We start from the raw sequence: 57,671 nt of genomic DNA, 5'->3' as shown, positions 1-57,671 counted from the left end.
CATCGCCTGGATCTGCGAACTGAGCAAACTTGCATGCTCGCCGATGGTCTGGTCGACGGTCGGCGTTTCAGATTCAGATCGGCTTGGCGCGTTGAGCACGGGCAGAACCTTCGTCACGGAAAAATCGCCGTTTCGGCCATTCTTCCGTGAAGCTACCCGTGAAACCGATTCTGGCAAGAACTTATTGGTTAATGAGATCCTAACGTCCTCGCGCTCGGTATGCTGAAAATTCTTCGCAAGTCATCTTTTGCGTTGATGTGGAAATGGTTTAGCGCGTTCACGTCGCGTCGGCCGCGCTGCCAAAGGCCCTGTCGGAATCGACGGGTTCGCGACGCCGCTTTCGACGATTGAACACGCCGCTTCGTCGGCACCCAGCGTTCACTCCCGCGACTCAGCTCACCGCCGCCTGTCGGATTCGACGGTCTGACACGCCGAAACCCGCGTGTTCGTCTCGCTGCCTGCAACCAAAACGGCGGGAGGCGAGATGCGGGCGATTGCGGTGAGGCCAGAAGACCGGGGGACGTTCGGCGATCTGATCGCCGACATGCACGGCCTGAGGGCGAGGGTGTTCGGCGGACGGCTGGGTTGGGACGTCGAGATCGAGGACAGGGTGGAGACCGATGGTTTCGATCGACTGAACCCGGTCTACATCCTCGCGGTCGCCGAGCGGGGGCCGGTGCTGGGGTGCGCCCGGCTCCTGCCGGCGACCGGGCCGACTATGCTGGCCGACGCCTTCCCGCAGCTCCTGGCCGGCGGGCGGCTCGAAGCCCATCCGCGGATGATCGAAAGCTCGCGCTTCTGTGTCGACACCGGCGCCGTCGAGGCAGGGACGTCGCGCGGCCTGCACCGCGCCACGCTGACGTTATTCGCGGCAATCATCGAATGGTCGATGGGGGCGGGCTACCGGGAGATCGTTACCGCGACCGATGTGCGGTTTGAGCGGCTGCTGAACCGGGCGCGCTGGCCGATGCGGCGCCTCGGCGAGCCCCGCGTGATCGGCGAGACGCTGAGCGTCGCCGGCGCGCTGCCGGCCGATGACGCCAGCTTCGCGACCGTGCGACCGCCGGGCTACCGATCCGACCTTGGCGGCTTCCGCCGGTCGGCGGCGTAGAGGGAGGCGTTCCGTGCAACTGCGCTCCCATCCGCGCCTCGTCCGTAAGCTGCAAGAGGCGCTGGGCGACACGATCTGCACGGCGCTCGACGATCCGAGCGTCGTCGAAGTGATGTGCAATCCTGATGGCCACCTGTTCGTAGAGCGGCTGGGGCAGGGGATCGCCCGCGTCGGCCAGATGAGCAACGCCACGGCCGAGATCATCATCGGCAGTGTCGCGCATGCCCTCAACTCTGAGGTCGACGACGAACGTCCGATCGTGTCCGGAGAGCTGCCGATCGGCGCTCACCGCTTCGAAGGACTGTTGCCTCCGGTCGTGTCCGGACCGGCCTTTGCGATCCGCCGGCGCGCCTCGCAAGTGATCCCGCTCACCGCTTACGTGCGCGACCGGATCATGACGGAGCCGCAGGCCCGCATGATCCGCAACGCCGTGACGTCACGGATGAACATTGTCATCTCCGGCGGCACCGGCTCCGGCAAGACGACGCTCACCAACGCGGTCATCGCTGAGATGGTCGCCTCCGCGCCCGACCATCGCATCGTCATCCTCGAGGACACGGCCGAGCTGCAATGCGTCGCCGACAATGCGGTCGCCCTGCATACGACCGACACCATCGACATGGGCCGCCTGTTGAAGTCGACGATGCGGCTGCGACCGGATCGCATCGTCGTCGGCGAGGTCCGCGATGGTGCCGCGCTCACCCTTCTGAAAGCGTGGAACACCGGCCACCCGGGCGGCATCACGACGATCCACGCGAATTCAGCGCAATCGGCGCTCACGCGCCTCGAGCAGCTCACGGCGGAAGCGAGCCAGCAACCGATGCAGGCGGTGATCGGCGAAGCTGTCGACCTCATCGTCTCGATCGAGAAGACCGCGCGCGGCCGCGTCGTGCGCGACATTCTTCATGTCGAGGGCTTCGCGCACGGCGAATATCGAATCCAATCCTGCCGAGAGGAGGAGCAACGTGTCGCTTGAACGTCGCCTTGGGCTTGGTCTCGTCGCATGCGCCGCGTTGGTCATTGCTGCGCAACCCGCATTGGCGGGCGGGGGAGGGGGCCTGCCTTGGGAGGGGCCGCTCCAGCAGATCCAGCAATCGATCACCGGGCCGGTCGCAGGCTTCATTGCGTTGGCGGCCGTCGCGGTCGCCGGCGGCATGCTGATCTTCGGCGGCGAGCTGAACGATTTCGCGCGGCGGCTCATGTACGTCGTGCTGGTCGCCGGCATCCTGCTCGGCGCAACACAGATTGTCGGCTTGTTCGGCGCATCCGGCGCATCGATCGGCACCGTCGAGGCCAGCGAGCAGGAGGAGCTGCCGCATGGCTGAGGTGTTCTCCAATCTTCATCACTCAAGAATCCATCGCGCGCTGTCACGTCCGAGTCTCTTGCTCGGCGCCGACCGCGAACTGGTGCTGATGACTGGGCTTGCCGCCGTCATTCTGATTTTCGTGGTGCTGACCTGGTTCTCGGTCTTGCTGGGACTCCTCGTGTGGAGCGGCATCGTCGGCATCTTACGCATGATGGCGAAGGCCGACCCGATGATGCGGCACGTCTATCTGCGGCACATCCGCTACCAGCCGCACTATCGGCCGACGTCAACGCCCTGGCGCAAGTATTGAGGTCGGCGATGGTGGCGTTGCGCGACTTTCGACATACCGGCCCGTCCTTCGCGGACCTGCTGCCATATGCCGGCTTGGTCGCGCCAGGTGTCGTCCTGCTCAAGGACGGCTCGCTGATGGCGGGCTGGTACTTCGCGGGACCCGACAGCGAAAGCTCGACCGATGTGGAGCGCAACGAGGTCTCGCGGCTGATCAACGCGGTGCTCGCGCGTCTCGGCTCGGGATGGATGATTCAGGTCGAAGCCGTGCGCGTGCCGGCGCAGGCCTATCCCGCGCGCGAGGATTGCCACTTTCCCGATCCGGTGACGCGGGCGATCGACAATGAGCGCCGCCGGCGCTTCGAAGCCAACGCCGGGCACTTCGAGAGCGAGCATGCGCTGATCCTGACCTATCGGCCGTCCGAACGGCGCAAGTCGGGCTTGTCGCGCTATGTCTATTCCGATGACGAAAGCCGCTCGACGTCCTTCGCCGATAAGACGCTCGAGACCTTCCTGACGTCGATCCGCGAGGTCGAGCAGTATCTCGGCAACGTGCTGTCGATCCGGCGCATGCAGACGCAGGAGGTCGAGGACGAGGGCAGCGTGCGCCGCGCGCGCTATGACGAGCTGTTTCAGTTTGTGCGCTTCTGCATTACCGGCGAGAACCATCCGATCCGGCTTCCCGAGATTCCGATGTATCTCGATTTCGTGGTGACGGCCGAATTCCACCACGGCCTGTCGCCGATGGTCGACGATCGCTATCTCGCCGTCATCGGCATCGATGGGTTTCCGGCGGAGAGCTGGCCGGGCATCCTCAACGCGCTCGACCTCATGCCGCTGACCTACCGCTGGTCAAGCCGCTTCATGTTTCTGGACGATCAGGAGGCACGCACGCGGCTCGAGCGCACGCGCAAGAAGTGGCAGCAAAAGGTGCGGCCATTCTTCGATCAGCTCTTTCAGACGCAAAGCCGCTCGATCGATCAGGACGCCGTCTTGATGGTCGCTGAAACCGAGGACGCGATCGGCCAGGCATCGTCCGGCCTTGTGGCTTATGGATATTACACGCCGGTCGTCGTCATCTTCGACAGCGAGGCGCGGCGCCTGCGCGAGAAGGCCGAGGCGGTACGACGCCTCATCCAGGCGGAGGGCTTCGGCGCGCGCATCGAGACCTTGAACGCGACGGAAGCCTTCCTCGGCTCGCTGCCGGGCAATTGGTACGCCAACATCCGCGAGCCGCTGATCAGCACGCGCAACCTCGCGGACCTCATTCCGCTCAACGCGGTCTGGTCCGGCAGCCCAACCGCGCCCTGTCCGTTCTATCCGCCGGGCGCACCGCCGCTGATGCAGGTCGCCTCCGGCTCGACCCCTTTCCGGCTGAACCTCCATGTCGACGATGTCGGCCATACGCTGGTGTTCGGTCCGACAGGGTCGGGCAAGTCGACCCTTCTCGCGCTGATCGCCGCGCAGTTTCGGCGCTATGCGGGCGCACAGCTCTTCTGCTTCGACAAGGGCCGGTCGATGTTTCCGCTGACGGTCGCGGCCGGCGGCGCTCACTACGATGTCGGGGCAGGGGAGGGGCTATCGTTTTGTCCCCTCGCCGAGCTCAAGGACGATACGGATCGCGCTTGGGCGTCAGAGTGGATCGAAACGCTGGTGGCGCTGCAAGGTGTGAAGGTCACGCCGGATCATCGCAATGCAATTTCACGGCAGATCGCATTGATGGCGAATGCGCGCGGCCGCTCACTATCGGATTTCGTGTCGGGCGTTCAGCTTCGCGAGATCAAGGACGCGCTGCATTCCTACACGGTCGATGGACCGATGGGTCATCTGCTCGACGCCGAGCAGGACGGCCTGTTGATGTCGGAGTTTCAGACTTTCGAGATCGAGCAGCTCATGAACATGGGCGAGCGCAATCTCGTGCCGGTCTTGCTCTATCTCTTCCGCCGCATCGAGCAGCGCCTGACCGGCGCGCCGAGCCTCATTATCCTTGATGAGGCATGGCTGATGCTCGGGCATCCGACATTCCGCGACAAGATTCGCGAATGGCTCAAGGTGCTGAGGAAAGCGAATTGCGCGGTCGTGCTGGCCACGCAATCGATCTCCGACGCTGAGCGCTCGGGCATCATCGACGTCCTCAAGGAATCCTGCCCGACGAAGATCTGCTTGCCCAACGGCGGGGCGCGCGAGACCGGCACGCGCGAGTTCTACGAACGCATTGGGTTCAACGAACGGCAGGTGGAAATCGTCGCGACCGCGATCCCGAAGCGCGAATACTACGTCGTCTCGCCGGTCGGCCGCCGTCTCTTCGACATGTCCCTCGGCGCGATCACGCTCGCGTTCGTGGGGGCGACCGGAAAAGACGATCTCGCACGGATCGGTGAACTTCGTCAGGCGCACGGGCCCGACTGGCCGGTGCGCTGGCTGCAAGCAAGGGGAGTGGTCGATGCCGACATGCAGTTGTCAGCGTAACCCCACAATCATCGCGGTATTGTCTTGCGTCATCGCGGCGACGCCCGCTGCGGCCGGTGGCGGCGGCGCGATCGGAGGTGGCGCGACCGAATGGACGCAGCTCCTCAACAATTCCGAGCTGATCGCGGTGGTCGGCAAATCGACCGAGCAGATTAACAATCAGATCACGCAAATCACGCAGCTTGCGCAACAGATTCAGAACCAGCTCAAGATTTACGAGAATATGCTGCAGAACACTGCGCAGCTTCCGCAGCATATTTGGGGGCAGGTCGAGCAAGACCTGAACCAGCTGCGCAACCTCGTTGGCCAGGGGCAGGGCATCGCCTTCTCGATGGGCAATGCCGATGACGTCCTGAAGCAGCGATTCAAAAGCTACGCCGATTTCAAGACCAACCTACCGACGGGTTCGACCTTCTCGTCGACCTGGCAGGGCTGGTCGACAACGAACCGCGACACCATCGGCGCAAGCTTGAAGGCGGCAGGCCTGACGTCCGATCAGTTCACTTCGGAGGAAGCGACGATGGGCCAGCTTCGCGGATTGTCGCAAAGCGCGGATGGCCAGATGAAGGCGCTGCAGGTCGGGCATCAGATCGCTGCCCAGCAAGTCGCCCAGATGCAGAAGCTGCGCGGCCTGTTCTCGCAGCAGGTGACGATGATGGGGACCTGGTATCAATCGCAGCAGGCCAAGGACGATCTCGCGCAGGCGCGTCGCGACCAGTTCTTCACCTCGACCGCGCCGTCGACCTCCGGCGGCCAGACGATGGAGCCGCGCTGGTGAGACCGCTTCACATCGTTCTCATTGTCGCGATCGTCGTGCTCGCCGGCGGTGGCGTCTGGTTTGGCCTCGGTCCGTCGTCGAGCCAGAAGCCGTCCCGGTTCTTTGAGACCAAGCCGGACTACGACACGAGCGGCGGACAGCCGATGCGTCCACGCTGGAAGGAGTAAGGCGTGATCATGCCGACACCGAATCGCCTCCTGCTGACGATCGCCGCACTGCTTCTGGTCGCGTCGCCGGCGCTGGCGCAAGACGGCAGCCTGCTGACGAACCTGGAAAACGAGGTGGTCACGGCCGCGAAGGGATGGGAAACCACAATCCTGCAGGCGGCGCGTTCGCTGTTCTGGATTCTTGCCGGCATCGAGATCGGCATCGCGGCAGTTTGGCTTGGGCTGCAGGCAGCCTCGCTCGATACTTGGTTTAGCGAGCTCGTGCGACGCATTCTGTTCATCGGCCTGTTCGCTTTCATCCTCGAGCAGGGACCGGCGTTCGCCAAGGCCGTGGTCGACAGCCTGTTTCAGATCGGCGCCGGCGGCGCCGGCGCATCGCCCGCCAACGTGTTCAATGCCGGCCTGAAGGTCGCTTCGGCGCTGTCGTCGAAGGCGCAGTTCGGATTGTTTCAGGACAATGCGCTGGCGATCGCGGCGGTGTTCGCCATGATTGTCGTCGTCGTCGCCTTCGCGCTGGTCGCGGCGATCTTCGTGGCGGTGATGGTGGAGATGTATGTCGGCCTGCTTGCCGGCATGATCATGCTCGGACTTGGCGGATCGTCGTTCACCAAGGATTTTGCGGTCCGCTATCTCATCTATGCGTTTTCTGTCGGCATGAAGCTGATGGCGCTGGTGATGATCGCACGCATCGGCTCAGAGGTTCTGGTCAACCTCGCGAATTCGCCGTCGACCGGCGACCAGTTCCTGTCGACGCTCGCGATCGCCGGCATCTCCGTCGTAGTGTTCATGATCGCGATGTACGTGCCGAACATCATTCAAGGCGTGGTGCAGGGCGCGTCGGTTTCGAGTGGCATGGAGGCGATACGAGCTGGCAGCCAGGCGGCCGCATTCGCCGCAGGCGCGGGCTCGATGGCGGCCGGCGCCGCATCGCTTGGCGCAGGCGCGGCCCGGATGGGAGCGGCGAGCTATTCCGACGCGCGTACAGGCGGCGCCTCGTTCGGGGCGGCAGCGCTCAGGGGCATGAGCGACGCGATCGGCGCAGCCGGCGGCGCGCTTTCGTCCGCGGCGCGCGACAAAGCAATCGGCGTTCCGGGGACGTGGGGTGCGTCGACGCTGGGGCTTGCCAACGCGAAGCTCCATGAACGCAGAAACAGGTCGCAATCGGGGCAACGCAACAACAATGCCGATGAACGCCAATAGGGGCGGCGAGGGTGGGGGATGGCGAGGCAGACGACACCGGAGAATCCATATCTCGCGGCACGGCAGGAATGGAATGAGCGCTACGGCTCCTATGTGAAGGCCGCGGCCGCTTGGCGCATCGTCGGCATCACCGGGATGGCGTTGGCGGTGATCGCGACGTCTTACGCGCTCTATCAGAGCACGCAGGTCAAGCTCGTCCCGTACATCATAGAAGTGGACAAGCTCGGCAGCGCTGTCACCGCGGGCTTTCCGCAGCAGATCGAATATGCCGACGCGCGCGTCGTGCGGGCGACGCTGGCGGGCTTCGTCAGCAATTTCAGGTCGGTCTCACCCGACACCGCGGTCCAGAAGCAATATATCGACCGGACTTATGCGCTGCTGCGCACCGCAGATCCTGCGACCGAGAAGGTCAACGCCTGGTTTCGTGCGAACTCGCCCTTCAACAAGGCGCGGACGGCGACCGTCTCCATCGAGGTCAGCAACGTCGTCGCGCTCTCAAACCAGAGCTACCAGATCGACTGGGCCGAGATCGAGCGCGATCGTCGCGGCAAGGAGCTCTCGACGCGCCGCTTTCGCGGTGTCGCGACCGTGGTGCTGACGCCGCCCCAGGACGAGCAGACCATCCGTCTCAATCCCATTGGTCTTTACCTGCGCGACTTCGACTGGACGGCGCAATTGTGAAAAGGCTGCGGAGTAAACAGTCATGACATCGAGCCGATCCGGACTGCCCCTCATCGCCATCGCGTTTGCGGCTGCATTTACAACTGTCATGATCGATCATGCCGCCGCGCAGCGGCTGAACCGGAATGAGGCGAAGGGCACGCATCTGTCGGGACGCTGGCGGGCCGCGCCAGGCCTGGTGACGCACGGGCCGGACGGCAAAGTGATCTTTCTCTATGGCGAGATCCAGCCGTCCATCGTGTGTTCGCCATTGCAGGTGTGCGATATCGAGCTTCAGCCGGGAGAGGTTGTGCGGGACGTCCTCGTCGGTGACACCGTGAGGTGGAAGGTCGAGCCGGCGACGTCGGGCGCACCGGGCGGGCAGGCGATTCACCTGATCGTCAAGCCGTCAGAACCCGGCCTCGTGACCTCGATGGTCGTCACCACGTCGCGGCGCACTTATCACCTCCAGCTCAAATCGCACGCGACGCAATACATGGCGCGGGTCGCTTTCGAATATCCTGAGGGCGTTGGTGCGCGGATGGCGGACATCAACGCGCGCCTCGAGGCGAGCACGATCCCCGGCGCCGACGTCCCGGCCGAGCAACTCGACTTCGCCTACTACGTGAGCGGCAATGCGAGCTGGCGGCCGACGCGCGTCTACTCTGACGGGCAGAAGACCTACATCCAGTTTCCGTCATCGCTTGCCGGCGCGGACGCGCCCGTGTTCTTCGCGATCTCGGGCGGCGAGAACCGCATCGTCAACTATCGCATGAAAGGCTCGATGATGATCGTCGACTTTCATATCGATGAAGCGGTGCTCGTCTCCGGCGTCGGATGGTGGACTCAGGAGAAAATTACGATCCGGCGGGGAGGATGACATGATCACGCGTCGAGTCTTCCCCGTTGGTCTGTTCGCGCTGCTGCTCGGAGCGTGCAGCACGCTCGGCCGACCAGGCCTTGTCGCCAGCTCGTCGCGTGTCGAGCTGTCGCCGGCGGCTGCAAGCGCGATTGCCGGCGATATGGTCAGCCGCCTCGCCGAGCATGTCGGCCCGGCGACCGGGACCATCATCCTGAAATCCGACGGCTCGCCGTTTGGCCAAGCGCTCGAGGCGGCGCTGCGCGGGTGGGGCTACGCGGTCGCGACCGATCAGCGAACCGATCAGAAGGCGATCGCTCTTGCGTATGTCGTCGACAATCTCGATGGCACGATCCTCGCGCGACTGTCGACGCAGCAACTCGATCTCGGCCGCGCCTATACGGTGACGGCCTCGGGCGCGAAGCCGACGAGTCCCGTGTCGGTAATGCAACGCGGTTAGCGGAGGACGGTGATGGCGCAGTCGCTTGATCTCAATGCCGGCGGACCCGCGCCGAAGATCCGTCGTCTTAACCGCCTGCCGGTCATCGCTGCGATCGTGTTTGTCGTGTTGTTCTTTGGCGTGATCCTCTATGGGCTCACGACGCGCGGATTGTATTTCCGCGGCGATCGCGGTTCCGACGGTCCGCCATCGAGTCCCGCCTCGACCTACGCCGATGCGATGAAGCGCAATGTGCCAGACGGCATCATCGAGGACCCGACGCCGGCGCAAGTCTTCCAGCCCGCGCCTCCGCCGGCGCCCGAGCGACCGGCGGCGAACCCGTTCACCCCCGCTCCGCAGCCGGTGCGCGAGGGGCCGGCGATCGAATCCGAGGAGGCCTGGCGCGCCCGCATCGAGCGCGAGCAGCGTGAGCAGTATCTGCGCGAGCAACACCGACAGCGCATGGCGCGCATTCAGGCGCACAGTACCGCTTATGATTCACCGCTTGGCGTGAACCTCGCCAAGTTGCAGACCGCGACGCCCGCCGGGGCACAACAACAGCAACAACGGCCGGGAGCCGCGAGCCCGCTTGGCAATGGGAGCGCGGCCGATCTTTACGCGGCCGCGCTCCGCGCCGGTTTGACCGGGCAGCCCATCGACCCGAACGGGCAGACATCGAAAGAGAGCTTCTTCAACAGCGACCTCACCAAGCTCGGCTATCTGCCCAACTCCGTGGTGCCGCAACGATCGCCGTTCGAACTCAAGCGCGGCTCGGTCATTCCGGCGACTCTTATCACCGGCATCAATTCCGACCTTCCCGGGCGCATCACAGCGCAGGTGTCTCAAAACGTGTACGATAGCGCGACCGGCCATCGCCTGCTCATCCCACAGGGGACGCGACTGCTCGGGCGCTACGACAGCAAGGTCTCCTTCGGCCAGTCGCGCGTGCTCGTCGTGTGGACCGACATCATCCTGCCGAACGGCTCGACCTTGCAGATCATCGGCATGGCCGGCACGGATGCGCAGGGCTATGGCGGCTTCAGCGACAAGGTCGACCGCAAACTGCTGCAGACCTTCGGCTCTGCGATCCTGATCGCCTTGATCGGCGCCGGCACGGAGATGGCGATCCCGCGCGATCGTAATGCGTTCGGAATGCAGAACACCGCCGAATATGCGGCCCGGCGATCGTTTGCAGAAACTTTCGGACGCATGGCCGAGCGCACGATCTCGCGCAACATGGACGTACAGCCGACTTTGGAAATCCGCCCTGGATACAAGTTCAATGTCCTTGTCGACCAGGACATGGTGTTTCCGGGGGACTATCGCCGATAGATATGATGCAAATCTCTTAACTGTTATGCTGCAGTACATGCGAAACGGCCGGCGATTCTGGCTCCGGTGCTCGGTACGGCCCTTCGCTATGACATCGCCGCTCGGTGGACGGCGAGCAACTACTTAGAATGAGGTCGCCGCCATCGCGGCCACAGCCGCCGCCATGATGGCCGTCGCGCACCAGCCAAGCGCTTTGAGCCAACCTTTCACTGTGAATTCACCCATGATTTTCGTCTGAGCTGACATCAGCATCATGATGACCATCACGGGGACCGCCACCACGCCGTTGATCACCGCGGTCCAGTACAGAGCCTTGATCGGATTGATCGGTGTGAAATTAAGTGTCATGCCAACCAGCGTCGCAACAGCGATCGTTATGTAGAACGCTTTGGCTTCAAGGGGCTGACGCGCCAGACCGACTGGCCACTTTCGCGCTTCGCCAACCGCATAGGCCGCCGAGCCAGCCAGCACCGGTATCGCGAGCAAACCCGTCCCAATCACACCGAGAGCAAAGACCAATTCGGCCAGGGGGCCGGCGATCGGGCGGAGCGCCTCGGCAGCCTGCGCCGACGTCTCGACATCCTTGACACCTGCGACGTTCAGCGTTGCTGCGGTCGTGATCATGATCGCGAGGGCAATGAAGTTGGAGATGCCCATGCCGGCGATCGTATCAAGCTCGATCCTAGCAAGCGCCGCCGGTGCTTGCTGTGGTGCGCGCGTGAGCGGCCGTCGCTTCGGCAGCTCGCGGACGTCTTCCGCTTCCTGAGAAGCCTGCCAGAAGAACAGGTACGGGCTGATGGTGGTTCCGAAGACCGCAACCAGCGTGGTCAGATACTCTTTGCTCCACGTAATGTCCGGCACCACAAGCCGGTATAGCGCTTCGCCCCAGGACACTTGGACCATGAACATCGTCGCGACGTAGACCAGCAGGATCAAAGCCAGCCACTTCAAAACGGCGACGTAGCGCGTGTATTGCATGAAGATTTGCAGCGCGGTGGAGATCACAGCGAACAGAAGAACGTATACAATTTGGGGCCCACCAATGATCAGGCGCGTGGCATCCGCCATGGCGCCAAGATCCGCGCCGATATTGATGGAATTTGCGATCAGCAGCGGAATGACGATGCTGAGAAGGACGTAACTCGGGTAGTGTTGACGGAGGAGCCCTGCGAGACCGCGGCCTGTCGTGCGGCCCATCCTGGCGCTGATCATCTGAACAGCGGTCATTAAGGGGAACGTCAGAAGCAGCGTCCAGGATAAGCCGTAACCAAACTGAGCGCCCGCTTGGCTATAGGTCGCGATGCCGCTGGGGTCGTCGTCCGAAGCTCCTGTAATGAGGCCAGGCCCAAGAACTTTCAGCAGGCGTGGTTTGCAAGTCCCGACAACCGGACTCTGGTGCTCTGTTTCAGGGTCTAAAGTCTCCGGCGCTTCGCTCAAGCGGTATTCCTGACCGTCGGTGATACTTTCGCAGCGCCGCTCATCGCTCGCGCCTGAGGTACATAACCAATAGCAAAACCCCGAGCACGCAAAGCACCGGGCCTATGAAATTCACAGCGATGCTGTCCGGGAAAATTCGCTTGAGCACGAGGACCAAGTTCGTCGCGGCCAGTGGGACAGCGATTAGGCCGCCGACCAGAAATGCAGTTCTCGATCTTCTGTAACTCATCAGTTGATGTCGGGCGCGCCGAGAAAACCGTGGAGGGCGAGTCCGCCCTCCACGGTGGGGTTGAAAAGGGCTATCGCTTGTCCGATCCGCCCTTGTCGCGATGGCCATGCTGATCGACGTCACCCGGCTTATGGCCTGGGTGATCGTGATGCTGGCCAGGAACTTCCTTCTGGCCTGCCTTATCGCGATGGCCGTGCTGATCGACGTCGCCCGGTTTGTGGCCCGGATGATCGTGATGCTGACCGGGTTTTTCCTGGGGCATGTGCTACTCCCTTGAACCAAAAGCACGCACCTTTCGTGCAATACCTCGTTCGGCCATCGAGGCCTTTCGGTCCTTGCTTGTCACCGAGAAAGGAGCTTACATCCTCAAGTCACTTGAGGAGCAAGGCTGAATCTGATGAAGGACGAGCTGTCCATCGGCAGGGTTGCGGAGATGGTGCGGATGAACGTGCCGACGATCAGGTACTATGAGGAGATCGGCCTCGTCCCCACCCCACCGCGAACTGAACAAAACCGACGAGTCTACAAAGAAACGGACGTCCGGCGCCTCAAGTTCATTCGCCACGCCAAGGAACTCGGGTTCGATCTGGATTCAATCCGGCAGCTTCTGGCCCTTGCGGGTTTACCGGAGGAGCCTTGCGAAGAGGCCGATCAGATTGCGCGTGCTCATCTTGCTGATGTCGAGCACAAAATAGCACGATTGACGGCGCTGCGAAAGGAACTACGCGCAATGGTCGAAAGTAGCGATCATGGCAGGATCAGGGAATGCCGTGTTATTGAAGTCCTTTCACGGTTTGGAAATCAGTGACCGCGGCGTTCGGAAAAATAACCTCTATTACCCGGACGGGTGTGATAGCTGACGGGCTTGCACGCGCGTCAAGCGATCTCGCAATCCTTTTCGCCGTGGCAAAAGCATGCACCGGTTGAGAAGTGAGCGGATTGCCGGCTATTGAAATTCAACACCCAATCGATTCTGCTTCGCCCAGATGATGCGGCACCGCATGCGCATGTCATCCACTGGCACGACAAGCACAAACTCTACCGGAATGCCAACGGGACTTTCGACGTCAAGCATCGCGCCAACCGAACTGACATTGCGTACGAGGCAATCAATGGCTGATGCCCCAAATTGAATTGATCCTTTCTTCAGGACACGCCGCCGCGGATTTTTACGTCGTTCCATCTGGCCGCTCTTCGGTTGGGTTTGTTGCTGAATGTGTCCGTCCCGCGCGTAGCGCCCGTTACCATCTACCACAAAATTTTTGGCTCGCGTCGTGGTCGGTCAAGAAGCGGTTTCGGATTTCCAACAGCTCTGCGGTCCTTGCAGGGTCGTTAAGATAAAAGTGCCCGATCTGACCTTACCTAAAGTGATGTCGACTGACGGAGTGAAAGCTAACCGGAGCAGCTTGGAATCGATGCGTCTTCAATTCCGCGGCGAGCAAGCGTGACCCGGCGATGCGCCCGCCCCAAAGCACGCGTCAGAACTGCGTGCGCATCCGAATGCCAAAGATCGAAGCCGGGCCGCGATCGCGGTTGTAGGCAGGGTTCGTAACAAGCTGATAGTTCAAAGTCGCACGCCACGACCAGATTGGGAGGCTGTAATAGGTCTCTATAATCTTTTCCAGACCGGCGTTCGGCAGGCGCCCGTCGCCGACAAGAATACCGAGACCGCCGGCGTCAAGATATGCCTGGCGGGCACTCGAGATGCCGTTGACGACGCCGGCCAGCCCGAACGTATCGTTCGGCCTGTTCCAGGAGGAACCGGTCAGCGAAAGCCCGGCAGCGAACGTCGAGTCAATATCGGAGAATTCGTAAGCTTCCTTTGACCCATCAGCGAGGCCCGCGCGAGCGAACACACCAAGGTCAGCCGTGATTTCCTGTTCCAGGTTCACACCGATGCCAGCTCGGCTTTGGTATCGCCTGACCAGAGCGACATCAGCGGGCATTCCCGTTGCCCGCGCCAGCGTTACGGCCTCGTCCAAGCGCCCCATGCGGCCACGCGACAAAAACGCCGTGACCGCAACCTTCCCCTTCTTGCCCCAGATCTCATGCCGATGTTCGATCTCGCCGACCCATTGAAACTGAGAAAAGCTCGGATCCAATTCGGTGCTGTTGGGGACGCGGGAGAGATCGAAAATCCCGCCGCGGAATGTCCAGTCACCTTTGTACCATTCAACTGCGGCGCCATAGGTGAAGCCCCAGGCGTCGGCGGCGTAATCGAAGGTGCCGGTGTCAACGACCGACCAATTCATGAAATCCTTGCGCGGATCATGAGCATATTTGTTGGTGTCGAACACGTCGGTGACCGCAAATTTCCCAAGGGTCAGGATCAGTCGATCCGACGTCTGGCTCCCCGCGAACTGGTTGATGTCGGCGTCGATCTTTTTCGTCTCTCCGCCCAGATCGAAAGTCTGACGGAAGAACGCGCGCGGGATGCGCGCGTAGGGAACCGCCGCTCCGACCTTGTAGGCCTCGCCACTTGGAAAGCCGGCCACACCGACGGTCGAACTCAAGCCAAACCCCTGATCGATCTCGGGGTTGATCCAGACCTCTCCGCCTGACCAGGGGCGAAATCCAGCATACAGCGTCACATCCCAAGTCTGTCGGGTCTGGTTGGGGATGAGACTGTTTGTGCCGATATAGGGCGACCGAAACGGTGCTGCGTATTGTTGGAGGTAGGTAGTCTGTCCGTGCAGAGCGAACCGATCAGTTTCGAACGGTGTCAAGCCATCCTGTAGAACCCGCTGTCCCTCCTTGCCAAAGCGGTAATTGACGCCGAGGCGGGCGGTCTGAACCGCGAGGTCCGATGACAGGCGCTGCGCGGTTCCACCGAACCCAATCTCTTTCCCTCCGAAGTTTGTGGAGAGATATTCAAACCGGGCGGACCAGTTGTTCGATAGCGCGAGTTCGGCACCCACGCCCCACACCGTTCCAAGTCGCGTGGTCTTGGTTGTGTCTTCTGGAGCATCGACCGGCCCGAGCTGCGCCTCATCATAGCTCCATGCGAGGCCGCCCGTCGCATAGAACAGCCAGGAGCCCGGCGCATATCCCACACGTGCCCGCAGCGTTCCAGATGTCAGCACGGTTTGCGTAAGCGTTTGCGAACCCTGAACGCCCGTCGTTGTGGCAATTCCGGAAACCGTGTTTGGAAAGGAAATGTCGGCCTCAAGGCCGACGACCATGCGCGAAGGCAGCATGTAGTTGTATCCGCCACCCAACCCTAACGCATACGATCCCGTCCCCTTGAAAGCATCGATTGGATTGGTCAAGTCGATCGCGCCCGAGGATGGCGGCAACCCGGGCCCGACCAAGGAAAAGTTTGAATGTCTGCTCGCGTAGGCGAAATGACTGCCAACGAAAGGCCCGGTCCAATCGACAGGAGTATTTGCGCTGACCTTGCCAAGGTCAGCCGACTGCCCCTCGACGGCCGAGCTTGCCGCCAGGACCATCGCCAGAAAAGCCTTTCTCATCGCACCTACGCCCGCCCATTTGACCGGTATTCGGCACGACATTTGGGTGTTGGCAACAGCTAAGTTTTTGCAGGTGTCACGTCAGCGTCACGAAGGGTGTGAAAACTCCGACCAATGGATTTCGCGTCGGAAAAACGCATTCGAGAGCGTCCCGCGAACATCAGGCCTTCGAGTCGGAGCGATCGAGAGATGCGGCAGGACTTCGGTGCAGATGAGCCGGGGATTCCGCGCTCGTCAGCGGCTGGTAATACTGCTTAAAGCTTTCATGATTTTTCAGCGCGTCCGGGCGGTACGCGCCAACGCCCGCACACTGCCTAACCTCCGGCAAGTCAAACCGCGCCCGGACAGTCGCGTGCACCGGTGCTTTGGGATTGATCTCCCGGATTTCAAAGTCCCAGTTCTTGGCGCCGACGAGAGTCTGCAGCCACGGCCATTTTGGCAAGCTGGCAGCGTAACTATCCAGGGTGTCGCGCATGCTGGCAATCTCGCAATGCTGCACACCGTCGGCCCGAGGAAACAGGTTTAGCGCGGGGCCAGAATCCCCGGTGTTCGGCATTTTGACGCCGTCGACGTAGATCGGGCCGGTGATGAGGCCGTCGGGGACGGAAATCGCTTGTTCGCACATCCAGGAGAGCGCGATATCCGAGAGCCGCGATTCCGGTTCCGGATAAGACCCGCCGATGTCGGAGTGGTTGCCCGCAAACCAAAGCTGGATAATGCGATCAAAACCAGGCGTGGCAGGGTGCGCCCCCGGTTCGGTGCCGCCCCAGCCGACCCGGGCGAAGTCCTTACGCGCTTCATCGATCGCATTCGCCGATCGCGCAAACCGAACGTGCTTGCTGAGGAGGCGGTCGAAGTTCTTTCCCGTCCATTCCGCAATGTGCGAACGAGGCGGGTCTCCCTTGTTGGGAAATCGTAAATCGTCTTACGATTAGTCGTGCGCTGCTTATTCAAGAACCATAGGACGGCACCCAACATCGCCAGATGGGTGACGAACCACGCCGGGACGATAAATCCCCAAAGCAGGCCTGCTCCCGAGACAATGGCTGTTACTACACCGACAACCGCGGCAGGGACAAGGGAAGCTATAAACGCAGCAACCGCAACGCCGAGGGTCAAGCCCAGTTGGATCATGCGACGCCTGGGGCCGCTTGCTCCAAGTGCTGCGACGGTGTCGAACACCCCGATGAAATAGGCGGCGGCATTCGAGTTTGCTTCATCGCCAGACCCGTATTTGAGTTGAAATCGCCGCGCCAGTTCCAGTCTCTCCGCCTCAAACTGCTCGCGCGGGTGACCCGCGCCGTGTTCGAGCACTGTATCGACCGCCTCCCAGGCGACATCCTTCACAGCTTTCCGAAAGCGCAGCAGCGGGCCTGCGGGCGTCGTGGTCGGGATGCCGCACAGCATCAGCAAGTTGGCAACGCTGCGCACCGTGTAGGCTCCGCGGCTGAAGCCGAACAGGAAGATCCGGTCGCCCTCTTCATAGTGGTTGAGGATGAATTCGTAGCAATCAGCGATATTGCGTTTGATCCCATCGCCAGCAACAGATCCCAGCATCTTTTGGACAAATCGCAAGGGAGCGATGAAAGCGGTGGCACCGATATCGGTTCCCAAGCCGGCATCATAGAAGACGACCTGCTTGGCCGGGTCGACAGCCGTATCCGCGTGGTTACGTGAGACCCTGTACATCTTGTAGATGTTGCTGATGCGTTGCTCCGGACGGGCGCCACCGTCCTGCCCAGTACCATCAGAATAAATGACGATGTTTTTGCTCATGCCCTTGTCCCGGAACCGACCTTCGCATTCACGCTTGGAGCCTGCCGATCAAGGCTAAGGGGCCTAATCAATTATGCGCAAAATTGTCGGCGCGCGTCTGCTCTGCGCGCCCTGTCAATGATTCGAGCACAGCTGAGTCGCCCATCATTTAGAAAGTAAATTAAGCTCGGCCAATGCTGCGCTGTAAACGACGTCATACAGTTTGCACCCTGCCACTACGCTTTTGAGACGTTCGCGCGCTTGATCAACTTGTCCGGCATGAACAATGGACTCGCTCAAGAAGAACTCAGCTTCGCACGCGCGCTTGGCTTGATCCTGGCCAGACCCGATACGGGATGCCGCCTGAACTTGCCCCGAATCGACCGCATCCAGATAATACTCGAGCATCGGCGCCGGCCACATGTCTCGCCTGACTTTTGCAGCGTTCTCGGTCAGCTCGGCGCGGTCATTTTCTCCACCGTGCACGCGAGCGATGTGGAGCCAGATCATCGCATATGGATTGGACGGCCGCAGACGCACCGCGGTTTTGAAATCCTCGACACTCGCCGTATTATCCCCGGCAAACAATCGGGCGCGTCCTCGACCGAGATAATAGGCTGGGTCTCCGGGAGCAAGTTGGAGCGCCTGATCGAAATCGGCGAGCGCCGCAGTAAAATTTCTTACTGTCAAATTTGCATTGGCCCGATTTGCCCAAAAGCTCGCGTCCCCCGGCCTAAGGCGGATCGCCGCGCCGAAATCTGCGATCGCCTTCTCAAAGTTTCCCAGCATCAGATGCACCGCGCCTCTGTTGCCGATTGCATCCGCAAACGTCGGCTGCAGTGAGATTGCCTGGTCGTAATCAGAAAGTGCTCTTTGTAGGTCGCCTTTCGTCAGAAAGGCGGCAGCGCGGTTGTAATAAGCTTCTGCGTAACTCGGCTGAAGGCGAACAGCCTCATCATAGTTTTCGATCGCTCGATCCAGATCGCCTTTTCTTTCGTAAGCGCCCGCAAGGTTGTTGAAAATCATCGGATCCCTGGGACTTAGTCGGCGCGCGCTAAGAAAGTCGTCGATGGCGCGATCGTATTCGCGCTCGAATGTCCAAATCAGGCCCCGGTAGATGTAGGAATTGGGAAAGTTCGGCAAAAGCGCTATTGCAGTGTCGAAATCGGATAACGCTTTGTCGCGAATTCCCATGCCCTCGTAACATACACCTCGGCTGTAGACGAGGAAGCCGCGGCGCTCACTATCGAAATTGCCCTGACGAATTGCCTCGCTAAAAAGCTGAATGGCTTGCACGCAATCGCGACGCTGCTTCGCTGCAAAACCAGCCTGTGCCAAATCGAGTGCGTCTGCCTTCGCCAAAGGTATTGCAGACAAAGTAATGAGCGTCACGAAAAGTCCGAACACCACCGGTGGGGCCGATTGTTTGGAAAGCGCCCTGAGCATAAAAGCGACTGCCCCTAAATATAGCGAGATGTCCAAATATTAGCACACTTAGGCGCCAAATGCTCACGTTAAGGACATGCTGGCACCCCATGGTCGCAGTCGACCTGCTGGGAAGATGCGATCAGAGCCCCGCTGGGCAATTCTCTGATGTTGCGCTCATCTTCGGCCTCGGTATCAAGGAACGCTACCTTTTTAAGGGCGATCGGGCGTTGCCTTTGTACAGCACGCTCGTGAACCGCCATTTCACGCTGTATCACTCCTTTGATCGCCCACCCCCGGTGACGGGAGAATGTGACCATCACCGGTGCACAATATCACCTCATCCATTGCCCACACAACAGCGCAAGCCTGGCCAAACTGCCTGCACCGTCGCGCGGTCCGACACATTTACAACTGACTTTGCCACCGAGTTAATGTCCTCCGTATCGGCACAGTCCCAATGCCCTGCTTTGCGCTGATGGAAGACCCACACAGCGCGGCTGTTTCACTTCCGTCATGAAACACACGAGAACCGCCATCAGTCCAGATTGAATACGACAAAGAGATGAGGTGCGATGCACTGCGGCTCTGGACAGGCAGCTCCAAGCGCTTCGAAGGTTTTGTCTGTGCTGCCATTCTCGACTTCACAGCCCGATTTACTACTGGCGCGTTAAGCCGTCTAGATTGCGCAGATCGTTGTGCAGCGTCGTGGCGGCGATTGCCGCGTGGCCCATCGCGACGCTGATCTGATCGAGCGCGAAGACGATGTCGCCTGCGGCGTAGATGCCGCCTCGGCTAGTGCGTTGCTTTTGATCGACCGCGATACAGCACCCATCCGCCATGTCGAGACAGAGCGCCTGGGCAAGATGGTCGTTCGCTTCGGAACCAAGCGCCGGATAGATGGTGTCGAAGCTGAGCTGCGAGCCGTCGCGAAAGTGAACTATCGCGCGACTACCGGTGCAATCGAGGCGCAAGGGCGGTCGTTCTTCCACGCGGATACCGTGGCGTTCGAGAAGGGCGCGGTCGTCGGAGCTGATATCGACTGCACCCGCCGGGAGTATGGTAATGTCTTCGGAATATGTTCGCAGGAACAAGGCTTCAGCGACGCCCCGCGCATCGGCGCCGATAACACCGATAGCCTTGTCCCCGGCCTCGAAGCCGTCGCAGACCGGACAATAGCGCAGCAGACCGCGCTCCAGCGCAGACCGATGCATAGCGGGATCGAGGTCCGGGCGCCGGTTGTTGGTGCCGGTTGCCAAAAGAATGGTTCGCGCTTCGAGCGCGATGTTGTTACCACACGCCAGAAAGCTGCCGTCCCGCTCCTCGATCGTCTCGATACGGCCCCGCAGCACTCCGGCACCGTAGAGCTCCGCCTGAGCGCGCATACGACTCAACAGCTCCCTGCCGCTAATTCCGTCGGGAAAGCCGGCATGGTTGTGTGAACGGGGTATCCAGAGTGCGCGGCTGTCGCCGTCGTCCACTACGGTGACGCGTCGCCGGTACCGCGCCAGATAGATCGCAGCAGTCAGGCCCGCAGGGCCCCCTCCAACAACGAGGCAATCGAGCGGACGGCCAGTTGACAGGATTTCATCCATCACGGTGTCCCGTGTATTTGGGGCGGTGGAAGCCACGCTCGGGCGGTGGCGGCTAGAGAGCACTGACCGGAACATCAAGCGGCATCGGCAGAATGACCCGCCCGTTACTTGCGGGCTCCGGGAAGCGCCCAGCCGCGATGTTGAGCGGCAAGGATGCGAGCAGGAGCGCTGGCATTTCGAGCCCGGCATCGCGCTCCTGCCGCAGAGCGATGAACTCCGCTTCGGTCCGCCCCTTGCCGACATGAATATTTTCGGCCCGCTGCGCGCCCACTGTGGTTGCCCAGGCGGGCGGGCGGCTGCCCTCCGCGCCGTAATCATGGCAAACGAACAAGCGTGTCTCTTCGGGCTGATCGAGGATACGACGGATCGAAGAATGGAGCATGCGGGCGTCGCCGCGATGGAAGTCGCAGCGCGCCGTTCCGCTATCGGGCATGAAGAGCGTGTCGCCCAGAAAAATCGTGTCGGCGATGCGATAGCTCAAATGGTCGATCGTGTGCCCCGGCGTCGCCCAAACCTCGATCGTCTCTTCGCCAAACCCCAGGCTGTCGCCTTCATCCAGCAGACGGTCGAACGGACGTGCATGCGTTTGCGGCAGGGCATAGACTTGGCGAATAACTTCGGCGACCTCCACAACGCGCTTGCCGATTGCCAGTCGGCCGCCGAGCGTTTCACGCAAGGCCAGGGCGCCGGAGATGTGATCGTGATGAACATGGGTCTCCAGAAGCCATTCCAGTGACAACTTCTCGGCCCTTATGAAATCCACGATACGGTCAACGGGAGCGCGGCTGGTACGTCCCGACTTTGGATCTAGATCGAACACTGGATCGATGACAACACAAGAACCGGACGCAGCGCATGTGACAACATGCGTTGCGGTGCCACTGCGCTGATCGTAAAAGGTCTGGACACTGATAGTCATTGCCACCTATCCGTTATGGGTTCACGACTTGACCTGCGTCACCGCGATAAGCTTGGCCTCAAGGGCGCCCGCCGGAAATTTCATGCACACCGCGTTTTGGGACCGACCCGTGTAACGTAATCTCTGTCGCCAGTTAATAGTCCTCGCAGCAGAATGTTTCGAACATAATCCAACGAATTTACCACACCAAGTTGTCCTGAAACTTGTCTCGCGCTTACCAAAAAAGATTGGTAGAGCTTCACGGAGGGGTCTCGCTCGTATGGCGATGGATGATGCGCACTGCCCGGGTAGTCGCCAGTCACCGTCGTGACGGTGGAGCGCTTCGACTTCATCCCGCAGGGCTGCGGTGATGCCATCATGACGCACTGATGCCTAGGCGAAGCGGCCAAGGTAGCGTTGATCGAGGAATTAATCCGGCGTCTCACGGGCTCGATGTCTTACGATGTCCCTGTATAGCAGCTGGGCTATTCGCTAGCCTAGACTAGATTCCCGCCCGGTGACGAGACGGGTTCGGGATTGCCGCCGTACAAAGTTGCGAATGACGGACAAGAGCGAATCGCCAATGATGGACGGTGCCCAACTTGACCACCTTCGGTGGGCGGCCATCGACGACATCATCACGTAGAGAGTCTTCAAGCCATCGGAGCAGAACGGGTTTGGCACCATTGTCTCATGCTGAAGACAATGGCTGCGTCGTCGCCTACCTCATCAGTGCATGGCTAGCAAATGTGTGGCGAGCGCGCGGTAGGCTTGATGGGGAAGAGCTTAGCAAACAAGTTCGATCATGTTCTGTATGATCTTCGACAAGCAAGGACAAGTCGGCAGGGCGAGGGTGAGCGGCAGCGCACCAGATGGCCCGTCGAGCCCTGCCATTCCAGCGCTGTTAGACAACGAAGATAAGCCGGCTCCGGCGCAACTAAGATCCGCCGAACCGTTCCCTTACAGTCTGACGCAACACGCCAAGCTTGTCTCTGATCTTTGCCCAACTGACCTCTCGATGGCGGAGGGTGTCGACTATTTCGCAAGGTGGTCGCGGTGCGCCTCGGCCGTGGCGTTGAGCGATCCAGGAGCAGCGAGCAGACGGTGAGTAGACGAAATCCTTTGGCAATGTAGCTTGGCCCCACATGAAAAGCTGGCAGGCCTCCACATCGTAAAACGCTGTGTATGCTGCAAAATATCCTGTAAATTGGAAACGGAGTTATTGCTTTGAGCGCGGCCCCAGGTAAGCCTAGACGATCCGACTCAACCGCCAGCAGGGAGCCTTCAAGACCCGACTATCAGAATATCGCCAGCACGTGCCGCATAGTCGAGCGCGTAGGCGAGCTCGCCGGGTGTCTCGGCGTGGACATGAAAGAGCGGCTGTCCGCGATCAACCTCCGCGCCAAGCCGCACCTCCATGAAGACGCCGGCAGCCTTGGCGCCGGGCGCACCGGCCAGCTTGGCAAGCCGCGCTAGTTTGCGATTGTCGATATGAACGATTCGGCCTGCGCGCGGCGCAACCAATGGATAGACGTGGCGCGCCTGCGGCGGAGTGCGCAGTCCGCCCTGCGCCTCACAGATGGCTTCGAACTTCTTCCACGCCCGGCCGTCGGAAAGCGTCGCGAGCGCCAGCGTCACGCCGCTTCCCTTGCTGGCCTTTCCGCCAATTTCCAGTGCCGCGCCCGCCAGCGTGACAGCTCGCTGGCGCAGGTCATCGGGCGCGTCGGATTTGTTATGCAAAACGGCGAGCACATCGAAGGCCTCGAGCGCCGGACCGATGCCACGGCCGACGGGCTGCGAGCCATCGGTTTGAAGGCATAAGGCGGCAAGGTTAAAGCGCGCAGCCACTGCGGTCATGCGCTCGGCAAGGCGGTCAGCGACGTCTTTACCGCGCACCTTCGCGGTTGCGCCGACCGGGATATCGATGACCACGTGTGTCGAGCCTGCAGCGATCTTCTTCGAGAGGACGGACGCAATCAACTGACCTTCAGTATCGATATCCAGTTCGCGCTCCACCCGCACGAAGATATCGTCGGCCGGGCTGAGGTGGACCGCACCGCCCCAGGCAATGCAGCCCCCTTCCGCCTCCACCACGCGTCGGAGAGTCGCGATGTCGAGATCGACAGGCGCCAAGGTTTCCATCATATCGGCCGTACCGGCCGGCGAGGTGATCGCGCGCGAGGAGGTCTTGGGCATGACGAGGCCGTTCGCGGCCACGATCGCCACGACAATCGGCGTGGTGCGGTTGCCAGGAAGCCCGCCGATGCAGTGTTTATCGACCACGATCGCGGCATCCCAGCGCAGGCGGTCGCCGACATTCACCATTGCCCTCGTCAGACTAACCGTCTCCTCTTCGTCCAGCGGCAGCGCGGCGCTCGCGGTCAGGAAGGCGGCGAGGTGCACGTCGGTGTAGCTGCCGGCGACAACATCCCTCACGATCTCCGAGAAGGCGGACGTATCCAGACGATTGCCATAGATACGCCGCCGCACATCAGCGAGCGAATCCATTGCGGGTGGATGGGAGACCCTGACCTCGTCGCCTTCCGCGACGCCAAGAAGGTCCCAGGCGGTTTCGGACAGTCCGATCTCGTCGAGGCCCAGCATGGCTTCACCGTCGACTTGAAAAAGAGTCGCCTGGACCTGGCGCTTGCCATTGGCCACGAGAACCTGAGAGCGCGAAGCAAATCCCTCGGCCCGGCAGACGTGACAGTCGGCACGCATGATTACGATCGCCTGATGCTGGCTATGCAGCCGGAGACGGCGTACACGGTGCCTTGGTTGATCGGCACGAGCAGCGTTATCTGTCGTCGTCATAGATCGAAGATCTGGTTCTGACGTGGCACAGCGGCATCCCACCCAAGTTCGCGATCAATCCGCACCCGCAGCGCTTCGGCGGCGTCGGCCTCGCCATGGACGATGAAGACGCGAGACGGAGCGCGGCGGAAGCCGGAGAGCCAGCGCATCAGCTCGCTAGCATCAGCGTGTGCCGACAGCATCGACAGGTCATCGACCTCTGCCCGAACCGGCACCCATTGGCCATGGATCCTGATGTCGCGCGCGCCCTGAAGCATCGCTCGGCCTCGCGTTCCAGCGGCCTGGAACCCGGAGAACAGGATCGTGTGCTTGGGATCGGTCGCGAAGGCCTTGAGGTGATGGAGAACACGGCCTCCCGTCGCCATCCCGCTCGCCGATATCACGACCTTGGGCCAGGGGCTGGTCGAGATCGCCTTGGAGCTTTCCACATCGCGTGTATAGGTGGCGATGCCGCAGATCGCGTCGCATTCCTTGGAAGACAAGTGGTGATCGTCGTGGTGGGCGTGGAGCAGGCCTGTCGCCTCGATCGCCATCGGGCTGTCCAGATAGATCGGGACGCCCGATAGACGGCCGGCGGTCTGCAGGCGCCACAGATGATAGAGCAGCGACTGTGCGCGCCCGACCGCAAAGGCCGGGATGACGACGGTGCCGCCGCGCTTGATGGTGCGCTCGATGACCTTGCCGAGCGCTTCGGTGGGATCGGCAGAATCGTGGAGGCGGTTTCCGTAGGTCGATTCAACGACGACGTAATCTGCTTCGGCGATAGCTGCCGGGTCCGGAAAGATTGGGTCGCCGTAGCGGCCAAGGTCCCCTGAAAAAGCAATGCGGCGGCCGCCCCATTCGATCTCGGCGCTGGCGGCTCCGAGGATGTGGCCGGCGTAGCGAAACCTCACGGTCGCACCACCTGGGAGCGTCGTGACCGTGTTGAAAGGAACAAGCGAAAAGAACTCCATGGCGCGTTCGGCATCACGCGCGCCGTACAGCGGCAGCGCCGGCTTGTGTTTGGAGAACCCTTTCCGATTGGCGTACTCAGCGTCCTTCTCGTTGAGGTAGCCGCTGTCCTTGAGGATGAGCTCTGCGACATCGCGTGTCGCCGCGGTCGCGTAGATGCGGCCACGAAAGCCGTCACGCACGAGCTTGGGTAAGTAGCCCGAGTGATCGAGATGAGCATGGGTCAAGACGACGGCATCGATGCTCGACGGCGCGACCGGCAACGGTTCCCAGTTCAGCTCGCGAAGGTTCTTGAGGCCTTGAAATAGACCGCAATCAATCAAGATGCGCTTGCCGCCGTTGGTGAGGAGATGTTTCGAGCCGGTGACAGTGCCGGCGCCGCCGAGAGAGGTCAGAGTCAACATTGCGAACTTTCAGAATGTGAAGGCGGCCAAATCCGCCGGATCGCCGCGTCCGTCGAGCGCGCCTTGCTCGGTCGAGGAGAGAATCTCCTCGCGCTTGCAGCCGAGGAGAGCGCCTCCCGCGTCCACCAGATGCGCCCAGCTACAGCGGTTAGCGAACAGCATGCCTGCAACGTCGAGCGTGCCGCCCCGGCTGATATAGCCGCGCGCGACAGTCCTTTGAGGCCCGGAGTCGAGCCGCCGCAACAAGCCGAGCATTGGTTCCGGTCTCGCGTGAGACACGATGACTCGCGGCAGCCCGGCCGGGAACAGCGCCGCAATATCCTGCTCGCTAGCTGTGAAGGCGGCTTCAATGGAATCGCGGGGGATTCGGAATCGGCCAGGTTCCGAGAGAGCGGTTACGAGAACGCGGCGGCCGTGCGTCTTGAGGCGATGTGCTGCCTTGAGCGCCTCCTCGAGCTGGTAGGCGCCGATGGCAACCAGTTGCAACTCGGCCCCGTCGCGCTCGCCTTCGATGTGAGCGGCGCCATCGGCAATGAACTTGAGCGCAGCCTCGCCACCGAAGCGATACGGCATGTCGCGCTTCGACACGATGAGGCAGGCTACCTGTCCGCGACCCTGGTAGACGGCTCGCAGGGCGGCCATGGCGCTGTTGGTATCCACGGGGAACAGAACGCGTGCCGTGTCGGACATCTCGCCGAGCAGCGCCTCGCCAATGGTCGGGTCCTGATGCGACTGCTCGTTTTTGGAGTTCTCCCAGGTATGAGACGTGACGATGAGCGGGACGGATACCCAACCCGGCTTCTGGCCGACCTCACGCTGGCGACGGGCGAAGACGATCTCCTGGCGAAGCCCGCCCAACATCTTCAAGGCGAAAGCCTCGTAGCTGACAATCAGGTTGATGCCTCCCTTGTTGGCGAGCGCCGCGCCCGCAACCGCTTCCTCGTTGAGCGCGGTGATGACCGCCCCATCCACGGCATCGGCGACGTTGGGCTCCGAAACGTTCACCCGGTGGCGCAACCTGTCGAGGGTTGCACCCATATGGTTTGAGCGCAGTTCGTCGGGGTTGCCGACACGGGGCCGAAGGCCGGGGTTCGCATCGACGAGGCGGACGAACCAGCGGTCGATAGCATGCATCGCGCAGTCGGGCGGACTGCCGGCTACGGTCCAATCAGGTTCGGGGAGTACTGGAGTCGGAGGCCGCCGCAGCGCGAGGGGGTGCCGGCTTTCGGGCACGCGGCCTTGCTTGCCATGGACAGCGATCGCTGCGACGGCTTGCTCAATCTCGTCAGGCGGCACGAACAGCACGCGGGCCGCATCGTTGAAGGCGGTACGGGCTGCTTCGTCCTGCGCGGGATTGCCACCGAGCGGCAGATTGTGCGCGGCATTCGTGCCCGCTCCCGGAAAGCCGAACCCTTTGACGGTTTCGGCGATCACATAAGGAACCGGCGCCGGATAGGAATGCGCCGCATCCGCAGCGAAACTCTGGAGTCGGCGCTCGGCTTCTAGAATGGCCCCTGCGAAGGCGGCTGGATCGCGGCCATCGACGATGAAGGGATCAAAGCCGTTGAGCTTGAGATGGTCGGCGAGCCATGTGGCGCCACCCTGCTGCGCGATCTGGACGCGCTCTTCGATACGCCGCCCGTTGAGGATCATGACCGGGATGACATGGCCGGAATCTTCGGCCCGCCACCAGCGAGGCGTCCAGTCCGAACCGCGCTGTTCCTCGAATGCGCCGTCGCTCAGGAACGCCACGAGGCTTTCGCCGGGGAGCGGCATGTGCACGTACTGCACCTCCGCGAAGCCGAGATAACCGCCTTCGGAGATCGCGCCGGCGGTATTCGGTCCTGCGTGGCTGCCGAGCGGTACGGCCGGAGCGCCGTCGGGGCCGATCTTGTATGAGTAGAAGTCGGCGGCGAGTTGCGACAATCCCTTCTCGCTGCGATCGTAGCGGCCCTTCTGCGCCGGTGAGACATCGCCGGTGAGGACGTTGACGGCCTCGATAGCGGCAACACAATGGCCTTGGCCCATCAGCCAGGAACGCGTCGTCGCTGAAATCGCATTGGCCGTCAGATAGCCGACAAAAGCCGGGACCATGTTGAGCGAGCCGCCGGTATGTCCTTCCGGGGTGGTCTTGAAAGCGTCCGCCGGGAGCGGGGCGCCAGAGAGATCGACCCGCTTGGTGTAGGTCATATGGACCACGCTCCACATGGCGGCGGAGGTGAGGCGGTCGGCAGCCACCAGCATCCGATAGAGCGGTTGCGGATCGATGCGGCCGGACGAAGCCAGCGCCACTATGCGCTCGACCGTCTCTTCACGATGGACAATCGGGCCGTATCCCTTGCGCCAAGTGTTGAACATCTTGGAGGCCGTGCCGCTCATGCTGCATCGTCGCCTTTATTGGATCTGGTTTCGGGAGGCGGCACTTTCACCGCGCCCCGCTCGTCCAGGATGGCGGATCGCTCGCGGGAAAGGAATCGAGACCCGCCCGCTCCACCTCATCCAAGGGCTCGGGCGGACGCCGGTGCCGGACGAGGTCTGCCGACGATGGAGCGCTCAATCCGAGCGCGTTCGCAACCAGCGGCGCAAGGCCGATGGCATTGCTCTCGTGAGGAACAGAATCTGTCGAAACGATCCGGCTGCAAAGCGGCGCAAGGCGCTGGAAAGAATCTTCGGCAAAAATGCCATGCACAACGACCACCACGGGTCGCGCAAAGCCTTGAAGCGGAAGTTTGAGAGCCGCTTCGATCAGCGTGCGGCCGGACGAGGCGATGTCATCGACCAGCACCGGCTGCCGGCCACGCCATCTGGACAGATCGGGTAATTCGACGTCGACATTGCGATCGCCATGCCGGATCTTGCGCAGCACCGCGTGTGGGGCGCCAATGCGTGCGGCGATGGCCGATACCCATTGCTCGCTCTCTTCGTCGGGACCGACGAGAAAAGGATTGTCGACTTCCGCGGCAATCCAATCCGCCAGCAGCGGCGCCGCATGCAGCGTATCCGTCGGGATCGTGTAGAGCGCCGAGAGAGTCGAATATCTATGCAGATGCGGATCGACGGTGACCAGCCGGTCGAAGCTCGACGAGACGAGCCGCGCGAAGCTCTTCGACGTCACCGCCTCACCCGGCTGAAAACGGCGATCCTGCCGCATATAAGCGAGATAAGGCGCGATCAGAGTGACCTCTCGCGCGCCGAGCGCCCGCGCGGCATCTGCCGCGAAGACAAGACGCAAGAAGCCATCATCGGGCCTTGCGAGTGTGCAGACCAGATCGACCGCTTTGCCTGCAACGTCGGAAAGGATACGGACGTAGGACTCGCCATCCGGAAATTGCCGGGTTCCTATTGTGCCGAGCTCCCAATGCCCGGCTGCTGCCAGATGCTGCCCAAAGGCTTCGTTGCCCGGCAGGGAAAGGATCAGGCGAGGAGCAGATCCCGGATGGTCTTGTTTTTCTGTCATCCTTCCTCGACTCTAGAATTTGCCGAAACTGGGTGATGGCTACCCCAATCATGCCGCCGGTCACTCATTTGCGACAGTGGAATTACCACAAGGCAGTGGTTCAAGATATGACTGGGATCATTCCAGAGCGCGGCCGGAGCGATAGCACTTACTTAATGTCGGCGTCTGCCGAATGCTCCACCCAAACGCCAAAGCATCCTCGGCAAGAGGACGATCAACAGCGCGCCAAGCGCCCAAATCACGATGGCTGCCGGCTTCAGGACGATCATCAGCAAGGAGACCGCCTGGTCGAGGAGACCGGTGGACTTCAGGCTGTCGATCGCGACGCCGACCTCTTTGCCGACGCCTATCGCGCTTCCGGCGTCCTTCCCCGCTTGCAACACGGCGCCGCCGCTGGTTGAGAGCCACGACAGGGCGATATCGAGTGCGACATATCCAACATAGACAACGACCGTCCATGCAAGGAGACCGAAGATGACGACAACCCACGAGATCGGCGCCCGCGGCGGAGCATCAGTCGAGTAACCGGACCTGGGCGCCGGGTATCGATTTGATCCAGGACCCTTTCGGAAAGAGCGTTCATTCCAATGATCGTTACCCACGTCGTCCTCACTCGTTCACTGCGGCAAACTCTCGACGAAATCAAAACGGCCGCTTGGCTTCGGCTCCCTCAAGCGCTTCGTCCTCGATCTGGATCGTCACATGTGTCAGGCCAAAGCCAGTCTTCAGCGCCTCCTGAGCTTCGGCCAGTATCGTCCGGGCTGAAGCCGTGTCAGTCACGACAAGGTGGCCGCTCATCGCATCGGCGCCGGATGTAATCGTCCAGACATGGAGATCACGAACGGCAAGGACGCCCGGAATCTCGAGAAGCCTCTTTTCAAGCAAGGCCATGTCGATTTCCGGCGGCGTGCCCTCCATTAGAATATGGATCGCTTGCTTGAGCAGGATCCACGTGCGCGGGACAATGAACAGCCCGATGCCGGCGCCGATGATCGGATCGACTAGTTGCCAGCCGGTCAGAACCACCACGATTGCAGCCACAATGACGCCGAGCGAACCGAGCATGTCCGCCAGCACCTCGAAGTAGGCGCCTTTGACGTTGAGGCTCTCCGCCGAGCCGGCGGAGAGCATTTTCATACTGATCAGGTTGACGACGAGACCGGCAACTGCCACGGCCAGCATCGGTCCGCCGATGATCTCCGGCGGGCTCAAGAATCGCTGATAGGCCTCGTAGAGGATATATACAGTCAGGAGGAGGAGAACCACGGCGTTGGTGAGCGCCGATAGCACCTCCATACGAACATAGCCGAAGGTGTTCTGTGGTGTCCGTGGCCGTTCGGCGAAACGGATCGCGATCAAAGCCAATGCCAGGCCGCCGGCATCGGTGAGCATGTGGGCTGCGTCGGCAAGGAGAGCGAGGCTGCCGGTCCACAAGCCGCCGATAACCTCGACAACCATAAAAGTGGTGGTGAGGGTCAGCGCAATGTACAGTCTGCGCTTATGCCGCCCCGCTGCTGTCGCGGTAGATACTGGGTCGCTCGCTGAAACCCCTGCGGCCATGTCACCCTCTCGCGCCTAGAATTCAGTTCGTTAAGACGGCGCGCCTCGGCATCAGCTCCTGCTTGTACAGCCTCGGGCACGGATGCAGATTCTTTTCGACGATCACTCTCATCCCCAACCGGGCATGACGTCGCGTTCCTGTGAATGCACGAGGCCTTCAGCCTCACATGTTCACCAATCGGACGTCGGCGTGAAGATAGGACTCACTTTCCCTCAGGATTTGCTCCGGCCACCGCCGTACCGCAAGAGCGGCAAAATTTAGAGTTGGCTGGAATTGACGCATTGCACTTCGAACACGCCGCCTCGGACGATCCGAAGCGCTGGCCACAATTGGCGCAAAAACGGCTGTCCGGCGCGTTGTCAGAGCGACAGCTGGGACACACAAGCACCCGCTGTTGCGCGGGCGGCGGCGATTGATCCCAGTCCGGATTCTGCTGATTGCCCCAAGGCGCACCACGATCGGGCCCTCGGCCGTACCGGTCTCCGTGGCCGCCTCCATGATGACCGCCTCCATGGCCGCCGCCATACCTCCGGCCAAACAGACGGTCGAGAAAATGCGAACCCACAGCAACCTCCTACGAGTAAAAGTCTGCCAACATGAAATAAGGCGCCTGTCCAATCTTGACAACCGCCGGGAGCCGGTCCCGCCGCCATGTGTTCGGGCTCCGCAATTGAAAGTCAATTGCAAACCCCCGGGATTTTTTAGCTAGAATCTCGCATTCATTTTGTAACATTCCGCCCGCTCTGAACGAATGGAGAATTTCTGGCCGAGCGGTAGCCAATCATCGACTGGGGCGGAAGAGGCTGGGCACGGAAAATCTCTTCGTCGTGTAACAGAGTAACAGGAACCCCTGCACGAGCACTATTGTTCTGGATGTCCGTTGGCGAGTGGGAGATGACGATGAGATTTGCAGCCTTGAATTGGGTAGAAATGGGCTCCCACTTGGTCGATTTGGCTATCGCCTACATTTTGGCATTGCCGATTGGATGGGAGCGGGAAAGTCAGGAGCGCAGCGCTGGTCTACGAACCTTTCCGCTCGTCGCGATTGCCGCGTGCGGTTTTGTGCTCGTCGCGATCCGCGTCTTGGGCGAGACCTCGATGGGTCAGGCTCGGATTCTCGAAGGTCTGATTACGGGAATAGGATTCATTGGCGGAGGTGCCATCCTGAAGCGCGGAGACCATACGTCCGGCACAGCCACAGCGGCCAGCTTGTGGGCAACAGGGGCGCTCGGGGGAGCTGTTGGCTACGGTCTCTATGATATTGCCCTGATCCTCAGCATTGTGACCTTCGCAACTCTCCGCTCTCTTGCCCCTCTGAAAAGCATGATCCAGCCCTCAACACCCAACGATGGCAAAAGCTAATATTTGAGGCGCGCGTCCACGCCAGAAATCGTCATTTCGACAAAATAATCAACACATTGGGCGCGGACAGACCTCGCACTCAAATCCTTCGGCGTGCGTGCACCTCGCACGCGATGCTAGTTGGTCAAATCTGGCGCGTCTTCGCCCAGAGCGGTGGCAAGATCAATCAAATGGTCTTGCTCATCGAGCAAGATCTCGCGGATGTGCTCGGCGATAGCGAATTCGCCCAATGTTTCACACTGACGGATCCGCTCGCGATAGTTCTTGATTGTGTCGATCTCGTTCTGAAGATCTGCCCGCAATATCTTCTCCGCGCTATCGGATACTTCGATGGGTTTTGGAATCGTCGTTGGTGTAGCGCCGAGATAATCAATTTGCCGAGATATCGTCAGCGCGTGTTTCAGCTCTTCCGCGGCGTGCTTTTGTAGCTGATCCGCAATGCTCATATACTCAGCACCCTTGAGCACTTGCGAATAGACAACGTACGCGATGATCGCTTGGTATTCGCGAGCCAAGTCTTCGTTCAGCAGCGCCGCCAGCTTCTCGCGTGCAATCGAAGGTCTGTTGTCTGCCATTTACCCGCCCAATGTGCGTTATTCGGCATAGACAACGCTGCGGTGCTATTTGGGTTCCTTTCGAAATAAGCCCGGTTACAAAGATGTGCGAGAGACACCCCATCAATCGCGCGAGTTTGCCAGAAACGCTTTGATCGAGAGAGGTACAGCTAACAGGGCAGCTTTTTTTGCAGTAGTCGCTGATTGCGCCTGCTTATAATTATTTTCAGCGTTACATTTCCACGCCCGTCCGAGCCAAAAGTAGAGTCTGCGGATTTGCGGATTGTCCAAGTTCGCGCGCAGCGCCACTACGATTAGAGGGTGATAAGCTCGACCAGACTTTCGATGTCTGACGATTCGCCTTCTCAAGGCACGAGCCGGCAAAGCTAATGATGCCCGTGGTGCTGCAAATGACCCCCGAAATTATGTCCACTGGAAAGGTGCCCACCTAAATGGTGACCGTAATAGCCACCTAAATGGTGACCATAATAGAGCGGCACATAGACGGGATAGGAGTACGCGGCGTACGGATAAGGGCCGATCGGGTATCCCCTGTAGCCACGATATGCATAATGCCGATGTCGGTGGCGGTGTTTGCGGGAATGAACTTGTTGGAATAGGTCCCCTCCGATGGACGCACTCGGCGCCAGAGATTTAGGAGCGGCGCCGGGCAAAGCGCTCGCCGCATTGGAATACAAGAGGCACGCCGAGGCCGCGCTGATCCCGATTATGAGAAGTTTCCGCATCATCACCTCCTTTAGGTATCGTACAATCAAAGACTCTTGCGCAGCTCCGAAGGTCCGACGCTTGACATCGCGGCTTATGCCCGACGTCAGAGATAGCAAATAAGCCTTTTTTCATGCCGCCTCCGACCACAAACGAAACGGGCCATGGCAGTAAGGAAAACGGCAATCTTCGCATTGGGTTCCAACCACAATTATGCGTGGATGCCCAACAGTTCGCTCAGCCGAAGGCTGAGGGCGGCCGGGAAATCCGGACAAGTACCGCGCGGAGCCTTGATCGCCGCCCCTCGCGGAATCTCCCTAAGCCGACTATTGCCCGCCGAACCGTTCCTACGCAGTTTGGCAGGACACGCCGAGGGGCTCTGCAATCTTTGCCCAGCTTACCTCTCGATGGCGGAGCGTGTCGACGATCTCCGCGAGATGCTCGCGGTGCGCCTCTGCTGTGGCGTGGAGGGGTCCAAGGGCCGCGACGAAACGATCAGTCGGCCACGTCGCCGGATCAAAATCCCGCGGCAGTGCAGCAGTGCCGGACATGAAAAGTCGGCTCGCTTCGACGCAAGCGTCGCAAATGTGAATGCCGCCCGGCCCTGCGGCCAGCTTAGCGACCTCGCGTTCCGATTTCCACAGAATGAACGGCATAGCTTGCGCCACACTACGAACCCTACTGTCAGGACGACCCTGACTGTAAGGGAGAACCTGACAGGACAATGCTCGCCGTTCCAATACGGCTGGAATAGCCTTCGTATCTTTCGCCGGCTCCCGTATCCGCCCACATTGCCCGGGCGGCTCCTCCGGTGGGGAATACGCCGAGCTGCTATTGTCTCTTGTCGCGATACGCGAGCAGCCGCAGCGCGTTGACGACGACCACGAGCGTCGAACCCTCATGCACCGCGACTGCCGCACCGATGCTGAGCCCCATGATCGTCGCCGGCACCAAGATCACGACCACGCCGAGGCTGATGAACACGTTCTGCAAGATGATCCCGCGGGTGTGGCGGCTGAGGCCCACAGCAAAGGGCAGGTGACTGAGATCGTCGGCCATCAGCGCGACGTCCGCAGTCTCTAGAGCGACGTCGGAGCCGGCCGCGCCCATCGCGATGCCAACCGTCGCGCTCGCCATCGCAGGCGCGTCATTCACGCCGTCGCCGACCATGGCGACCTTCTGCTCGGCGCTCAGCTTCTTGATCGCCTCAACCTTGTCCTCCGGCATCAGATCGCCCCAGGCCTCATCGAGCCCGACATCCTTGGCGATAGCGTCGGCGACCTTCTGGTGATCGCCGGAGATCATGATCATCCGCTTGATGCCGAGCGCGTGCAGTTCCGCCAGCGCGACACGCGCGGCGGCGCGTGGCGTATCCATCAAGCCTATCGCACCGAGTTCCTTGTCGCCGTAGCGCACGACCATCGTGGTGCGGCCGCCGTCGCGCAGTTTCGCAATGGCCGCTCTCATGGCCTCGCCCAGCGGCGCAATGCCGTCGGCGCCGAACATCTCGGCCTTGCCGATCCAGACCGGCTTGCCCTCCAACGTTGCGGTCACCCCGCGTCCGGTGAGGCTCTTGAGATCCTGCGCCTCCGGGACGTCGCGTCCACCCAACCGCTCACGGCCGTCGCGTGCGATCGCCTCCGCAAGCGGATGATCGCTGAGTTGCTCGACGGCCACGGCGACCCTGAGCAGTTCGTCTTCCGAAACACTCTCGGCCGGGACGATGTCGGTGATGCGCGGACGGCCCTCCGTCAGCGTGCCGGTCTTGTCGAACGCGATCGCGCTTAACGAGCCGAGATTTTCCAATGGCGCGCCGCCTTTTACGAGGACGCCGCCGCGCGCCGCGCGCGCCACGCCGGACAGCACGGCGCTGGGCGTCGCGATCGCCAGCGCACAGGGGCTAGCCGCCACCAGGACCGCCATCGCGCGATAAAAGCTCGCGCTGAACGGCTCGTCGATCACCACCCAGGCGAACAGCAGAATGACGGCGAGCGCCAGCACGGCCGGCACAAAAATGCGCTCGAACTTATCGGTGAAACGCTGGGTCGGCGATTTCTGAGTCTCGGCCTCGCTCACCATCTGCACGACCTTGGCGAGCGCTGTTTCCGTCGAAAGACGCGTCACCTCGATCTCGATCGCACCCGCGCCGTTGATGGTGCCGGCGAAGACGCGCGAGGATGAGTCCACGGCGTTGGGCTTGGCCCGTGCCTTGGCAATGTCCTCGACATGCCGCTTGTCGACCGGGATGCTCTCGCCGGTCACCGGCGCCTGGTTGACGCTCGACTCGCCCTTGACCAGGAATCCATCGGCCGGCAGCCGCTCATTCGGACGCACGACAACCACGTCACCGACCACGAGGTCCTCTACGGGGACCTCGCGCGTCTCGCCGTCGCGGCGGACAGTGGCAGTTCGTGGAGCCAGTTCGGCGAGCGCTTCAATCGCCTGCTTGGCCCGCCCCATCGCATAGTGCTCGAGCGCGTGGCCGAGGCTGAACAGGAACAGCAGCAGCGCCCCCTCCGCGAAGGCGCCGAGCGCCGCGGCGCCCGCCGCTGCGACCAACATCAGCGTGTCGATCTCGAACTTCCTGAGGCGCAGATTGTCGATCGCTTCGCGCAGCGTATAGAATCCGCCGAAGAAATAGGCGGCGATATAGCAGGCGGTCGGCAGCCAGAAGGGAGCCGTCGGCAGGAGCTTCTCGATCGCGACGCCGACGCCAAGCAGAGCGCCACAAATGAGCGAGAAGATCAGTTCGGTGTTGGGCCCCAGAAGGCCGCCATGCGCATGATCGTGATCTTTTTCGCCCCTGCCGCCCTTGTCTTCGCCGTGATCGTGGCCGGCATGATCGGGACCGGCATGACTATGGTCCCCATGCGCGTCAGCCGCCTCGTCCGTCCCGGAACGCCGCGGCTCCGGCGCAGGCGCCCGGGCGACGACCTGCTCACGCACCGTGACACCCATTTTGGCGAGCGCATCGCGGATGGCCTTCTCAGACCCCTGGCTCCGGTCAAATTCAACACGCACCACCCCGCCGGCGCTCGCTTGCGCCTCCAGTACGCCCGGCACTGTACGCAGACCATCGGCAACCGTGCGTGCCCGGCGCTGGTGGGCGATCCCTTCGACCTGCCACAGCAGATGGCCGAACCGTTCGCTGATCGTGGCACCGGCGCTCGCCGCGAGCTCGCGGATCCGCGGTAGTGGTATGATCTCCGGGTCGTAGTGCACGCAAAGCTGGGCCGGCTCGCCCGGGCCGGTGCCCCGCACGTGCACCTCCTCGACGCCCGCGCGCCCGCCGATCTCCGAGGTGAGCCGCGCGACGCAGGCATCGTCGGCGTCCGGCACGTCAGGCAGCAGGATCGGAATATCCAGACGAAGTTTTTCGGTCATCTCACACCTCTTTGCCTCAAGCCACTGACGACGATGGGAGAGCGCTGCCAGCCTGTGCTGGCCGCTTCCTCATCATTTCTCCGAGATGGAGACGGGGCTGACCGGACTGTTCTCACGATTGCATAAATGCCGCGATAGTCCAATCTTCGTAAAGCCTCAATAGTAGAAACGCTTTTCGTTCTGACGCCCGCAGCGCATGCCAAGATCACCGCAATGTTCGCCGCTCCTCTTCCGGTTGAGCGGACCGGCAATCGGTCGGATCGGGCGATCTTTGGTGCAATGAATAGCTAGACTAATGTTTGTTCTCTCGGCCAGATTGTTGAGCGAGATCAACCCCTGCAAGCGCAAGATGCGATAACAATTGGCTGAGCCAGCGCGGAGAAAATGGAGAACAGATGGCCTTCAAAGACTTGCTGATGGTCCTGACGACCTACCCGGATCCAACGCCGGTCGCGGAGCTCGCCCAAGGCGTTGACTTCGCCGCAGCCATCGGCGCCAAGATTTCGGCCGTCGCCTGTGAGGTTGAATTTCAAATTCCAGGAAGCATTGTCGGTAACCTGTTTAATGTTCCCGCATTGGCCGCCGCTGAGAGCAAGAAGAGTTCGGCGAACGCGCAGATGCTCTTGACCGCATTCCAGGAGGCCGCTGAACAGCGGGGAGTATTTCATGAGCGGCGATCGGAGACTTGCCTGATCTCAGACGTTGCGGATGTATTGATCGGACATGCCCGACTTCGCGATCTAACGATTGTCCCCGTGGGCGAGGGTGGAGCTGTCGATATCGGCGACTGGTACGTTGAACAGATCGTATTCGAATCGGGACGCCCTACACTCATCATCCCGAAGCCAGCCAGTCATCGCGGTGCGTTGAATACTGTCGTAGTGGCTTGGGATTTCAGCCGACCTGCAGCGAGGACGATTGCCGACGCAATTCCGATACTGGCAATGGCCAAGCGGGTGTACGTCGTGACGGTCACCGGCGACAAGGCAATCAATACCAGGCGTTCTGGCGCAGAACTCTCAAAGCATCTGGCCCATCATGACGTCGAGGTCACCTTGGATACGGTCGATGCCGCCGGTAGAAGCACCGGTGACGCACTCGATTCGTATGTTGCCTCACGCGAGGCTGACCTTCTTGTCATGGGAGCATACGGACACTCTCGCATTCGGGATTTCATCCTCGGCGGGGCGACAAAAAGCATGCTTGCGCGGCCATCGCTTCCGATCTTTCTGTCGCACTGATTGAGAGCACGAACGGCTTTCTCAGGGCTGCGCGATGATACGCCTGCAAACCGACATACAAGTGCCCGGCTTGAACAGCCGTGAAGTGACCGACTTCATGCTGAACTGCGACGACGCCAGCTATCAAGCCTGGTGGCCCGGGGTTCACTTGCGATTTCACACTGTGCGCAAGGTCGCAGGCGATGTCGGCAACCTGATTTACATGGATGAATATGTCGGTCGTTTCCGCCTGAAATTCCATGCGGTTGTGACCGCCTCGATTCCAGGCAAGGAGATCACCTGGCAGTTCGTCAGGGGCGTGCGGCTCCCCGGAAGACTCATCCTGGGCCTCGAAGACGAAGCGGACGGCGTGGCGATCTCTCACGTGGTCGAGGCCGGATTTCGCGGTCCGGGCCGCATATTCGATGCGGTCTTGCGCTTTTCGTTCACGCCCGAATTCGCGGATGCGTTGGACGAGCACGTGCGCACCGAATTTCCGAAGCTACGGGACTTGCTGCGTTCGCGGGGCTCTGGGGCCGCCAAGGCGTAGCGCAAAGGCGATCCGCCGCTTTTTGCGTTCGTGCGTCGGCTGGGCCTTGGATGGTGTTTGCTCTGCTTTTTTATCGTCCACGGGATCGCAAGGACTTCCGGAACCGCCACAGCGACAGCAGGAAGAAGGCAAGGCCGATCGCGAACAGGTTTAGCAATTGAGGCCAGACCGCACCGAGTCCCGCGCCCCGGAACAGGATCGACTGCGACAGGGACACGAAATGCGTGTCGGGCGCGGCCATCATGACCGCGCGGACAGCACTTGGCATGCTCTCCGCGGGCGTCAATCCGCCGGCGAGGACCTGCAGCGGAAACAGCACCATCAGCAGCAGCAGGCCAAACTGGGGCATGGATCCCGCGATCGTCGCAAGGAGGATGCCCAGCGACGCGGTCGCAAATAGCTGGAAGACCAGGCCCAGCATGAGCAGCCACAGCGAGCCGGCAACCGGAATCGCAAGCCAAGTCTGTACCACGACGGTGAGCGCGAACAGAGCTGCCAAGAACACCGCGAGCGCCACCGGCCAGATCTTTGCCAGCATGATCTCGATCGGCGTCACCGGCATGACCAGGAGATGCTCGATCGTGCCGCGCTCACGCTCGCGAATGAGCGCCGCGCCGGCCAGAATGACCGACAGGAGCGAGACGTTGTTGATGACTTCCATCATCGCGTTGAACCAGCCGGCATTGAGCTCGGGGTTGAAACGCGCGCGCAACACCAAATCGACCGGCGCCGCTTCCGCCGCACGATAGTGCCGTGCGAATTCGGTGACCTCGGCCGAGACGATCGCCCGCACATAGCCGGCGCCGGTGAACGCCTGAGTCATGCGGGTCGCGTCGACGTTGAACTGGATCGCCGGCTCGCTGCCGGCCAAAACGTCGCGTTCGAAATTGGGCGGGATCACGAGCGCGAAAGTGTCGATGCCTGCATCCATGCGCTGGTTCATTTCGGGGAGCGAAATGACCTTGGGGGCACTGAAATAGGGACGATAAAAGGCCGACGCGATCCGCGCCGACAGCGACGAGACGTCCTCGTCGACGATCGAGATCGGCGCGTTGTTGAGATAGAGCGGAACCGCCGTCGCTGCGACGTAGATCTGCAAGGAGAAGGCGTAGGCAATCAGTGCCAGCAGAGCGGGATTGCGAACGAGGCTCCATAACTCCTTGACGCCCAGCCGCCAGATGTTCGAGGCACGCATGGCTCAGCGCGCCTGCTTCTTGAGAAAAAGCACGCTCAGGCCGATCAGGACCGGACCCGCGGCCAAAAGCGGCACCAGGGATGACCGGAGTTCGGCAAACCCCAGCGCCTTGGAGAAGGCGCCGCGCGCGATGGTGACGAAGTGGGTCGCCGGGTTGACCGCGCCGATGAGGACGGCCGAACCTTCCATGGAGGCGACCGGATCGATCATGCCGGAATACTTGACCGCCAGCAGCATGGTCGCGAGCGTGGTGAGGAAGATCGCCGCGATCTGGCTGTTCATAAAACTCGAGATGAACAGTCCGAGCGCGGTCGTCGCGATGACATAGAACAGCCCGCCGGCGATGAAGGCGGCAAGGTTTCCGGTGAAGGGAACGCCTTGCACGAAGATGCCGAACGCCGTCAGCGTGACGAGATTCATCATCGCCAGGCCGACATAGGGCAATTGCTTGCCGAGCAGAAATTCCAGCCGGGAGACGGGCGTGACGTAGAAATTGACGATCGAGCCGAGGTCTTTCTCCCGGACGATGCTGAGCGTCGCGAGCATCGCGGGAATGAGCAGGAGAAGCATGGCGATGACCGCCGGCACAATGGCCTTGCGGCTCTCCACGTTCGGATTGTAGCGGAAGCGGGTTTCAAGCTGGAAGTCGCCCGCCAGCGCCCGGGGACCGAGCTTCTCGCGCATCGCCTGCGCCATCCAGTTGGCATGGACGCCTTCGACATAGGCGCGCGCGGTCTCGGCGCGCGACGGCATGGCGCCGTCGATCCACGCGCCGATCTGCACCGGACGGCCACGCTCCGCGTCGCGCGCAAAGCCCGGCGGAATCTCGATGGCAAGGCTGAGCTCGCCGCTGCGCATGCGGCGATCCAGGTCCGCGTAATCGGCGATGGGCGGACGTTCCGTGAAATAGCGCGAGCCCGCGATATCGAGATCATAGCTCCGGCTGATCGTGGTCTGATCGTGGTCAAGAACCGCATAAGGCAGGTTCTCGACGTCCATGCTGAGCCCGTACCCGATCACGAAAAGCAGAAGAAGGCTGCCGATGAAGGCGAAGGAGGCGCGGATCGGATCACGACGCAGTTCAAGAGTCTCGCGTCGGGCGTAGCTCATCATGCGCCGGACGTCGAAGAAACGCCGCGTGCTCGCATTGGGATTTGCGCCGGCATGCGACCGAGCAGCGTCGGACGTCGCCGGTGCGGTGACAGCCTGGCCGCCGCCCGCTTCCTGCAAGTGGCCGATGAAGGCTTCTTCGAGATTTGCCGCGCCACGCGCTTCCACGATCGCGGCAGGCGTATCGCTGACGAGCACCTTGCCCGCATGCATCAGGGAGATGCGATCGCAGCGTTCCGCCTCGTTCATGAAATGTGTGGAGATGAAGATGGTGACGCCGTCCTGGCGCGACAGATCGACGAAGCTCTGCCACAGCGCATCGCGCGCGACCGGATCGACGCCCGAGGTCGGCTCGTCGAGGATCAATATTTCCGGGGCATGGATCGTCGCCACGGCCAGCGAGAGCCGCTGCGTGACGCCGAGCGGCAAGGCATCCGGCAGGCCGTCCATGATCTCGGTTAAGTCGAAACGCGTCGCCATCGCGTCGACGCGGGACTGGATGTCGGCAGCAGGCAATTCGAATAGCTGGGCGTGCAGTTCCAGATTTTGCCGCACGGTGAGTTCGGAATAAAGCGAGAAGAACTGCGACATGTAGCCGACGCGCCGGCGCGTCCCGAGATCTTGCGGATCGAGTTCACGACCGAACAACCGGGCCGTGCCGCCGCTCGCGGGCAGCAGGCCGGCCAGCATCTTCATGGTGGTAGTCTTGCCGCAACCGTTCGAGCCGAGAAACCCGAAAATCTCCCCGCGCGGAATGCGAAAACTGACATGGTCGACAGCGGTGAAGTCTCCGAACCGGGCGGTGAGACCCTCGGCCTCAATCGCCGGCTCCTTGCCGTTGTCCTCTGGCCGCGGCGGAATCACCACCGCACGATGCTGCTTACGCCTCTCGTCCGGCATCAACGCGATGAAGGCGGCGTCCAGCGACGACGTCCGGGTCTGGGCCTGAAGCTCGGCGGGGCTGCCGGCGGCGAGCACGCGCCCGGCATCCATAGCCACCAGCCAGTCGAACCCGGCCGCCTCCGCCATATAAGCCGTCGCGACGATCACGCTCATTTCCAGCCGCTCGGCCCTGATGCCGGCGATCAGATCCCAGAACTGGCGGCGCGCCAGCGGATCGACGCCGGTGGTCGGCTCGTCGAGGATCAGAAGGTCGGGATCGTGGATCAGCGCGCAGCAGAGGGCCAGCTTCTGCTTCATGCCGCCGGAGAGCTTGCCGACGGCTCTGTCCCGAAACGGACCGAGGCCGGTGCTGACGAGCAGATCATGGATGCGCCGCTCGCGCTCCGCCTTGGCGTGCCCGAACAGTCGCCCGAAGAAGTCAATGTTCTCGAACACTGAAAGCGTCGGATAAAGGTTCTTGCCGAGTCCCTGCGGCATATAGGCGATGCGAGGACCAACCTCGTTGCGCTCGCGCGCGCTGGACATATTCGCGCCGAGCGCCTCGACATAACCCTGCTGCACCTTGCGGGCGCCGGCGATCAGCGACAGCAATGTCGATTTGCCGACGCCGTCAGGTCCGATCAGGCCAAGCATGCGCCCGGTCGGAAAGTCGAGCGTGATATCGTCGAGCGCGCGCTTCTTTTTGAAGACATGGCTGACTCCTCGCAGCCGAACAGCAAGCACAGCCGGCTCTAACGTGCGCTGTTCCTGCTCATGCGAGATCATTCCAACACTCTTTGCGGAAGGGTCTCCGGCCATTGCGCCGCCGGATTGAGCTTCACATACGCCACTCCCGGCAAGCCCGGCTTGACGTACTCGGAATATTTCTTGAGCAAGTCGCGTGCGATCCGCACGCGGACACGGAACATCAGGCCTTGCCGTTGTTCCGCTGTCTCGACCGTCTTCGGCGTGAACTGCGCGATGTCGGACAGGAAGGACACCGTCGCGGGTATCGCCACGTCCGGCGCCGTATCAAGCACGATGCGAGCCTCCGCACCGAGCGAGAGGCGGCCGGCCTGGGCGGTCGGCAGGAAGAAGGTCATGTAGACGTCGTTGAGGTCGATCAGGTTGAGCACCCGGCCGCCTGCGGCGATCACTTCGCCCGGCTGCGCCACGCGGTATTGCACCCGTCCATCGCGTGGAGACCGAAGGGCACTGTCGTTGACGTCGACCTGAATACGCTCGATCGTGGCTTCGGCCGCTTCGATGTTGGCTTCGGCATCGACGATCTTAGCCCGCGCCGAAGCGATGCTCGCCTCGGCTGCAGCGACTTGCGCACGCGCGGCGTCACGTGCGGCCGTCGCTCCTTCCCTCCGGGCCCGGTCGTCATCGAGCGTCTGAAGCGACACGGCATTGCGTTCCGCCAACTGCTCCGACCGCTCCAGCCGGCGTTGCGCGGCGTCGAGCTCGGTCGCCCGCTGTGCGAGAACCGCCTGCGCCGCGGAGCGCTCGGCTTCGCGCTGTGAAACTCCGCTCTGCGCCGCCTGCTTGGCAATCTGGCTTCGCTGCAGAAGGGCGCGTGCCTCCCGCAACTGGGCCTGGAGCGGAAGCGTATCCATGTGAACGAGTATCTGTCCGGAAGTGACGACATCGCCTTCCTGAACGAGGATTTCCCTGATCCTCCCCGACGAACGGGCCGCGATGTCGATCGCGACCGCCTCCATGCGACCGTTCCCGCTCGCAATTCCGGCCGGCAATTCGCTCTTGGTCAGCTGCTGCGTCAGATACCAACCGACGCCTGCTGCGATGGCGATGGCAATCCAGAGCCACGGCTTTCCTGTGAACATATTGCTCATTCCGGCCATTTCTTCCTGGCCTGATCGGTGAACGGCCTCATGAAGGATCTTTCCTAATGACCTGGAGTGTGTGAAGGGCGATCATGCGCTCTTCATCGGTGGGTATGACGAGGATTGCTACGGGGCTGTCGGGCGTCGATATCCGCAGAGCGCTGTCGCGATTGGTCGCCTCGTCGATCCGAAGGCCAGCCCAAGCGAGCCGGCCGCAGATCCGGTGGCGCACATCGGCGTGGTTCTCGCCGATGCCGGCGGTGAACACGAAGGCGTCGAGTCCGCTGAGCGAGGCGATGAGGCCGCCCGCCTCACGCGCTGCCCTCCAGCAGAAAAGTTCGATCGCTTCCTCGGCCTCGGGGCCGCCACTAGCCGATAATGTGCGCATGTCACTGGAGATTCCAGACACGCCCAGCAGCCCCGACTTCCGGTAGAGGAGATCCTCGACCTCCGCCGCGGACATTCCGAGCTGCGTCTGGAGATGAAGCACAACGCCGGGATCGATGGCGCCGCAGCGGGTTCCCATCATGAGCCCGTCGAGCGCGGTGAAGCCCATGGTGGAGTCGATGCTTTTGCCGGCGCGCATCGCGCACAGGCTGGCGCCGTTGCCGAGATGAGCCGCGATCACCCGTCCGGCAGCGAGCACAGGATCAATCTCACGCAGGCGCCGCGCGATATATTCGTATGACAGACCGTGGAAGCCGTAGCGCCGAATGCCCTGCTCATGGAAGGCGCGCGGAAGGGGCAGGCGCGCGGCGAACGACGGCTTGTCGTGGTGGAACGCCGTGTCGAAGCAGGCCACCTGCGGCAGCTCAGGGCGGAGCTGCGCGATCGCGCGGATGGCGGCGAGATTGTGCGGCTGGTGCAGCGGCGCGAGCGGGCTGAGCTTTTCCAGTGCATCAAGGACTGCGTCATCGAGGAGACGCGGTGCGGCGAAGGCGGTCCCGCCGTGGACGACACGGTGGCCGATCCCGATCACCTCGCGACCGGCCAAATGTTCCGCCGCCCAGGCGAAGATGTCCTTCAGCAGTTCGGCGTGGGTCAGCGATGCGCCGTCCGGCCAGCCGCGCTCCAGCACGATATCGCCTTCGGCTGAGCGGACGCTCAGGCTGGGCGCGATGCCGATCCGCTCGATCTTGCCGCCAGCTGACAGCGTGGGGTTGTTGGCTCCGTCGAGCGTGAACAGTGCAAACTTGATGCTCGATGAGCCGGAATTGAGACTGATGATGGCTTTCATGCGCTGGCCGGCAATCCTGGGGCCGCCTTGGTCGCCGCGCGCGCCATAAGCACGGCGACCGCGCAGGAGGCCAGACGCGTACGCAGGCTGTCGGCGCGGCTGGTGAGGATGATGGGGACCCGCGCCCCCAGCACAATGCCGGCAGCATCCGCATCGCCGAGAAAGGTCAGCTGCTTCGCGAGCATGTTCCCAGCCTCGAGATTAGGCACGACAAGAATGTCGGCCCGGCCGGCGACGGGAGAGACGATACCCTTCTCCTTTGCGGCTGCCGCACTGATCGCGTTGTCGAAGGCGAGCGGGCCATCGAGAATGCCACCGGTGATCTGCCCGCGATCCGCCATCTTGCAGAGCGCGGCTGCGTCCAGGGTCGACTCCATCGCTGGATTGATGGTCTCGACGGCGGAGAGAATGGCCACTTTCGGCTCCTCCACGCCGAGCACATGGGCAAGGTCGATGGCGTTTCGAATGATGTCGGCCTTTTCCTCCAGCGTCGGAGCGATGTTGATCGCGGCGTCGGTGATGATAAGCGATACCGGATGGTCCGGCACGTCCATCACATAGGCATGACTGATCCTGCGTTCGGTGCGAAGACCGGTGGCGGTAGCGATCACCGCGCCCATCAGCTCATCGGTATGAAGCGATCCCTTCATCAGCAGCCGTGCTTCGCCGGCGCGCACCAGCGCGACCGCCTTCTCCGCCGCGTCGTGGCTGTGGGCTGCCGGCACGATGCGCAGCGCAGCGATGTCTTTGCCGGCCTCTTCCGCAGCCTTCCTGATCTTCGCGTCAGGCCCGACCAGGATCGGCGTGATCAGGCCGGCCTCCGCCGCCTCCACCGCAGCCGTGATGGCCGCGGCGCTGCACGGGTGCGCGACGGCGGTCACCACCGCTTCGCCCCCCGTCATCTTCTCCATCAGAAGGCGATAGCCACGATGCTCGGCCAGATGGACATCCGGCAGCACGATGCGGGGACGACGCACCTTGTCCTTCGGCGCCCTCACCTCCGCGCGCCCGGAGATCACTTCGTCGCCGTTCTGGTTGACGCAGCGGCAGTCCAACACGATGACGCTTTGCTCGGCCCGTTTCTCGGCCACGGTCACGCTCGCGGTGATCGCGTCTCCCAAGCCCACCGGCCGGATGAAGCGCAGCGACTGGCTGAGATAGACAGCGCCAGCCCCCGGCAGTTCGGTGCCGAGCACCGCGGATATCAGGCCGCCGCCCCACATGCCATGGGCGATCACGCGGCGGAATATGTCAGTCGCCGCGAAGTCGGCGTCGAGATGGGCCGGATTGACATCGCCGGAGACGAGCGCGAACAGCTTGATATCCTCCTCGCGGAGCGTCCGGGTCATGCTGGCTGTGTCGCCGACCCGGATTTCATCGAATGTCCGGTTCTCGATCATCCCATCATCGGCCATCGCTCAACGCTCCAGCACATAGAGGCCGGGCGCGTCGGCGATGATCGGATGGTTCTTGTCGGGCGCGCCCATCGGCGGCGGCGCTACGGCGGCGCCGGAATGACGCTTGAGCCAGTCGCCCCAGGCCGGCCACCAGCTTCCTTCGAAGCGTTGCGCCCTGACGAGCCATTCATCGGGATCGAGCGCCGGCCCGTCCGCTTCGCGGCGAAGCAGGCGGTAGGAACGCCGCGGCCGGCCCGGCTCCGACACGATGCCGGCGTTGTGGCCGCCGCTGGTCAACACGAACTCGATTTCGCCACAGGTCAGGCGATGGATCTTGTGGACCGATCGCCAGGGCGCGACGTGATCGCGTTCCGTGCCCACGACGAACATCGGCTTGCGCATCGCGGAGAGGCTTATCACGCGCCCGTCGACCTTGTAGCGGCCCTCAGCCAGATCGTCCTCGAGGAACAGTTGCCGCAGATACTGGCTGTGCATCGCATAGGGCATCCGCGTGCCGTCGGCGTTCCAGGCCATCAGGTCGGTCATCGGCTCCCGCTCGTCCATCAGATAGGTGGTGAGCACGCGCGACCAGACGAGATCGTTGGAGCGCAGGATCTGGAACGCGCCGCCCATCTGGTTGCTGTCCAGATAGCCCCGGCTCCACATCATGCTTTCCAGGAGGTTCAATTGTCCCTGATCGATGAACAGGCCCAACTCGCCGGGTTCACAGAATTCGGTCTGGGCGGCGAGCAGGGTCACGCTGGCGAGCCGATCGTCACCATCGCGCGCCATCGCCGCGGCGGCGATCGATAGCAGCGTCCCACCCAGGCAATAGCCCACCGAATGAATGGACGCGGTACCGGTGATCGCGCCGATGGCGTCGAGCGCGGCCATCGGCCCGAGCCGGCGATAGTCCTCCATGTCGAGGTCGCGGTCGGCGCTGCTCGGATTGCGCCACGAGATCATGAAGACCGTGAAACCCTGTGCGGTTAGCCAGTTGACCAGCGAGTTCGCGGGCGAAAGGTCGAGGATGTAGTATTTCATGATCCAGGCCGGGACGATCAGCACCGGCTCAGGCCGGACCGTATCGGTCGTCGGCCCATACTGGATCAGTTCCATCAGACGGTTGCGGTAGACGACTTTGCCCTTGGCCGTTGCGACGGTTTCTCCGACCCGAAATGCTTCCGTTCCAATCGGCGGCTGATCGCGGACCAGCCGCCCCATGTCCTCCATGAAGTTACGCATCCCGTCGATCAAGCATTGCCCGCCTGTCTCCAGGATGCGCCGCTGGAGGACCGGATTGGTGGCGAGAAAGTTTGTGGGCGCCGCCATATCCAGCCATTGCCGCACGGTGAACGCCACCATGTCCTCATGATGTTTGGTAACGCCCGCGACACCGGTCGTCGCCGCGTGCCAGAATTGCTGGTTCAGCAAGAAGGCTTGCGAGATGAGATTGAACGGCGGTGCGGTCCAGGCCGCGTCGGCAAAGCGGCGGTCTTGCGGCAGCGGCTCGATCGCACGCTCGGCGTCCTTCTTCGTCGCGCTCCGCGCGGCGTAGTCGGCCAAACGGAGGCATTTGCGCATTGCTTTCGCGCCGAGCTGCAACTGCTTGCCCGGCGAAGCGGCGAGATGCAGGCCCCAGTCGGAGAAAGCCTGCGCCAATGTCGCGGGAGAAAGCCCGAAGGTCGTTTGCGCGAGGACCGCTGCCGCCGCCCGATCCAGCATCTCTGACAATCCGTCCAACGGATCGGGCCGCGTCTGTGGGTTGGTCTCCGGCATTCGTGTTCTTCCTTACAATTCTACAAGCTGAGCCAGAGAATATAGAGATCGACGCAAATCGGGGGCAGCGGCAACCGAGAGCAGCGTGCCTCGACCTTGGCATTAGCGCAGAGCCAAAAGACGATTTGTCATAATACCATCTAGAATCTGTCCTACGAATCATTCTGGTTTGTGCACCTTCCGAATGCGGTTAGCCTGCCGCTCGGACAACACAACAAGATTAGAGCACGATAAGCGGGTTGGCTTGATCTCGCTCAATGTCGACTGGTCCATTTTGGATTAACAGAGTAATAGACGCTGGCTTGACATGTGTCTCAGAAGAGGAGGCTGCCAATGACTTATCCGTTGGAGCAGATGATCGGCATTTCGCATGCCAACACACAGTTGGTGCGGAAGCTTGCTGATATAGGCTACTCTAATTGGGAAGAGCGCGTCCGGATGGGCGGCCGGTTCACGAGCGCGTTTGCCGATCAATTTAAGGGCCTGACACCCGGCACAATACCAACGCTAAAGAGCGAGACGGTTTCGGGCCTCTTTGATGATTTTGTACAAAAACGCACGGCGGCCTTTGCCGACACGAAGGCGGCCTGGGATGAGTGGCGATCTTGCTGCGCCGAGGTCATGTCAAAACCCACCGGCGTCGAAAGATCCGGTTGACAAGATGCCGCAGTAGTTCGTCCTAAACTCAGCACCGGCAAATCGGACAAGATTCGCCGTTCGCGATTGGCCCATCGCCCGTCAATCGTATAGCGGTTTTGACACTCGTTTGCGACCGAGTTCTCCGGGCGCTCGATCTCGGCCGGCAGACCGTCACTCTCTTTTATCCATTGCGGTATTCCCGCTTCTCCAGGCGAATTACGGAACGCGCGTCGCATCAGTAATGATCCATCGACGCTTGCAGTCCAGAATGAAAGCCGGGAAGACTTGCTAGGATTACCAATGACACGCGCTGACCCTCTTGCCGCCGTTCACCGCGACGTTCAAACCTCGGCGCAGGCCGTGCGCGATGACGACCGCTTTCGGCAGATCGTTGTGACGCCGGCAAGGGCGAGATTCTCCACGTCGTCCGCTACGCAAGGTCGGTCGTCGCGAAATGATTCGGATCGAGCGCCGGCTTCGTACCAGACTCGCGCCGGACGGCCGGTCGCACATAGGCGCCACCGCGTGAGTGATCGCTCATCGTGGTCGACCGCAATGGCCAATGCCGTGCAGTGTTGGCGACCGATACCGCCGCGCCGGTGGCGGCGCTGGTAAGGAGTTGATCATCCACAATGCAGAACCCGAAGCGGACGCGCTCAATCGCCTTGCGCTTTGGGACCTGCGATATACGTCGATCACCGCAGCAGATCCGCACGTGGGCATTGTCATCGATGGATCGGGCACGACGCATCTGCACTGCGGCGAAGACGCGGTGCTTGCTGAGATCATGCAACGGCTGAACCAAAAATGGCAGCCTCCATTTTGGTATTTTGAGCTCCCTCGTTATCGACCTGTCCGCTTCTCTTTATGCAAAAAGGTTTGCGAAGATCAGGGCTACAGCCGAAGCTGCCGCGACTGGCGGAACCCAGCGAGCAACGGCAAAAGCGCGTTCGCCAGTAGGTCGAGTGTTCTGAATGCGCCAAAGCGCCAGATCGACGAGCACGAAAATGCCAAGCGTCAGCGTGTTGGCAAAGCCGACTAGCTGTTTGAACGGGATCAACACAGATGCAGCCAGCACGATGGCGCCGGCCAGCGCGGTGGCCACGATCGGCGTGCGGGTTCGCGGATTGACCTGCTCAAGAAACGCAGGAAGCTGGCGCCGACGCGCCATACCATAGAATAGGCGGGCCAGCATCATAATCTCGACCAGGACGCCGTTGGCTATGGCGAGCGACCCAACCGCTGCAAAAAGCGATGCGTGCGATCCCTGGAACAGGCCGATCAATGGACTTTCACCACCGCGATCTGCGAGGACAAGTGCTGCAGACACAGCGATATAGAGCAGCGTACTGACGACAATCGCACCGACGATCGCATATGGAATCGTGCGGCGCGGTTCTTTGGCCTCTTCGGCCATGTTGACCAGGCTTTCGAATCCGATGAAGGCAAAGAACGCGATGAAAGAGCCCCCGACGACACCCTGCCATCCGGTAACGCTGGATGGCAGCATACCTTCGACATTCAAGTCGGGCGCGGTCAGAAATCCCACCCACGTGGCTACGGCGATGCCCAGAATTTCGAGCACGCCGATCGCAGCGGACAGGCTGGCGCTTTCCCGCACACCGAGCATCGCGAGCATCGTGAAGCCTACCACCAGCAGCGTGGTCAACGCCGTGGGAGACAACCCGATGAGCTTGGAAAGATAGGAAACGGCGCCGCTTGCGATTGAGGCCGCTGCAATTGCAATCGCGACCGTCAACGCCAGCGCCGTCAACTGCGCCAGTCGGTTGGAGCCGAAGCCGTGCATGACGTAGGCTGCCGCGCCCGACGCCTCGGGGAACCGGCTTGCGAGTTCCGCGTAGCAAAGGCCGGTTAGTCCGGCAACTATTCCTGCAAGCAAAAAAGAGAGTGGCGTCGCATCGCCAGCCCGGTCGATAACCGACGCAATTGCGACATAGATTCCAGCCCCGACGATAACCGCGAGTCCATAGAAGAGCAACGTTAAAAGCGTAAGCGAGCGTCTCAGGGAAAGATGCGTGCCCGCTGGCCCAATCGCTGACGAATTCATTGTCAATCCACACTGTGAGCGACCATCTCTACGGCGGCCTGACATTGCCGCCGCACGCACGTGCGGAGCACGTGTGTTGATTACCGCCGCTCTTGCTTTAAGACGTAGGCTCTCCCGGGTGGCGCCATAGTCTGATCTCTGCAACCGTTACGCATCCGTGGAAGCATGGGCCGGATACAAGAATTAGATAAGCTACATGCGTGGTGCTGCCGCCGCCCTAATAGACCTCAATGGGACATAAACCAGGATATCTCTGCATTCTTGAGCATACTTGCGGTCACCCCGCCAAGAACGCGCTCAGTCAATGGGCCACGGCTATAGGCGCCTGTAACGATGAGTTGTGCGTTTTCGTGCTGCGCTTCCTTAAGCAGACTCAAACACACGTCCCCCGTCGTGTCCGATATATGCCAAGGACGCGCCTTGACCGCATGCAGTTGCAGATGCGCCGTAACCGCCTCGAGCCGTTCTGCTGCAAGCTCATCACCAACTCCGATGACTGCGACACTGTCCGCGCGCTTAAGTATGGGTAGGGCGTCATGGACAGCGCGGCAGGCGTGTGGTGAGTCTTTCCACGCCACCACAACGTTTGAGAAGCCAGGGTTTCGCGGCGCTCGTCCCAAGCGAAGAACCGGAGCCCCGGAGCCAAGGGCGACGTGAGCCGGGTTCGCCAATACACAAGCTTCTTCCTCAGCCGAATCGGTGATCAGCAGGTCTGCGGTCAAGAGGCGCGCTTGCATCGCAAGGGTCGGCTCGCCTATCCCGGATTGCCAGCCCGTTTCCTCATTCTTTGCAAACACCTCATCAAACACGCTTCGGCTCGCTTTAAGCGCACGTTCCATCAGTATGGTCTGCTCTTGATCTCGGAATGTATTATGAACCAAAACATCTCCGATCGAGGTTCGCGGCCAAGCATAAGATGCTGCTGACAACTTGGCGCTAAACATCTTAGTCATGTCGCGGGCAAATTCTAACGTTCGATGCAGGTCGGCCCGCGGACTAGCATCAACGACTATGTCACGATAATTAGTCATATTCAGCACTCCTTCAGTGTCGGCTCCAGTCTACGCCCGTAGCCGCTCAGATTGGTCATGGCTTCCAAGCGTAGCTGCAAAAGCCCGAGCCGACGATAGCCTTTATTTCATCGTCGATACCGCAGCCTTGCCGGTGCGACGTTCATGATCCCGTGACATTCCTCTCTGACTGAATCAACAGACGATAACTTTTTTTGCTATCCTGGACGTTAGATGCATTGATCTGCGTCAAGTCTGCTTAGCCGATCGGCGCCAATAGCTCGTACCTTTCGGTAGTCGATTTCGTATCACGCATCTGCTCAGATCTTGAGTATCAGCCCGGTGTTCGGATTTGCTCGACAGGACTGGGCCGTCGCGGCCGATACAAAAATTAAAGAAGCTACATGCGTGGTGCTGCCGCCTTTCTCGGAAAACAACACTCTCTCAGATTTAGGAAGGGGTTCATGGCGAAAAGCAGCGTGGCGGAGTTGGAGGCCCGTCGTCGCCGCTGCGCAGTGCGGTTCTATGCAAGAGCGATTGCCGGAGTCCCGCTGCGTGCCGTCTCCAGCGAACGCGGCCAGCCTCACTTCGCCAACCGGACGACACGGTTGTAGAGCGTCTTCTTCGGCCCGGAGACATCCGCGCAATCCGCTCAGCGCGCGCCACAGCGCAAGGCGTGTACGATTCCGCTCAACACCTGTCGCATCAACATGCTTCATCCCAAGGACATCTGTCGGCAACAACAGCTCGACCCGAGCCCATTTCGGATCCGAAAGCCAGAACAGTCAGAGGTCCCATTGCCTCCCAAATCAGAGGCAATGAATCACGATCAACACCACTGGGAATTCCGGCTCTCGGATATGCAGGGCTCGGGCCCGCGGACTTTTCTGGTCGCGGGGCGCATAGCGGCTGGCGACAGCGTTGGCGATTGGCCGAAGGGAGCGTCATTCGCATCCTGTCGGAAGCATCCTTGCCGGTGGTATGTGACGGCGCCGTCATGCAGGAAGACGTGGCGCGCCGACGCAGAACGGCGCTATCATCCTCTCGCGTGGGTATGGTCGAACTCGACGCGCACAAGCATGCCCGCGCTCGCTTCCGCTACCAGTACGCCCGGCAGCGCACGTAGACGATCGGGGACCACCAACCTCCGACTTGAGCCGCGCGATGCAGGCGTCATCGGCGTCCGGCACACCAGGCAGCAGGATCGGTATGTCCAGACGAAGTTTTCAGTCCTTGCGCGTCCTTGTGGAACTCCAGAAGTTGCCCCAACTCAAGGCCGCATCATCAATGGCAGCGGTCCGTGATCTCTGCACCACAATTCGCGCTTGGAGAATGCTCCTCGACACTGCGCGATGTTCCTGGCATCGAGCGGAACCGCTATAGCTCACGACGGCATGCCAAAGTAGTTGGCAGATGTTACAATGTTCCTGATCGACGTCCGATACTCTGTCGTGTAATGGTAGCTTTGAAACTGATGAAGTGCTTATTTTGCGAAATCGAGGCACAATTTTCGAGACGTGCTGCCCGCGCATTCGACGTGCGTTTGTTGTCGTATTCTTGATCGCAGCTTACCTTTTGTCGGGTCCCCTGCATACGTTTTATGATGACGATGTGGTCAATTCGCCTGGCTCTGCCTTCGTGACAGCGGGTTCTTTTGACGAGGACTCCGGGCAGTCCGGCAAGACCGTTATCGTCAGTCGGCATTGTCATGGCTGCTTCTCTGCATCGATCCCGAATCCCCTTTTAGCAGCTTCCATGTTCATCCGGCCGATGCCCGCGAATTGGGCGTATCGGACAATCCTTACTTCGGGGCTGTTCCGGGGCGTCGACCTACCGCCGCCAAAATCTCTATCCTGAATTGACCGGCCGGCGCACTTGCGCCCAAATTCCGTCATTCGTCAGGTAGGTTCTCATGTTCTTGAAGATCGGCATGCGCCTTGCATGCGCGATTGCGTTGCTCGCGAGCCCCGCGCTGGTGAGTCTGTCGCATTCGCAACCGCTCACGTTGCGGACCGCGCTTTCCCGAGCGCTTTTGGCAAGTCCTCGTCTGACGGCCGCTGAACGCGATGTTGGCATAGCAACTGGCCAGCGCATCCAAGCGGGCGTGCTGATTAATCCTGAAGTGTCATACGAGCAGGACAATTCTTTTGGATCAGGGCCTTACCGTGGGACGAAATCCGCCGAGAGCACCTTGCAGATCAGTCAGCTTTTCGAGCTGTTCGGTAAGCGCGCAGCACGGATTGCTGCGGGCCGGGCGGGCGTCGAGAATGCTGCGATCCAAAGACAGGCTGTCCGGCTGGAGGTGCTCTCAGAGACTGCCATCGCTTTCCTAACCATCCTTGGACTGCAGCATCGGATCGCGATCCTCGACGAACAGGTGGTAGCACTCAATCGGCTGACCCCCCTTTTGCAACGTCGGCTTGATGCAGGGGCCTCATCGCCGGCCGAGACTGGGCGCGCCGAAGTCGCGGCAGCCCTTGTGAAGGTCGAGCGCGAGCGGGCTGCCGCATTGCTCGACAGTGCGCGGCGCGAGTTGGCTGTGCTGATGGGCGATACCTTCCCGAAATTCAGGGCTGTATCGGGCCGGCTGGAGGCGACGGGGCGGCCGCCCAGTTTCCAGACAGTCGTCAAAGCCATCGACGCCAATCCGCAGTTGGTCCGGTGGACGGCCGTTTACGCGCAGCGCAATGCGGAACTCCTCATAGCTCGGCTGAAACCCTATCCGGATGTGCGAGTAGCCGCCGGATGGCGCCACTATAACGATACGAACGATAACGCCGTCCGCCTTACCCTTTCCGTGCCGATCCCGCTCTTCGACCAGAACCAAGGCAATATTCTTTCCGCACAAGAGAACCTCGCGAAGGCGCGAGCCGAGCGGGAAGCCAACCGCAACACGCTGATCACCATTGCCGGGCGCGCTTACGACTCCCTTCAGGGCTCGCTGCGCGAGCTGTCAATTTTGCGCTCGATCGCAATTCCAAAGTCGCGTCAAGCATCAGACGTAATTTTGGACGGATATGGCCAAGGCCGCTTTTCGCTTCTGGAGGTGCTTGATGCACAGGCGAGCTTCACGCAGGCGAAGTTGCGAGAGCAGGAAGCATTGCAGAACTTCCACGTCGCGATCGCAACCATCGAGGGATTGGTTGGCAACCCATTCTCACTCTCACGGGGGAGCGCACCATGAGGAAACTCGGCATTTTCGCGGTAGTTGCCGGACTCATCGCGGTGACCGCCGTCGGCTATCGCATGATGGCGACAGACGGTCCGCGGCCTCCGGCCAGCCAAGCGGAAAAGAAGGGAGAAGCAAACGACACACAAGTCGAAAAGGACGAACATGCCGCTGATAGAGTCATCATGAGCGATGAACGGGTCGCCGCCGCAAAAATTGTGCTCTTGAAAGTGCAGCCTGCGACGTTGAGCAATACGCTGCTGCTTAACGGCGTCATTCGCGCCAATCAGGAGACGCTGGTGCAGGTGACGCCCCGGTTTCCTGGCGTCGTTCGCAAGCTTCAAAAGCGAATCGGCGATCAAGCGCGAAAGGACGACCTGATGGCGACAATCGAAAGCAATCAGAGTCTGACGTCCTACGAGCTAAAAGCGCCGATCGACGGAACAGTCATCGATCGACAGGTTTCGCTTGGCGAATACGCATCAGAACAGAAGCCTGCGTTCATATTGGCGGATTTGTCTGCGGTATGGGTTGACCTGTCCGTTTACGTACAGGATCTCAATCGGGTGCGCGTAGGAGACGAACTGACTATCGACCTCGGCGACGGAGGCGCTCCGGTCAGTTCACGTATTTCCTATGTATCCCCCGTAGGAAGCAGCGATACTCAAAGTGCGATCGCTCGTGCTGTCGTTGCCAATCCCGATGGACGTTTGCGGCCAGGACTCTTCGTTCGTGGAAGCGTCATTCTCAGCAGCCGGCGAGTGTCGGCTGCCATCAAAGCCAATGCCCTGCAAACAATGGAAAACAAGACCGTTGTTTTCGTTCGAGAGGGCAACAAGTTGGAGGCTCGCCCGGTCGAGGTGGGAGAGCAAGACAGAGACTATGTTGAGATCACTAAGGGGCTGTCCGTCGGAGAAGTCTATGCCGCCGACAACAGCTTTGTGGTGAAGGCAGAGATTGGCAAATCCGAGGCTGAACATGAATGAAGAACCGAATGTGCTCATCACCGCTTTCATCAAGCCGAACATGGAAGGTCATGTCGTGAAAGCCCTGCATGATCTGCCGGAATTTCCCGGGTTCACGATCGATCGCATTCGAGGACAGGGCCGCGGACGCGGTGCCGGCGGTCAATTCCATGCGACCGAATACAACTTCTCCTATCAGGAGCACCTGCAAATGCAGATTGTCTGCCGAGAGGCGATTTCCGGCGAGATTTGCAGCCGGATTGCGCGAGCTGCATGGACTGGCAGCAAGGGCGACGGCATCATCTTTACGCAGGTCGTCAAGAATTTCTTGCGCATCCGGACAGATGGAAAGCAAGGAGGAGCACCGGAATGATCGATGCAATCCTCAGCTTCTCCATCAAGCAACGATGGCTGGTCCTGATCGCGGTGATTGGGGTCGCGGCGTTTGGCGGCTGGAATTTCACCAGACTACCCATCGATGCCGTGCCTGACATCACGAACGTCCAAGTTCAGATCAATACTCAGGCGCCCGGTTATTCGCCACTGGAAACAGAGCAGCGCATCACCTATCCGATCGAAACAGCGATGGGTGGTCTACCCAAGCTCGACTATACCCGTTCGCTGTCGCGGTATGGACTGAGCCAAGTCACGGTCATCTTCAAGGACGGCACCGACATCTACTTCGCCAGGCAATTGGTCAATGAACGCATCCAACAGGTTAAGGACCAACTTCCCGCGGGCGTTGAAATGGCGATGGGACCGATTTCGACCGGTCTTGGCGAGATTTATATGTACACGGTGGAGGCTCGGCCGGGAGCAAAACGTACGGATGGCGAGCAATACAGCCCGAGTGATTTGAGAACGATCCAGGATTGGATCATCAAGCCGCAACTTCGGCTGACGCCGGGTGTTGTCGAGGTCAATACAATCGGCGGATTTGAAAAGCAGTTTCACGTGCTTCCAGATCCTGCCCGACTGATGGCCTACAAGCTCAGCTTCCGAGACATCATGACGGCGCTCGCCAACAACAACAACAACGTTGGCGCCGGCTATATCGAACGCAATGGCGAACAATACCTCGTTCGAACGCCTGCTCAGGTGGCAAACCTCGGTCAGATTCGCAACATCATCATCGGAGCTCGTAGTGGCAATCCGATACGCGTGCGCGACGTCGCCGAGGTCCGAGAAGGAACAGACCTACGAACCGGTGCCGCCACCATCAATGGCAAAGAGACAGTCGTCGGCACCACAATGCTATTAATCGGGGAGAACAGCCGAACCGTTGCGCAGAGCGTTTCGAAGAAGCTCAGCGAGATAGGCAAGTCCTTACCGGAAGGGGTGGTTACCAAAACCGTCTACGACCGCACGCGGCTTGTCGATGCAACGATCGAAACCGTTCAGCGCAACCTGATGGAGGGTGCGCTGCTTGTCATCATCATATTGTTTCTCCTATTGGGAAATATTAAAGCTGCGATCGTGACGGCCTGTGTCATTCCGCTGGCGATGTTGTTTACCATCACAGGGATGGTTGAGAACAAAGTCAGCGCCAACCTGATGAGTCTCGGCGCAATCGACTTCGGTATTATTATTGATGGCGCTGTGATCATCGTCGAGAACTGCCTGCGCGTTCTTGCGGAGGAGCAACACAGACAGGGCCGATTGCTGACGGCCGGCGAGCGCTTTGAGACGATCCTCAGCGCATCGCGCGAGGTCATAAAGCCAAGCTTGTTCGGCACCATGATCATCGCAGTGGTTTATCTTCCGGTCCTCACGCTTACCGGTGTGGAGGGAAAGATGTTCACCCCCATGGCGCTCACCGTGCTGATGGCGCTGCTCGGTGCGGCCATTTTCTCCATGACGTTCGTTCCGGCGGCGGTGGCGTTGCTCGTCACGGGAAAAGTGTCGGAAAAAGAGAATATTCTTATGCGAGGGGCGAAGCGCGTTTACGTTCCTCTCCTTACGCTGTCCATT

49 protein-coding genes and 2 pseudogenes (2 of these 51 cut by a window edge) are annotated in these 57,671 nt (G+C 61.1%); 22 read left to right on the top strand and 29 right to left on the bottom strand.

Features of this window, described 5'->3' with window-relative positions:
- Positions 1-99, bottom strand: partial view of a plasmid partitioning protein RepA gene (gene repA / locus BMY71_RS22470; RefSeq protein WP_062313709.1) — the 5' portion only. 1,128 nt of this gene lie to the left of the window's left edge; the window shows 99 of its 1,227 coding nt (coding positions 1-99); its start codon is at positions 97-99; the stop codon falls past the left edge of the window.
- A 385-nt stretch (positions 100-484) separates the two neighbouring features.
- Here repA and traI point away from each other — a divergent pair, with 385 nt between their 5' ends.
- From traI to trbI, 12 genes are read left to right on the top strand one after another with little or no spacing between them, the layout of a single operon-like run.
- Positions 485-1,111, top strand: a complete 627-nt coding sequence (gene traI / locus BMY71_RS22465) for an acyl-homoserine-lactone synthase (protein ID WP_092686180.1) — start codon at positions 485-487, stop codon at positions 1,109-1,111.
- 13 nt (positions 1,112-1,124) lie between these two features.
- On the top strand, positions 1,125-2,087 hold the full coding sequence (trbB, locus tag BMY71_RS22460) for a P-type conjugative transfer ATPase TrbB (RefSeq protein ID WP_062313617.1): 963 nt from the start codon (positions 1,125-1,127) through the stop codon (positions 2,085-2,087).
- Positions 2,077-2,436: a TrbC/VirB2 family protein gene (locus tag BMY71_RS22455; RefSeq protein ID WP_057196309.1), complete on the top strand. Its 360-nt coding sequence runs from the start codon at positions 2,077-2,079 to the stop codon at positions 2,434-2,436. Before trbB ends, BMY71_RS22455 begins: the two co-directional genes overlap by 11 nt.
- Entirely contained in the window at positions 2,429-2,728 is a 300-nt protein-coding gene (locus BMY71_RS22450; RefSeq protein WP_062313619.1) for a conjugal transfer protein TrbD, read from the top strand. The genes BMY71_RS22455 and BMY71_RS22450 overlap by 8 nt, the downstream gene beginning before the upstream one ends.
- A gap of 8 nt (positions 2,729-2,736) precedes the next feature.
- Positions 2,737-5,175 carry a conjugal transfer protein TrbE gene (locus BMY71_RS22445; protein WP_062313621.1) on the top strand — a complete coding sequence of 813 codons (2,439 nt, stop codon included), beginning with the start codon at positions 2,737-2,739 and terminating at the stop codon, positions 5,173-5,175.
- On the top strand, positions 5,150-5,953 hold the full coding sequence (gene trbJ, locus BMY71_RS22440) for a P-type conjugative transfer protein TrbJ (RefSeq protein ID WP_062313623.1): 804 nt from the start codon (positions 5,150-5,152) through the stop codon (positions 5,951-5,953). The genes BMY71_RS22445 and trbJ overlap by 26 nt, the downstream gene beginning before the upstream one ends.
- Positions 5,950-6,120 carry a DUF2749 domain-containing protein gene (locus tag BMY71_RS24595; protein ID WP_139202712.1) on the top strand — a complete coding sequence of 57 codons (171 nt, stop codon included), beginning with the start codon at positions 5,950-5,952 and terminating at the stop codon, positions 6,118-6,120. Before trbJ ends, BMY71_RS24595 begins: the two co-directional genes overlap by 4 nt.
- A gap of 9 nt (positions 6,121-6,129) precedes the next feature.
- On the top strand, positions 6,130-7,320 hold the full coding sequence (gene trbL / locus BMY71_RS22435) for a P-type conjugative transfer protein TrbL (RefSeq protein ID WP_062313625.1): 1,191 nt from the start codon (positions 6,130-6,132) through the stop codon (positions 7,318-7,320).
- Between the two features lie 18 nt (positions 7,321-7,338).
- The gene (trbF, locus tag BMY71_RS22430) at positions 7,339-8,001 is read left to right on the top strand and encodes a conjugal transfer protein TrbF (RefSeq protein ID WP_057196304.1); all 663 of its coding nucleotides are present in this window, start codon (positions 7,339-7,341) and stop codon (positions 7,999-8,001) included.
- Between the two features lie 22 nt (positions 8,002-8,023).
- Positions 8,024-8,860, top strand: a complete 837-nt coding sequence (gene trbG, locus BMY71_RS22425) for a P-type conjugative transfer protein TrbG (protein ID WP_082757507.1) — start codon at positions 8,024-8,026, stop codon at positions 8,858-8,860.
- A gap of 1 nt (position 8,861) precedes the next feature.
- On the top strand, positions 8,862-9,299 hold the full coding sequence (trbH, locus tag BMY71_RS22420; protein WP_062313627.1) for a conjugal transfer protein TrbH: 438 nt from the start codon (positions 8,862-8,864) through the stop codon (positions 9,297-9,299).
- A 12-nt stretch (positions 9,300-9,311) separates the two neighbouring features.
- Positions 9,312-10,610 (top strand): IncP-type conjugal transfer protein TrbI, encoded by a 1,299-nt coding sequence (gene trbI / locus BMY71_RS22415; protein ID WP_062313629.1) that lies wholly within the window; start codon positions 9,312-9,314, stop codon positions 10,608-10,610.
- A gap of 123 nt (positions 10,611-10,733) precedes the next feature.
- Here the strand turns inward: trbI and BMY71_RS22410 are convergent, their stop codons facing one another.
- A complete protein-coding gene (locus BMY71_RS22410; RefSeq protein ID WP_062313631.1) occupies positions 10,734-12,047 on the bottom strand; it encodes an NRAMP family divalent metal transporter in 1,314 nt (437 codons plus the stop codon).
- 335 nt (positions 12,048-12,382) lie between these two features.
- Here BMY71_RS22410 and BMY71_RS25070 point away from each other — a divergent pair, with 335 nt between their 5' ends.
- Both BMY71_RS25070 and BMY71_RS22400 read left to right on the top strand, forming a co-directional pair.
- Complete coding sequence (locus BMY71_RS25070) at positions 12,383-12,553, top strand: hypothetical protein (RefSeq protein WP_175557753.1); 171 nt, start codon at positions 12,383-12,385, stop codon at positions 12,551-12,553.
- 120 nt (positions 12,554-12,673) lie between these two features.
- Positions 12,674-13,084, top strand: coding sequence for a MerR family transcriptional regulator (locus tag BMY71_RS22400; protein ID WP_062313635.1), 411 nt, complete (start codon positions 12,674-12,676; stop codon positions 13,082-13,084).
- 138 nt (positions 13,085-13,222) lie between these two features.
- Here BMY71_RS22400 and BMY71_RS22395 read toward each other — a convergent pair whose 3' ends face one another.
- The 15 genes and pseudogenes from BMY71_RS22395 to BMY71_RS25600 form a co-directional block, all read right to left on the bottom strand.
- Positions 13,223-13,459: a PilZ domain-containing protein gene (locus BMY71_RS22395; RefSeq protein ID WP_082364133.1), complete on the bottom strand. Its 237-nt coding sequence runs from the start codon at positions 13,457-13,459 to the stop codon at positions 13,223-13,225.
- A 295-nt stretch (positions 13,460-13,754) separates the two neighbouring features.
- Positions 13,755-15,746 carry a carbohydrate porin gene (locus tag BMY71_RS22390; RefSeq protein WP_062313637.1) on the bottom strand — a complete coding sequence of 664 codons (1,992 nt, stop codon included), beginning with the start codon at positions 15,744-15,746 and terminating at the stop codon, positions 13,755-13,757.
- A 160-nt stretch (positions 15,747-15,906) separates the two neighbouring features.
- Positions 15,907-16,221, bottom strand: coding sequence for a hypothetical protein (locus BMY71_RS25525; RefSeq protein WP_318256531.1), 315 nt, complete (start codon positions 16,219-16,221; stop codon positions 15,907-15,909).
- A 198-nt stretch (positions 16,222-16,419) separates the two neighbouring features.
- A pseudogene (locus tag BMY71_RS25520) lies at positions 16,420-16,551 on the bottom strand (phospholipase effector Tle1 domain-containing protein); the annotation flags it as partial.
- Between the two features lie 398 nt (positions 16,552-16,949).
- Positions 16,950-17,522: pseudogene (locus BMY71_RS25515) on the bottom strand (phospholipase effector Tle1 domain-containing protein); the annotation flags it as partial.
- 144 nt (positions 17,523-17,666) lie between these two features.
- Entirely contained in the window at positions 17,667-18,947 is a 1,281-nt protein-coding gene (locus BMY71_RS22380) for a tetratricopeptide repeat protein (protein WP_061979345.1), read from the bottom strand.
- A gap of 638 nt (positions 18,948-19,585) precedes the next feature.
- The gene (locus BMY71_RS22375) at positions 19,586-20,521 is read right to left on the bottom strand and encodes an NAD(P)/FAD-dependent oxidoreductase (protein WP_062313638.1); all 936 of its coding nucleotides are present in this window, start codon (positions 20,519-20,521) and stop codon (positions 19,586-19,588) included.
- Positions 20,522-20,573: 52 nt separating this feature from the next.
- Positions 20,574-21,440 carry an MBL fold metallo-hydrolase gene (locus BMY71_RS22370; RefSeq protein ID WP_054164243.1) on the bottom strand — a complete coding sequence of 289 codons (867 nt, stop codon included), beginning with the start codon at positions 21,438-21,440 and terminating at the stop codon, positions 20,574-20,576.
- A 1,263-nt stretch (positions 21,441-22,703) separates the two neighbouring features.
- Positions 22,704-24,233 carry a thymidine phosphorylase family protein gene (locus tag BMY71_RS22365; RefSeq protein ID WP_062313640.1) on the bottom strand — a complete coding sequence of 510 codons (1,530 nt, stop codon included), beginning with the start codon at positions 24,231-24,233 and terminating at the stop codon, positions 22,704-22,706.
- Positions 24,230-25,588, bottom strand: coding sequence for an MBL fold metallo-hydrolase RNA specificity domain-containing protein (locus tag BMY71_RS22360; RefSeq protein WP_054164245.1), 1,359 nt, complete (start codon positions 25,586-25,588; stop codon positions 24,230-24,232). The genes BMY71_RS22365 and BMY71_RS22360 overlap by 4 nt, the downstream gene beginning before the upstream one ends.
- 9 nt (positions 25,589-25,597) lie before the next feature.
- Entirely contained in the window at positions 25,598-27,967 is a 2,370-nt protein-coding gene (locus tag BMY71_RS22355) for a phosphoketolase family protein (protein ID WP_062313642.1), read from the bottom strand.
- A 46-nt stretch (positions 27,968-28,013) separates the two neighbouring features.
- Positions 28,014-29,045, bottom strand: a complete 1,032-nt coding sequence (locus BMY71_RS22350; protein WP_062313644.1) for a ribose-phosphate pyrophosphokinase — start codon at positions 29,043-29,045, stop codon at positions 28,014-28,016.
- Positions 29,046-29,197: 152 nt separating this feature from the next.
- Entirely contained in the window at positions 29,198-29,647 is a 450-nt protein-coding gene (locus tag BMY71_RS25350) for a hypothetical protein (protein WP_244526140.1), read from the bottom strand.
- Positions 29,648-29,687: 40 nt separating this feature from the next.
- Positions 29,688-30,605 carry a cation diffusion facilitator family transporter gene (locus tag BMY71_RS22340; RefSeq protein ID WP_054164248.1) on the bottom strand — a complete coding sequence of 306 codons (918 nt, stop codon included), beginning with the start codon at positions 30,603-30,605 and terminating at the stop codon, positions 29,688-29,690.
- 203 nt (positions 30,606-30,808) lie between these two features.
- The gene (locus BMY71_RS25600) at positions 30,809-30,988 is read right to left on the bottom strand and encodes a zinc-ribbon domain-containing protein (RefSeq protein WP_373301726.1); all 180 of its coding nucleotides are present in this window, start codon (positions 30,986-30,988) and stop codon (positions 30,809-30,811) included.
- A gap of 518 nt (positions 30,989-31,506) precedes the next feature.
- On the opposite strand from BMY71_RS25600, the gene BMY71_RS22330 reads away from it, so the two are divergent.
- Positions 31,507-31,968, top strand: a complete 462-nt coding sequence (locus BMY71_RS22330) for an MgtC/SapB family protein (RefSeq protein ID WP_054164268.1) — start codon at positions 31,507-31,509, stop codon at positions 31,966-31,968.
- Positions 31,969-32,084: 116 nt separating this feature from the next.
- Here BMY71_RS22330 and BMY71_RS22325 read toward each other — a convergent pair whose 3' ends face one another.
- The 3 genes from BMY71_RS22325 to BMY71_RS22310 all read right to left on the bottom strand — a co-directional run bounded on the left by BMY71_RS22325 (position 32,085) and on the right by BMY71_RS22310 (position 36,632).
- Complete coding sequence (locus tag BMY71_RS22325; RefSeq protein WP_062313648.1) at positions 32,085-32,543, bottom strand: ferritin-like domain-containing protein; 459 nt, start codon at positions 32,541-32,543, stop codon at positions 32,085-32,087.
- A gap of 1,052 nt (positions 32,544-33,595) precedes the next feature.
- Positions 33,596-33,904: a ClpX C4-type zinc finger protein gene (locus BMY71_RS25065; RefSeq protein ID WP_054164251.1), complete on the bottom strand. Its 309-nt coding sequence runs from the start codon at positions 33,902-33,904 to the stop codon at positions 33,596-33,598.
- Positions 33,905-34,079: 175 nt separating this feature from the next.
- On the bottom strand, positions 34,080-36,632 hold the full coding sequence (locus tag BMY71_RS22310) for a heavy metal translocating P-type ATPase (RefSeq protein ID WP_062313650.1): 2,553 nt from the start codon (positions 36,630-36,632) through the stop codon (positions 34,080-34,082).
- 395 nt (positions 36,633-37,027) lie between these two features.
- On the opposite strand from BMY71_RS22310, the gene BMY71_RS22305 reads away from it, so the two are divergent.
- Together BMY71_RS22305 and BMY71_RS22300 are read left to right on the top strand one after the other, a co-directional pair.
- On the top strand, positions 37,028-37,873 hold the full coding sequence (locus BMY71_RS22305; RefSeq protein WP_062313652.1) for a universal stress protein: 846 nt from the start codon (positions 37,028-37,030) through the stop codon (positions 37,871-37,873).
- A 70-nt stretch (positions 37,874-37,943) separates the two neighbouring features.
- On the top strand, positions 37,944-38,402 hold the full coding sequence (locus BMY71_RS22300) for a hypothetical protein (RefSeq protein WP_244526139.1): 459 nt from the start codon (positions 37,944-37,946) through the stop codon (positions 38,400-38,402).
- Positions 38,403-38,472: 70 nt separating this feature from the next.
- Here BMY71_RS22300 and BMY71_RS22295 read toward each other — a convergent pair whose 3' ends face one another.
- The 6 genes from BMY71_RS22295 to BMY71_RS22270 are packed head-to-tail and all read right to left on the bottom strand — an operon-like array spanning position 38,473 to position 47,849.
- Positions 38,473-39,597: an ABC transporter permease gene (locus BMY71_RS22295; RefSeq protein WP_062313654.1), complete on the bottom strand. Its 1,125-nt coding sequence runs from the start codon at positions 39,595-39,597 to the stop codon at positions 38,473-38,475.
- A gap of 3 nt (positions 39,598-39,600) precedes the next feature.
- Complete coding sequence (gene rbbA, locus BMY71_RS22290; RefSeq protein ID WP_062313656.1) at positions 39,601-42,375, bottom strand: ribosome-associated ATPase/putative transporter RbbA; 2,775 nt, start codon at positions 42,373-42,375, stop codon at positions 39,601-39,603.
- Positions 42,372-43,436 (bottom strand): HlyD family secretion protein, encoded by a 1,065-nt coding sequence (locus BMY71_RS22285; RefSeq protein ID WP_062313715.1) that lies wholly within the window; start codon positions 43,434-43,436, stop codon positions 42,372-42,374. The genes rbbA and BMY71_RS22285 overlap by 4 nt, the downstream gene beginning before the upstream one ends.
- A 46-nt stretch (positions 43,437-43,482) precedes the next feature.
- Complete coding sequence (locus BMY71_RS22280) at positions 43,483-44,673, bottom strand: acetate/propionate family kinase (protein WP_062313658.1); 1,191 nt, start codon at positions 44,671-44,673, stop codon at positions 43,483-43,485.
- Entirely contained in the window at positions 44,670-46,088 is a 1,419-nt protein-coding gene (locus BMY71_RS22275; RefSeq protein WP_062313660.1) for a bifunctional enoyl-CoA hydratase/phosphate acetyltransferase, read from the bottom strand. Before BMY71_RS22275 ends, BMY71_RS22280 begins: the two co-directional genes overlap by 4 nt.
- A 3-nt stretch (positions 46,089-46,091) precedes the next feature.
- Positions 46,092-47,849, bottom strand: a complete 1,758-nt coding sequence (locus BMY71_RS22270) for a PHA/PHB synthase family protein (RefSeq protein WP_175557757.1) — start codon at positions 47,847-47,849, stop codon at positions 46,092-46,094.
- Positions 47,850-48,182: 333 nt separating this feature from the next.
- Here BMY71_RS22270 and BMY71_RS22265 point away from each other — a divergent pair, with 333 nt between their 5' ends.
- Positions 48,183-48,506 carry a hypothetical protein gene (locus BMY71_RS22265; RefSeq protein ID WP_139202711.1) on the top strand — a complete coding sequence of 108 codons (324 nt, stop codon included), beginning with the start codon at positions 48,183-48,185 and terminating at the stop codon, positions 48,504-48,506.
- Between the two features lie 412 nt (positions 48,507-48,918).
- Here BMY71_RS22265 and BMY71_RS22260 read toward each other — a convergent pair whose 3' ends face one another.
- From BMY71_RS22260 to BMY71_RS22250, 3 genes are all read right to left on the bottom strand, one after another.
- Entirely contained in the window at positions 48,919-49,293 is a 375-nt protein-coding gene (locus BMY71_RS22260; RefSeq protein WP_062313662.1) for a hypothetical protein, read from the bottom strand.
- A 60-nt stretch (positions 49,294-49,353) separates the two neighbouring features.
- Positions 49,354-50,556, bottom strand: coding sequence for an APC family permease (locus tag BMY71_RS22255; RefSeq protein ID WP_175557756.1), 1,203 nt, complete (start codon positions 50,554-50,556; stop codon positions 49,354-49,356).
- A gap of 227 nt (positions 50,557-50,783) precedes the next feature.
- Complete coding sequence (locus tag BMY71_RS22250; protein ID WP_062313666.1) at positions 50,784-51,587, bottom strand: universal stress protein; 804 nt, start codon at positions 51,585-51,587, stop codon at positions 50,784-50,786.
- A 1,891-nt stretch (positions 51,588-53,478) separates the two neighbouring features.
- Between BMY71_RS22250 and ihpA the strand changes: the two genes are divergently transcribed.
- The 4 genes in view from ihpA to BMY71_RS22230 are tightly spaced (each overlapping or abutting the next) and all read left to right on the top strand, a layout consistent with a single transcriptional unit that may run on beyond the window.
- On the top strand, positions 53,479-54,750 hold the full coding sequence (gene ihpA / locus BMY71_RS22245; RefSeq protein WP_057196275.1) for a divalent metal ion exporter subunit IhpA: 1,272 nt from the start codon (positions 53,479-53,481) through the stop codon (positions 54,748-54,750).
- Positions 54,747-55,721 (top strand): divalent metal ion exporter adaptor subunit IhpB, encoded by a 975-nt coding sequence (ihpB, locus tag BMY71_RS22240; RefSeq protein WP_062313668.1) that lies wholly within the window; start codon positions 54,747-54,749, stop codon positions 55,719-55,721. Before ihpA ends, ihpB begins: the two co-directional genes overlap by 4 nt.
- Positions 55,714-56,073, top strand: coding sequence for a P-II family nitrogen regulator (locus tag BMY71_RS22235; protein ID WP_057196273.1), 360 nt, complete (start codon positions 55,714-55,716; stop codon positions 56,071-56,073). The genes ihpB and BMY71_RS22235 overlap by 8 nt, the downstream gene beginning before the upstream one ends.
- Positions 56,070-57,671, top strand: partial view of an efflux RND transporter permease subunit gene (locus BMY71_RS22230; RefSeq protein WP_062313670.1) — the 5' end (the start) only. Its footprint extends 1,620 nt past the window's final position; only the first 1,602 of its 3,222 coding nucleotides appear in the window; its start codon is at positions 56,070-56,072; its stop codon lies beyond the right edge, outside the window. The genes BMY71_RS22235 and BMY71_RS22230 overlap by 4 nt, the downstream gene beginning before the upstream one ends.

The organism is Rhodopseudomonas pseudopalustris, assembly GCF_900110435.1.
Lineage (GTDB): Bacteria > Pseudomonadota > Alphaproteobacteria > Rhizobiales > Xanthobacteraceae > Rhodopseudomonas > Rhodopseudomonas pseudopalustris.
Note: the sequence above shows the minus strand (reverse complement) of the source record. Positions and strands in the feature narration are given on the sequence as shown.

What these genes read in the sequence shown, in the direction of transcription:
- ihpB (WP_062313668.1), top strand. Translation starts at nt 54,747, where the DNA reads ATGAGGAAACTCGGCATTTTCGCGGTAGTTGCCGGACTCATCGCGGTG.
- BMY71_RS22270 (WP_175557757.1), bottom strand. Translation starts at nt 47,849, where the DNA reads ATGCCGGAGACCAACCCACAGACGCGGCCCGATCCGTTGGACGGATTG.
- trbI (WP_062313629.1), top strand. Translation starts at nt 9,312, where the DNA reads ATGGCGCAGTCGCTTGATCTCAATGCCGGCGGACCCGCGCCGAAGATC.
- BMY71_RS25070 (WP_175557753.1), top strand. Translation starts at nt 12,383, where the DNA reads ATGCTGATCGACGTCACCCGGCTTATGGCCTGGGTGATCGTGATGCTG.
- ihpA (WP_057196275.1), top strand. Translation starts at nt 53,479, where the DNA reads ATGTTCTTGAAGATCGGCATGCGCCTTGCATGCGCGATTGCGTTGCTC.
- BMY71_RS22250 (WP_062313666.1), bottom strand. Translation starts at nt 51,587, where the DNA reads ATGACTAATTATCGTGACATAGTCGTTGATGCTAGTCCGCGGGCCGAC.
- BMY71_RS22285 (WP_062313715.1), bottom strand. Translation starts at nt 43,436, where the DNA reads ATGTTCACAGGAAAGCCGTGGCTCTGGATTGCCATCGCCATCGCAGCA.
- BMY71_RS25065 (WP_054164251.1), bottom strand. Translation starts at nt 33,904, where the DNA reads ATGCCGTTCATTCTGTGGAAATCGGAACGCGAGGTCGCTAAGCTGGCC.
- BMY71_RS22330 (WP_054164268.1), top strand. Translation starts at nt 31,507, where the DNA reads ATGAGATTTGCAGCCTTGAATTGGGTAGAAATGGGCTCCCACTTGGTC.
- BMY71_RS22340 (WP_054164248.1), bottom strand. Translation starts at nt 30,605, where the DNA reads ATGGCCGCAGGGGTTTCAGCGAGCGACCCAGTATCTACCGCGACAGCA.
- trbG (WP_082757507.1), top strand. Translation starts at nt 8,024, where the DNA reads ATGACATCGAGCCGATCCGGACTGCCCCTCATCGCCATCGCGTTTGCG.
- traI (WP_092686180.1), top strand. Translation starts at nt 485, where the DNA reads ATGCGGGCGATTGCGGTGAGGCCAGAAGACCGGGGGACGTTCGGCGAT.
- BMY71_RS22275 (WP_062313660.1), bottom strand. Translation starts at nt 46,088, where the DNA reads ATGGCCGATGATGGGATGATCGAGAACCGGACATTCGATGAAATCCGG.
- BMY71_RS22370 (WP_054164243.1), bottom strand. Translation starts at nt 21,440, where the DNA reads ATGACTATCAGTGTCCAGACCTTTTACGATCAGCGCAGTGGCACCGCA.
- rbbA (WP_062313656.1), bottom strand. Translation starts at nt 42,375, where the DNA reads ATGATCTCGCATGAGCAGGAACAGCGCACGTTAGAGCCGGCTGTGCTT.
- trbJ (WP_062313623.1), top strand. Translation starts at nt 5,150, where the DNA reads ATGCCGACATGCAGTTGTCAGCGTAACCCCACAATCATCGCGGTATTG.
- BMY71_RS22310 (WP_062313650.1), bottom strand. Translation starts at nt 36,632, where the DNA reads ATGACCGAAAAACTTCGTCTGGATATTCCGATCCTGCTGCCTGACGTG.
- BMY71_RS22360 (WP_054164245.1), bottom strand. Translation starts at nt 25,588, where the DNA reads ATGTTGACTCTGACCTCTCTCGGCGGCGCCGGCACTGTCACCGGCTCG.
- BMY71_RS22255 (WP_175557756.1), bottom strand. Translation starts at nt 50,556, where the DNA reads ATGAATTCGTCAGCGATTGGGCCAGCGGGCACGCATCTTTCCCTGAGA.
- BMY71_RS22235 (WP_057196273.1), top strand. Translation starts at nt 55,714, where the DNA reads ATGAATGAAGAACCGAATGTGCTCATCACCGCTTTCATCAAGCCGAAC.
- BMY71_RS22265 (WP_139202711.1), top strand. Translation starts at nt 48,183, where the DNA reads ATGACTTATCCGTTGGAGCAGATGATCGGCATTTCGCATGCCAACACA.
- trbF (WP_057196304.1), top strand. Translation starts at nt 7,339, where the DNA reads ATGGCGAGGCAGACGACACCGGAGAATCCATATCTCGCGGCACGGCAG.
- BMY71_RS22395 (WP_082364133.1), bottom strand. Translation starts at nt 13,459, where the DNA reads ATGGAACGACGTAAAAATCCGCGGCGGCGTGTCCTGAAGAAAGGATCA.
- BMY71_RS25525 (WP_318256531.1), bottom strand. Translation starts at nt 16,221, where the DNA reads ATGCGCGACACCCTGGATAGTTACGCTGCCAGCTTGCCAAAATGGCCG.
- BMY71_RS22305 (WP_062313652.1), top strand. Translation starts at nt 37,028, where the DNA reads ATGGCCTTCAAAGACTTGCTGATGGTCCTGACGACCTACCCGGATCCA.
- BMY71_RS22400 (WP_062313635.1), top strand. Translation starts at nt 12,674, where the DNA reads ATGAAGGACGAGCTGTCCATCGGCAGGGTTGCGGAGATGGTGCGGATG.
- BMY71_RS22445 (WP_062313621.1), top strand. Translation starts at nt 2,737, where the DNA reads ATGGTGGCGTTGCGCGACTTTCGACATACCGGCCCGTCCTTCGCGGAC.
- BMY71_RS22295 (WP_062313654.1), bottom strand. Translation starts at nt 39,597, where the DNA reads ATGCGTGCCTCGAACATCTGGCGGCTGGGCGTCAAGGAGTTATGGAGC.
- BMY71_RS22450 (WP_062313619.1), top strand. Translation starts at nt 2,429, where the DNA reads ATGGCTGAGGTGTTCTCCAATCTTCATCACTCAAGAATCCATCGCGCG.
- trbH (WP_062313627.1), top strand. Translation starts at nt 8,862, where the DNA reads ATGATCACGCGTCGAGTCTTCCCCGTTGGTCTGTTCGCGCTGCTGCTC.
- BMY71_RS22350 (WP_062313644.1), bottom strand. Translation starts at nt 29,045, where the DNA reads ATGACAGAAAAACAAGACCATCCGGGATCTGCTCCTCGCCTGATCCTT.
- BMY71_RS22325 (WP_062313648.1), bottom strand. Translation starts at nt 32,543, where the DNA reads ATGGCAGACAACAGACCTTCGATTGCACGCGAGAAGCTGGCGGCGCTG.
- BMY71_RS22355 (WP_062313642.1), bottom strand. Translation starts at nt 27,967, where the DNA reads ATGAGCGGCACGGCCTCCAAGATGTTCAACACTTGGCGCAAGGGATAC.
- trbL (WP_062313625.1), top strand. Translation starts at nt 6,130, where the DNA reads ATGCCGACACCGAATCGCCTCCTGCTGACGATCGCCGCACTGCTTCTG.
- BMY71_RS22375 (WP_062313638.1), bottom strand. Translation starts at nt 20,521, where the DNA reads ATGGATGAAATCCTGTCAACTGGCCGTCCGCTCGATTGCCTCGTTGTT.
- BMY71_RS22390 (WP_062313637.1), bottom strand. Translation starts at nt 15,746, where the DNA reads ATGAGAAAGGCTTTTCTGGCGATGGTCCTGGCGGCAAGCTCGGCCGTC.
- BMY71_RS22380 (WP_061979345.1), bottom strand. Translation starts at nt 18,947, where the DNA reads ATGCTCAGGGCGCTTTCCAAACAATCGGCCCCACCGGTGGTGTTCGGA.
- BMY71_RS22280 (WP_062313658.1), bottom strand. Translation starts at nt 44,673, where the DNA reads ATGAAAGCCATCATCAGTCTCAATTCCGGCTCATCGAGCATCAAGTTT.
- BMY71_RS22365 (WP_062313640.1), bottom strand. Translation starts at nt 24,233, where the DNA reads ATGACGACGACAGATAACGCTGCTCGTGCCGATCAACCAAGGCACCGT.